The following is a 57,671-nucleotide window of genomic DNA, read 5'->3' as shown; positions in this document are numbered from 1 at the left end:
GCCCGCCGCATCGCCACGCTCGATCGCATCCTTGGCCCCAACGCGGCCGGCACCGGCGGGCGGCTGAACGTCAATATCATCTCGTCCGACATGCCCGGCGAAACGCTGGCCTCGGGTCCGCGCTATCGCCGCGCGACCGAGGTCATGAAGATCGTCCGCACCCTGCTCAACGGGGAGCATCTGGATGTCGACGGCGAGTTCTACAAGCTGAAGCTCGATCCGCCGCGCATCGCGACGCTTTCCGGCCGCTGCCCGGCCTTCTATTTCGGTGGACTGAGCGAAGACGCGCGCGAATGCGCGGCCGAGGGTTGCGACGTTTACCTGATGTGGCCCGACACCATGGACAAGGTGCGCGAAACCATTGCCGACATGAAGGCGCGCGCAACCCGGTTCGGGCGCACTCTGCGCTTCGGCTATCGCGCGCATGTGGTCGTGCGCGAGACCGAGGAAGAGGCGCGCGCCTATGCCGACCGCCTGCTCTCGAAGCTGGATGACGATGCCGGCAAGGCGATCCGCGAAAAGTCGCTCGATGCCGCGAACTACGGCGTCCAGCGCCAGAGCGAGCTGCGCGGCGCGGCCGGCGGCGACGGCTTCGTGGAGGACAACCTGTGGACCGGAATCGGCCGCGCGCGTTCGGGTTGCGGCGCCGCCATCGTCGGCACGCCCGATCAGGTGCTCGCCAAGCTGCGCGCCTATCAAGCCGAAGGGATCGAGGCCTTCATCCTTTCGGGCTATCCGCACGCGCAGGAGGCTGACCTGTTCGCGCGCCACGTCCTGCCGCACATCGCGCACGGCCCCTTGGCGATCTGACATTGTGACCGCCCCGGCGTTCCCTGCCGGGGCGGTTCAAGACCAGCCTTCAGGAAAGCGCGGCAAGATCGTCGTCGGTGGCGGTCCAGGTCTGCGCGAACAGGCCGCCGGCGCCGAACAACGCCCGCGCGACAGCGGAACGCTCGCCTGCCTGCCACAAGGCGCGCAGGCGATCGGCCATCGGATCGTCCACCGGCCCCCAGATGGCGGTATTGTCGCCGCGTACATGGTTCATCCAGGCGTTGATCGCCGAAAGGATCGCCGGGCAGGATCGGCCCTGCCGCTGGTTCGCGGCCAGCGTTTCCAGCCAGCGTTGCGGAATCTTCTGGCTGCCATCCATGGCGATCTGGATCAGCCGGTGGTTGAGCGCCGGATTGGCGAAGCGTTCGATCAGCGCCGCGGCATAGGCCGGCAAGTCCTGACCCGGCGCGGCAGCGATCGTGGGCGCGGCCTCCTCCAGCATCAGGCGTTGGGCCATGGCGCGCAGGTCGGGATCGGCGATCGCCTCGTGGACGTAGCCATACCCCGCCATCAACCCGCGATAGGCCAGTGCCGAATGCGCCCCGTTGAGCATCCGCAGCTTGGCTGTTTCGTATGGGGCGACATCGGCCACCAGTTCGGCTCCCACCGCGTCCCAGCGCGGACGCGCCCCGGCGAAGCGGTCCTCGATCACCCACTGGCTGAACGGTTCGGTGACGACGGCGGCGGCATCGTCCAGCCCGGAGATCCCGGCCACGGCCTTTCGGTCGGCGTCGGTCGTCGCCGGCACGATCCGGTCGATCATCGTCGCCGGGCAGGTGCAATTGTCCGCGAACCAGGCGGCCAGGTCCGGTTCGTGCCGCGCGATATAGGCCTGCATCAGCGCCTCGAGCTGGCGGCCGTTGTCGGCAAGATTGTCGCAGGACAGCAGCGTCAGCCCCGGCAATCCGGCATCGCGGCGGCGACGCAGGCCCTGCGTCACGAAGTAATAGAGGCTCTGCGAATGGGCGAGGTTAAAGTCGAGCGACCCGTCCGCCGCGCGGCAATAGCCCTTCTCCGTCACGGTGAAGCTGGCAATCCGCGTGGACGGCGCGGCCAGTTCGGCAATCACCGCCTCCGGCTGCTCGCTGGCCACCAGCACGCGCCGCACCGATCCGACCAGTCGCACCCCGATGCTGGCGGCGGACCGTTCGCTCAGCGTGTAGAGGCCATCCTGCGGGTTCATCTGCGTGGCGACATCGGCCGAACGCAGCGAAGCGCCGGTGATCATCCAGTCGCGATCGCCATGCCCCATGGCAAGGTCGGTGTACCACGCCTGATGCGCGCGGTGGAACGCGCCGATGCCGAAGTGGACGATCCCCACCGCCTGCGCGGCGCGGTCGTAGCCGGGCCGGACGACATCGGCGGACAGGCGGCTGGCGGCAGCGGTGGAAAGTCTCATCAAGCGATCCCGTCAGGTCAGAGTTTGTAGGCCCGCTTGGCGAGATTGTAGGTGAGATCGCGCGCGAGCTCCGCCGCTTCCCAGTCCTCGATGCGATGTTCCGCCACAAGTTGCGCCAGGAAGCCGCAATCGATGCGGCGGGCAACGTCATGCCGCGCGGGGATCGACAGGAATGCGCGGGTATCGTCGTTGAAGCCCACGGTGTTGTAGAAGCCGGCGGTTTCCGTGGTCATCAGGCGGAAGCGGCGCATCCCTTCCGGGCTGTCATGGAACCACCACGCCGGGCCGAGTTTGAGGCAGGGGTAGTGCCCGGCCAGCGGGGCCAGTTCGCGGGCATAGGCGCTTTCATCCAGCGTGAAGAGAATGATCGAGAGATCGCGCGCGTTGCCGAAGCGGTCGAGCAGCGGCTTGAGCGCGTGGACATAGTCGGTGCGCGTGGGGATGTCGGCGCCCTTGTCCCGGCCCAAGCGTTCAAACAACGGCGCGTTGTGGTTGCGGAACGATCCGGGGTGAATCTGCATGACCAGCCCGTCGTCACAGCTCATCGCCGCCATTTCGGTCAGCATCTGGGCGCGGAACAGTTCCGCCTCGGCGGGGGTGAATGCGCCGGTCGAGACCTTGCCGAACAACGCCTCGGCCTCCGCCGGGGAAAGATCGGCGGTCTGCGCGGTGGGATGGCCATGGTCGGTGCTGGTAGCGCCCATCCGCGCGAAGAAGGCGCGACGCTGGCGATGCGCAGCCAGATAGCCGCGCCACGTGCGGCAATCCTCGCCGGTGAGCGCGGACAGCGCATCGAGATTGGCGGAAAAGCCTTCGAACTCGGGATCGACCACCGGATCCGGGCGATAGGCGGTAATCACCCGGCCCTGCCAGCCGCCCGCCCGCGCGTTCTCGGCGCGGATCGCGGCATGATGCTCCAGCGTATCGAGCGGGCTTTCGGTGGTGGCGATCACTTCGATGCCATAGCGGTCGAACAGCGCGCGCGGGCGAAAGCTGTCGGTCGCGAGCATTTCGGTGATCGTGTCGAAATAGAGGTCGGCGGTTTCGGCCTCCAGTTGCACGCCCATGCCGAAGGCTTCGGCAAAGACCCAGTCGAGCCACATGCGCGATGGCGTACCCCGGAACAGGGTATAGCGTTCGGCGAACAGCCGCCACGCCGCGCGCGGATCGACGCCCGGATTGCGCACGCCCAGATCCTCGAGCGCGACGCCCTGGGAATAGAGCATGCGGAACACGTAGTGATCGGGCACCAGCAGCAGATCGGTGGCGTTGCCGAACGGCGCGTTGTCGGCGAACCAGCGCGGATCGGTATGGCCGTGCGGGCTGACAATCGGCAAGTCCGCGATATCGGCGTACAAGGCGCGCGCCAGGACACGGACCGAAGGTTCCGCCGGCAGCAGGCGATCGGGATGCAGTTCAAGGGATCGTGGCATGGGTTCGGCGATGTCTTTCGGTGTATTCAGCCAGTATTGTCAGGCCGTGGCGCGCGCGTAACGATCGCGCTTGGCCTGCACCGCACGGCGGGCTTCGGCCACGGCGCGTTCCTCGGTGGCGAAGAGCAGGCTTTCCAGCACGGCGGACAAGTGCGCGCGCATCGCCGCGCGGGCGGCGGAGGGATCGTGACGCTTCAACGCCTCCAGCACGGCGGTATGTTCATCGACCACCGGCTTGATGTTCGCGGTGCGCGCCTTTTCGTGCAGCAGCGAGGCTTCGGGCGAGGTGTAACGCTGGTTCCAGAGCCGCTCAACGATCTCGATCATGGCGTTGTTGCGCGTGGCCCGGGCGATGGCGACATGGAAGCTGTGGTCGGCCTTGTCCGATCCGGCGGGATCGAGGTTCTCGCGTGCGATGGCGCGCAGCAGTTCCTCCAGCTCGGCGATTTCCTCGTCGGTGATCTGGGTTGCCGCCAGCGCGGCGGTTTCGCCTTCCACGAGGAGGCGCGCCTCGGTCAGCTCGAAAGCGGTGACGTTGAAGCCGGGCATGTCATCGCCGCCGGGCAGCCGCACCACATAGGCGCCCGAGCCCACGCGCACTTCCACCAGCCCCTGCACTTCGAGCGCGATGATCGCCTCGCGCACCGTCGGCCGGCTCACATTATAACGCACCGCCAGTTCGCGCTCGGCCGGCAGGCGCGCGCCGACGGGATACTTGCCCGATGCCAGTTCATCCAGCAACGCCCGCGCCAGATCCTGATAAAGCCGTTCCTGCGCCGATCCCGTCGAACTCATGCCGCCTCCGTGGCTTTACCAATTTCAAAAAACTTGACAGACCAAATTCGAACCGTCAAGTCGTCATACCAATATGGCCGCCATATCGCGAGGGATTCCATGAAAATTGAAGCCGCCAAGGTGATTGTTACGTGCCCCGGGCGGAACTTCGTCACGCTGAAGATCGTGACCGACCAAGGCGTGTTCGGCATCGGCGATGCCACGCTGAACGGGCGCGAGCTGGCCGTCGTGTCCTATCTGGAAGACCACGTGATCCCGTGCCTGATCGGCATGGACCCGCGCCGTATCGAGGACATCTGGCAATACCTCTATCGCGGCGCCTACTGGCGCGGCGGGCCGGTGACGATGCGCGCGATCGCGGCGGTGGACGTCGCGCTGTGGGACATCAAGGCCAAGATGGCGGGTATGCCGCTCTACCAGCTGCTGGGCGGGCGCAGCCGCGATGGCGTGATGGTCTATGGCCACGCCAACGGCGCCGACATCGCCGAAACGGTCGATGCCGTCGGCCACTACATCGACCTTGGCTACAAGGCGATCCGTGCGCAGACCGGCGTGCCGGGGATCAAGGACGCCTATGGCGTGGGGCGCGGCAAGCTCTATTACGAACCGGCCGACGCCGCGCTGCCCTCCGTGACCGGGTGGGACACGCGCAAGGCGCTCAACTATGTGCCGAAGCTGTTCGACAAGCTGCGCGAAACCTACGGCTTCGACTACCATTTGCTGCACGACGGCCACCACCGCTATACCCCGCTGGAGGCGGCGCAGCTGGGTAAGGCGCTGGAGCCCTACAGCCTGTTCTGGCTGGAAGACTGCACCCCGGCGGAGAACCAGGAAGCGTTCCGGCTGGTGCGCCAGCACACCACCACGCCGCTGGCGGTGGGGGAAATCTTCAACACGATCTGGGACGCCCGCGACCTGATCCAAAACCAGCTGATCGACTACATCCGCGCGACCATCGTGGGCGCGGGCGGGGTGACGCACCTGCGCCGGCTGGCCGATCTGGCCGCGCTCTACCAGGTCCGCACCGGCTGCCACGGCGCGACCGACCTTTCCCCGGTGACGATGGGCGCCGCGCTGCATTTCGACACCTGGGTGCCCAACTTCGGCATCCAGGAATACATGCGCCACACCGAGGAAACCGACGCGGTCTTCCCGCACGACTATACCTTCGCCGATGGTTTCCTGCTCTGCGGGGAAACGCCCGGCCATGGCGTCGACATCGACGAAACCCTCGCCGCCAAGTACCCCTACAAACCCGCCTACCTGCCCGTCGCCCGCCTTGCGGACGGCACGATGTGGAACTGGTGACACGCATGCCGATACTGCCGCGATGATGCGAAGCGGGCGCGCGGAGAAATGCGCGTCCGCAAATCCCGGAGAGGCCCATGACGATCAACTGGCGCGCCGTTCGCGTCCGCATCCTGCTGCTGGTGATGGTCGGCACCGTCATCAACTATCTCGCGCGCAATTCGCTGGGCGTGCTGGCCCCGCAATTGAAGCTGGAACTGTCGATATCGACGCAGCAGTACAGCTACATCGTCGGCGCTTTCCAGATCGCCTACACGGTGATGCAGCCGGTCGCGGGGATGGTTATCGACCGAATCGGTCTGACCGCTGGCTTCGCGCTGTTCGCCATCGCCTGGTCGCTGGCGAACATGGCCCACGCCTTTGCGCGCGGGTGGTTTTCGCTGGCGGTGTTCCGGGGGCTGCTGGGCATGGCGGAAGCAGCCACGATCCCGGCCGGGATGAAAGCCATCGCCGAATGGTTTCCCGATCGCGAACGCTCGATCGCGACCGGCTGGTTCAACGCCGGCACCGCCGCCGGCGCCGCGCTCGCGCCCGTGGTGGTGGCCCTGATCGCCAAGCAGTGGGGCTGGCAGGCCGGCTTCTTCGTCACCGGCGCGATCGGGCTGATCTGGGCGCTCGCCTGGTGGCGCCTCTATCGCCCGCCGGCGCAATCGCGCGTTCTCACCGACCAGGAACGGCGCCTGATCGCCGACGGACAGCGCGCTGTGGATGCGGACGCGGGCAACACCACGATCCGCGCCATCATTAGCGCGCCCCGCTTCTGGGCCATCGCGGTGCCGCGCTTCCTGGCGGAGCCGGCCTGGCAGACCTTCAGCTTCTGGATTCCGCTCTATCTCGCGAATGAGCGGCACATGGACCTGACGCAGATCGCGATGTTCGCGTGGTTGCCGTTTCTGGCGGCGGACGCGGGCGGCATCATCGGGGGATACCTGGCGCCGCTATTCCAGCGCCGCTGGGGCCTGTCGCTGGAGTCTTCGCGCATTGCGGGCATCTGCCTGGGCGCGGTGCTGATGATCGGGCCGGGGCTTGTCGGTCTGGTCGCGCATCCGCTGCTGGCGATCGCGCTGCTGTCGGTCGGCGGCTTCGCGCACCAGATGATCTCGGTTCTGATCAACACGCTTTCCGCCGACGTCTTTCCCCGCTCCGATGTCGCCAAGGCCAACGGCCTGGTCGGCATGGCCGGGTGGACGGGCGGGCTGCTGTTCTCGCTGGCGATCGGGCAACTGGCCGACACGGTCGGCTATGCGCCACTGTTCGCCTGCCTCGGCCTGTTCGACCTGATCGGCGCCATCTGGCTGATCGCGCTGCGCCGCCACCTTACCCTCCCCGCAAAGGCCTGATCGATGCCCAAGCCGCGCCTGTCCCATCCTCCCCGCTTCTCGATCGCGGCGCGCGACGGCGCACGCGTGACGCTGCACGCCGATACCGGCGTGGTGGCGCATGTCTTCGTGCTGGAGGAGGACATCATGCGCGTGCTGCTGCTGGCACAGGGGACCGTCACTTCCCCGCCCAGCTGGGCGATCGCACCGGGACAGGAGGACGTGGCCGAACCCGGGCGCGACCGCATGGACGTTTCGGACTTCGCGACTCCGGGCTTTACCGTAAGCGAGGACGAGCACCACATCGTCGTCGAGACGACCCGCCTGCGGCTTGCCATCACGCGCACCGGATTCCTGAGCACGTGGTCGCGGCGATCGGGTGCGGACTGGACCGTCATCAGCGCCGACCGCCCGACCCAGCCCTACAATTTCGGGTGGTGGGACGAAGCGACCTATCACTATGTCGCGCGTCAGCCGGGCGAGCGCTATTTTGGCCTGGGCGAACGCTCCGGCCCGATGGACCGTGCCGGACGCCGGCTGCGGCTGACCAATCTCGATCCCATGGGCTATGACGCGCGCTCCTCGGACCCGCTCTACAAGTCGATCCCCTATCTGCTGGTGGTTGCCGGCGACGGCAGCGCGCACGGCGTGTTCTATGACACCACCGCCGACCCGGTGTTCGATCTGGGGCAGGAATACGACAATTATCATGGCCTCTACCGCACGATGCGCGCGGAATCGGGCGATCTCGATTACTACATGATCGCCGGGCCGGACGTGGCCGAGGTGACGCGGCGCTTCACCTGGCTGACCGGCCGCCCGGCGCTGATGCCCGGCTGGGCGCTCGGCTATTCCGGATCGACGATGACCTACACCGACGCGCCTGACGCGCAGCGGCAGATGGGGCAATTCCTGGCAAAGCTGGAAGAGCATGACATCGGCTGCACCTCGTTCCACTTGTCGTCCGGCTACACCTCGATCGGCGACAAGCGCTACGTGTTCCACTGGAACACCGACAAGTTCCCCGATGCCAAAGGCTTCGTGCGCGCCTTCGCTGAAGCAGGCGTGCGGCTGGTGCCCAACATCAAGCCGGCGCTGCTGCGCGATCACCCGCAATATGCCGACCTTGCGGCGAAAGGCTGGTTCGTGAAGGACGCCGACGGCGATCCGATCGAATGCCAGTTCTGGGACGAGCTCGGCGCCTACGTCGATTTCACCAACCCCGATGCGGCCGCGTGGTGGCGCGCGCAGGTAACGGCGCAACTGCTCGATTACGGCATCGCCTCCACCTGGAACGACAACAACGAATACGAGATATGGGACCGGCGCGCGCGCATCGACGGGTTCGGCGCGCCCCGCCCGGCCGCCGCCGAACGGCCGGTGCAGACCCTGCTGATGATGCGCGCCTCGCGCCAGGCGCAACGGGCGCATGATCCGCGGCACCGGCCCTACGTGGTCACGCGATCGGGCATGGCGGGTATGCAGCGCTATGCGCAGACATGGTCGGGCGACAACAACACCAGCTGGGAATCGCTGCGCTTCAACCAGAAGATGGGCCTTGGCCTGGCGCTGTCGGGCGTTTCCAACCACGGGCACGACATCGGCGGCTTCGCCGGCCCCGCGCCCGAACCCGAACTGCTGCTGCGCTGGGTGCAGGCGGGCATTCTGATGCCACGCTTCTCGATCCACAGCTGGAACACCGACCGCACGGTGAACGAGCCGTGGATGTATCCGGAGACGACCCCGGCGATCGTGCGGCTGATGGCGCTGCGGCAGGCGCTGATCCCGCAGCTTGGCCACCTGCTCTGGCGCCACCATGCCGATTACGAGCCGGTCACCCGCCCGCTGTGGCATGATTTCCCGTCCGATCCCGCCGCGTGGACCGATGGCGACGACTACCTGCTCGGCCCCGATCTGCTGGTCGCCCCGGCGATGGACAAGGGCACGGTAGAGCGCGCGGTGCACTGTCCGGCCGGCGCGGACTGGTTCGACTTGCGCGATGACCGCCGCCATGCGGGTGGCCAGTCCCACGTCCTGCCCGCGCCGCTGGAAGGCCTGCCACCGATGCTCGCCCGCGAAGGCAGCGGCGTGTTTCTTGATCTTGCGCGCGGCGGTTTCGCGCCGAGGCCGATGGAGCCGGCGGTGTTGCTCTATCCCCCGGCCACGGGAACGCGGGAATGGGAAGGCTTCCACGACGAAGGCGAAGGATGGCCCGATGCTTCCCGTCCGCCGCTGTGGCGCGTGACGGTGACGGCCAACGCCGATGGTCTGGACATCGTGTCGCGGTGGGACGGTCCAGCGCCGGCACCGGCAGCGAGCCTGCGCGTCGTCCTGCCGCTGGCCGAGATGCGCAAGGTTCGGCTGAACGGCGTGGATGCCGTGCCCGCCCGGCAAATCGTCATGGGCGTGGAGCGCCTGGTGTTCTGAACGGCAGCGGCGATCGGCCCGTCGCTGTCATGAAGGTTACGCAAATGCAACCTAGCGCGGAGATCCGGAAAAGATCGCACCGTGCCAGCAGCTCCATCAGACATCATCCGCTGGGTGGCCCTTTACGTGGTGCCGCAGGAACCGCAGGTTCGCTCCGCCCTGCGGCGCGCGGGTGTGTGCGATGCCGATGCGGACGACCTGGTGCAGGATGCCTATTGCCGGCTCGCCACCCTGCGCAGCGTCGACCATATCGACCGGCCCGGCGCCTATTTCATGCAGATCGTCAAGAACCTGCGGCGTGATCGGCTGCGCCGCGAACGGATCATCCGGTTCGAGGACGTTACGGAAAATGCCAACCTGTTCGTCGAGCATGAAGCAGTTGGCGTCGAAGCGACGGTCGCGGCGCGCGAGCAGCTCCGGTTGGTGGACCGGTTGCTGGCGGACCTGCCCGACCGGTGCCGGACGATCTTCACGCTGAAACGGATGGAAGGGTTATCCCAAAGGGAAATCGCGAAACGGCTTGGCGTCAGCGAAAGCGTGGTGGAGAACGACGTGCAGAAGGCACTGCGCGCGATCCAGCGGGCGCTGCGCACGGACCCCGGATGCGGCCCTGGCGACAGCCCGCGCGAGAAGGACTTTACGGACGTTGACGAGCGGCGGAAATTCGGGGTTTACGGTTGAAGACGAGGCCGCCGCCTGGGCGGCCCGGATTGATGCGGCGCCGTCCGACGCGCATCCCGGACTGGAAGACTGGCTGAACGCCGATCCAGCGCGTGCCGGCGCGTTGCTGCGCGCGCAGGCCACGCTGGCCATGCTGGGCGGCGGTTCTCCCGAAGACCGGCGCGCGCCATCGGAAACGCCGCTTCCGATCGAAATCGCGGATAAGAGCCCGGCTAAGGGCCGGCGCTGGTTTGCAGCGGGCGCGGTACTGGCTGCCTCGCTCGCCGTGCTGGGCTTCCTCAACCTGCCTCGTGCGGAAACGTTCGAAACGGATCGTGGCGAAGTGCGCGCGCTGGCGTTGCGCGATGGATCGTCCGTGTCGGTCGACGCCGGCAGCCGTGTGGATGTCCGCATCAATGACGACGCGCGCGTCACCCGTCTGGTGCGCGGCAAGGCCCTGTTCCATGTCGCCCACGATCCCGGCAAGCCGTTCCGCGTGATCGTGGGCGACGTGACCATCACCGACGTCGGCACCGTCTTCCAGATCACCGACGACACCGACGCGGGCTTCGTCGACGTGCTGGTGCGCGAAGGGGCGGTGAATGTGGAGGCCGGCAGCACGCTGACCCGGCTCGTTGCCGGGAACCGGGCGCGGTTCCCGCGTGCCGCCGGCAACGCCTCCGCTCCGCCGATCCAGATCCTGTCCGCCGCCGCGATGGATCGGGCGCTCGGCTGGACCAGCGGGCAGCTCGAACTCGATGGCGAACCGATCGGAGAGGCGGTGGCGGAAATGAACCGGCACAATCATCTGCAGGTCCGGCTGGCCGATCCGGCCCGGCTGGCGGGAGAACCGCTCTACGGCGCATTCCGGATGAACGATCCGATCGGCTTTGCTCGCGCGGTCGCGGCCAGCGTGAACGGCACCGCGACCATCGGTGAAGACGACATCGTCATTTCCGCCCGCAAATAGATCAGGTCCGGAAACGGAGGGGCGGCGAAACAATCCGACACCAAAAAAACGCCGCAACGGATAAGGAAATGCCGTGCTGCTCCGTCAGAACCCCGAACCCGCCTTTTCCGGGCGTTCATGGGGGTCTTTCAATGCTGCCGAAGTTTCGTCAGGTTTCCGCCTTCGCATTCGTCGCGGCCGGTCTCGTCGCGTTTCCCGCGCTGGCACAGGCGGTCACCTTCGACGTGCCCGCGCAGGACGTGGGCAGTGCCGTCCGCCAGATCGCCCGGCAGGCCAACGTGCAGATCGTGGTTTCGGGTAGCGTCGCGCGCGGCCGCCACACCCGTGCGATCGCGGGGCGGATGACCGTGGAACAGGCGCTGGCGCACATGCTGGCCGATACCGGGCTGACCGCGCGCAGCACCGGCGAGGGCATCTACGTGATCGTGGCGGGCCGCTATGGCGAGGCGGCGCCCGCGGTGCCGGGGGAGCCCGGCGCGGGCGATAGCAGCCCGCAGCCCGAAATCATCGTCACCGGCGTGCGCGCGGCGCAGCGCGAGGCCGCCGCCGAAAAGCAGGCGGCGACCAACACGATCGAAACGCTCCACGCCAACGATGTGGGCAAACTGCCCGACCAGAACGTCGCCGAAGCGATCAAGCGCCTGCCCGGCCTGTCCGTCGCCAACGACCAGGGCGAAGGCCGCTACGCGATCATCCGTGGCATCGATCCGGGCCTGCTCAACGTCACGCTCAACGGCCAGACGTTGCCCGCGCCCGAACCGGACGGCCGCCAGGTGAAGCTGGACGACCTGCCCTCGGCGATGATCCAGTCGGTCGCGGTCACCAAGTCGCTGCTGCCGAGCCAGGACGCCAACGCCATCGCCGGCGAAGTGGCGATCCGCACGCGCACCGGCTTCGACAGCAAGAAGCCGTTCTTCCTCGATGGGCGCGCCTCGGTCGGCCGATACGATCTCAACGGCAAGTCACCCTACGAAATCGACGGCACCGTGGGCGGCCGCTTCGGCACCGGCGAACAGTTCGGCGCGATTGTGTCGGTCAACTATTCGCGCCGACCGATCGAAAGCGAGAACTTCCAGGGCTCGACCAACTACAACGCCGCGGGCGTGCCCGATGGCAACGGCCTGCGCGATTACAACCTCACCCGCACGCGGCTTGGCGTGGTCGGCAACTTCGACTGGCGGCCGAGCAGCGACGTGAAGCTCTACCTCAAGACGAGCTATTCGAAGTTCGAGGACCATGAGACGCGCGACCAGAACCGTCTTGCCGTCACCGCCTATAACCCTACGCTGAAAGGCACCGGCACGATCCTGGTGCGGCACCGCGAGGAGAACGACAACACCAAGTCGGCGACGCTGGGCGGCGAGTTTTCCAACCTCGGCGGCGGCACACTGGAACTGTCGGCCAACTGGACCAAGGCGGTGAAGACCGACCCGATCCGCAGCGAGTTCACCTTCACCACCAAGAAGGGCGCACTGACGCTCACCTACGACCCGTCGACCGAACCCTACACGCTGGTGCCGACGACAGCGGCTTTCACCGACCCTTCGCTGACCTTCAGCAAGGTCAACTTCGAGACCCGCCACGCCTACGAGGAACTGTGGCAGGGCCGCGCCGACTACACGCATCCGCTGGCGCTGGGAGACGATTCCTCGATCAAGATCGGCTTCAAGGTGCTCGACCGGCACAAGGCGGACGACCGCGACCGCACCAACTACACCGCGGGCAGCACCCCCTGGACGATCGGCAACGTCGCCGCCACCGAGGACACCAGCTTCTACGGCAGCCAGTTCACGTTCGGCAACCGCATCGACTACGACGCGGCGCGGGCCTATTTCCTCGCCAATCCCGCCGTGGGCAAGGTCGATGCGGCCGGTTCGCTTTCCGCGACGCTCGCTTCGGACTATGATGTGCGCGAGCAGATCATTGCCGGCTATGCCATGGCCACGCTGCGCATCGGCGCGCTGACGCTGGTGCCCGGCGTGCGCGTGGAACACACGCGGGATCGGACCAAGGCCAAGATCGTCAACGCCGCATCAACGCTTAACGATGGCTTCAACAGCTTCGGCGCAAAGAGCTATACCGATGCCTTCCCCGGCCTGAACGCGCGCATCGACGCGGCGCGCAACCTGGTGCTGCGCGGGGCCGTTACCACCTCGATCGGGCGGCCCAACTACAGCACGCTGGCGCCGTTCGTCAGCGTGGACACCTCGAACCCGGCGCTGGCCGCGATCGCGCTGGGCAACCCCGATCTCAAGCCCTACCGGGCGCGCAACTATGATCTCTCGATAGAATACTACCCCACCGCCGGCGCGATCTTTTCGGCCGGCTTCTTCCACAAGAACATCGACAACCCGATCTATTCGGCCTTCCGCCAGGGCAGCAACATCACCGCCGGCGGCGTCACCTATGCAGCGGCGACGGTGACGCAGCCGGTCAACACCGACCGCGAGACGGTGAGCGGCGTGGAGTTCAACCTCCAGACGCAGTTCACCGGCCTGCCCGGCTTCCTCGGCGGCTTCGGCGTTTCGGCCAACTACACCCACGTCTGGGGCCATGCCACGGCCAACGCCATCCGCCCCGGCGCCATCCCGCTGGGCTACCAATCGCGCGACCTCGGCAACGTGCAACTGTTCTTCGAAAAGTACGGCCTCTCGGCGCGGCTCGCCTTCAACTACCGCTCGGCCTATCTCGATACGCTGGGCGGCAGCGCCGCCACCGACCAGTACACCGACGCCAACGGCCAGCTCGATCTTCATGTCAGCTACCAGGTCGTGCCGCAGGTGACCGTGTTCGGCGATGCGATCAACCTTACCGACGCGCCTTGGCGGCGCTATATCGGCAGCAAGCCCTACCTCGTCGAGCGCGAGCATTATGGCGCGCAACTGCGCGGTGGCGTGCAGGTCCACTTCTGATGAGGCGTTCGATGGCGTTGAAGCGCGTGGTTCTGGCGATGGGCGCGGGCGCGGCCCTTGCCCTCGCGTTAGCCCCGATGGTCGAGGCAGCGCCGCGCCGGCACGCGCATCGCGCGCCCGCTGCCGCGCCGCTGGTGGTGGACCGGGTGGTACTGGTCATGCGCCACGGCGTGCGTCCGCCCACCAAGACCCCGGCGATGCCCGCCGATGTCACGCCCGAACGCTGGCCCGACTGGCCGGTCCAGCCCGGCTGGTTGACTCCGCACGGCGCGCTTGCGGTTTCGCGTCTCGGGGCTTGGGACGGAGCCCGGCTTCGCACCGAAGGCCTGATGCCGGCGCACGGCTGCCCGCAGCCCGCCGCCGTCCGCATCGTCGCCGACAGCGACCAGCGCACGATAGCCACGGCGCAAAGCTGGAGCGACGCGTTGGCGCCCGGATGCGCGCTATCGATCGATCACAGACCGCAGGATGAACCGGACCCGCGCTTCAACGCGATCGAAGCCGGCCTTTCACCCTACGATTCCACGCAAGCGGACGCCGCCGTGCGGGCCGCTACCGCTCCCGATGGTATCGGCGCAATCGCCGCCGCCCACCGCCCCCTGCTGGCCCGCCTGGACGCGATCCTGTGCGGCGCGCGCCGGGCGGGCTGTGGCGTATCCGCGCAACCGACCGCGCTGGTGCCGGCAAAGGCCAATGGACGCCCCAAACTGTCCGGCGCGCTCGACCGGGCATCGACGGCCGCGCAGATCCTGCTGCTCGAATATGCCGAAGGCAAGCCGCTGGCCCAGGTTGGCTGGGGCCGTGCCAGCGCCGCCGACATCGGCCGCCTTTCCGCCTTCCACGCGCTCGAATTCCGCCTGCTCGCCCGTCCCCACTATGTCGCGCTGACCAATTTCGCCGGGCTGGCGCCGATCGTGCGCGAAGGTCTGACCGGCGAAACCCGTGTCACGATGATCGCCGGGCATGATACCAATGTCGCCAATCTCGGCGGGCTGCTGGACGTCCACTGGCAGGCGCCCGGGCTTGCCGCCGACGATCCCTCGCCCGGCGGCGCACTGGTGCTCGAGCGGTTGCGCGCGGCCGATGGCGCGCTGTTCGTGCGCGTGCGCTATCGCACGCAATCGCTTTCCCAGATCCGCAGCGCCGCCACCCTGACCGCAGCCTCGCCCCCGTCCGCGCCGGTCCTCCCGATCGCGGGCTGCGAAGCGCGCGGGATCAAGGGCTTGTGCCCGCTCGATCAGTTCCTGAAGCGGATCGAGGGGCAATAAAGGATCGGTCCGCAAGCCGGGCAGGCAAGACCCGGCTTGCGGACCGGTTGCGCTACTTGGTGGTGTAGCCCCCGTTTACCAGGATGGTCTGTCCGGTCATCCACCAGCCGTCCGATACCAGAAAGCGGATGTGCGGCACGATGTCGCGGATGTCGGTAAGGCCGGTATCGGTGAACGGGGAAAGCGCGGCCGCGCTCTTGTGATAGGCCTGCGCATCGGCGCTTTCCTGGCCGTAGAAGAACGGCGTGTCCATCGGGCCGGGGCCGACTGCGTTGACCGAAATGCCGCGTTCGCCAAATTCCTTGGCCGCCGCGCGGGTGAAGTGTTCGACCGGCGCCTTGGTGCCCGCATAGGTCGAATAGAACGGCGTGAACGCGCCGAGCAGCGAGGTGACCAGCGTAACGATCTTGCCGTGATCGTTGAGCGTGCGGCCCGCTTCCTTGATGAAGAAGAACGCGGACTTGGCGTTGATCGCGCTCATCGCGTCGTATTCCGCCTCGCTGATTTCGAGCACCGGCTTCTTCAGCACCTTGCCGACGGTGTTGATCGCGATGTCGGGCCGGCCGAACGCCGCGACGGCGTCCGCGAACAGCTTTTCGACCGCGCCCGCCGTCGTCAGATCGGCCTGGATGGCCAGCGCTTGCGCGCCGGCCGCCTCAATCGCGGCCACGGTTTCGCGCGCGGCACTGGCGGTCTCCGCGCTGTTGTAATGGACAACGATCGCCCGCGCGCCCTGCGCGGCAAGATCACGGGCAATAAGGCCACCCAGGTTCTTGCCGCCTCCCGCGATGATGGCCGTTTTTCCCTTGATCGAATGATCCGTCATTCTGGTCTCCCACGTCAAATGTGCTCATGCGTGATGCATGGCCCTGTGATACTTGCGGAAATTGTGGGATAAAGCTTGTAATCCTGGCATTATTAGCCAGAATTAACGAACAATGGATCGCGTCGATCTCTTCCGCATCTTCACGCGCGTGGCCGAGGCCGGCAGCTTCACGCACGCCGCGCACACTCTGGGCCTGCCACGCTCCTCGGTTTCGGCGGCCGTTCAGGAGCTTGAGGCCCGGCTCGGCACGCGCCTGCTCAACCGGACGACACGGCGCGTCGCACTGACCTCCGATGGCGAAGCGCTCTACGCCCGCGCACAGAATCTTCTTGCCGATTTCGAGGAGACCGAGGGGCTGTTCCGCCAGGCCGGCGCGACACCGTCCGGGCGCATCCGCGTCGATCTGCCGGGGCGCGTGGGCCGACTGATCGTGGCACCGGCGCTGCCCGGATTTCTGGCCGCCTATCCCGACATCGACATCGAACTCGGCGTGCGCGACCGTGCGGTGGATCTGGTGGAAGACGGCATCGATTGCGCGCTGCGCGTGGGGCCACTCGCCGATTCCGGCCTGATCGCGCGGCGGCTGGGCGAGCTGGAACTCATCAACGTCGCCAGCCCCGGCTATCTTGCCACGCATGGCACACCTGACACCCCGGCGGATCTCGACCGGCACTGGACCGTGGCTTACGCCTCCCCCACCACCGGACGGGTAGAGCCGTGGGAGTGGATCGATAACGGGCAGGTCCTGACCCGTTCCCTGCGCGCCCGGCTGACCGTCAACAGCGCCGAAGCGCTGATCGCCGGCGCGCTGGCCGGTCTCGGGCTGATCCAAATCCCCGCCTATGACGTGGCGGATCATATCGCCGGCGGGAAGCTGATCGCAGTGCTGCCGGATCATCGGGCCGAACCGTTGCCAGTCTCTCTGGTCTATCCCCACCGCCGTCAGCTTTCCCACCGGCTGCGCGCCTTCCTCGACTGGCTCGTGCCCGTGCTGGAACAGGGCTTGCGGTTGCGCTGACACGCGCCTGATTTCGCCACTCCGTCTCACAACAGTCACATCTCCATCGCAAAAGCCTTCCGGAAACAGGAGGCGGCCGTGCGTGTGCTGGTGGTGGAAGACGATGCCGTGATTGCCGACCACATCACGGCCTGCCTGGGCACGCTGGGCTACCGGCCCGAACGGGTCGCCTCGGGCGAGGACGCGCTCGCGGCGGTCGAGCGCCAGCGCTTTTCGGGCATGGTTCTCGACCGGTTGCTGCCGGGCATGAGCGGGATTGAGGTGCTGGCGCGGCTGCGCGCTGAACGCAGGCTGCCGCCGGTGGTCATGCTCAGCGCGCTCGGCACGGTGAAGGACCGCATCGAAGGCCTCGCCGCCGGCGCCGACGACTATCTGGCCAAGCCGTTCGACATGGACGAACTGGTGGCCCGCCTCAACGCCGTGACCCGTCGCGCCGCGCCGACGCCCCCTTCCGACACCGGGCTGGCGGTCGGCAGGCTGAAGCTGGACCCCAGCAGCCATTCGGTGCTGTTTCTCGACCGCACCATCGAACTCAACCGCAAGCAGTTCTCGCTCCTTGCCCACCTGATGCGCTGCGCCGACCGGCTGGTGACGCGCGGAATGTTGCTCGAAAGCGTTTGGGGCTATGCCTTCACGCCCACCACCAACATCGTGGAAAGCAACATGAGCCGGTTGCGCGCGCGGCTGGAGGAACTGGGCTGCGACCCGATCGACACGCTGCGCGGCTCGGGATACGTGCTGCGTTCGGAGCGGTGCCGGTGACCGCGTCGGCCGCCCGGCGCGCACCTGGGCCGGGGCGGCTCGCCATCCAGTTCGGCGTGGCGTTCGCACTGGCCATGCTCGCCATGGGCGTGATCGTTTTCCTGGTGGCCGAGGAACGGATCGCCCAGCGCATCGACGATGCCTTGCAGGTTCACGTAGCCAAGTTCCTGCGCCCCGTTGCCACGGGGCCGGCAACCGATGCCGATGTCATCGCCCGCATCCAGGAATGGCAGCGGCGCAAGATGCTGAGCGAGAGGACCTACCTGTTCTACGATGCCACCGGCCGGCTCATGGCGGGAAGGCTGGACCTGGCCGCGCCGCAACCGGGCTATTCGGACGTCACCTTCATGGGCGGCGGCAGGAAGCCCCAGAAAGGGCGCGCGCTCGCCACGCGACGGCCCGATGGCAGCCTGTTCGTGGTGGTGCAGCACAGCGAGGCAGCCGCAAGCCTGCGCGCCCTGCTCCCTTCCGTGGTTGCCGCGATCTTCGTGTCCGCGCTGCTGGTGGGGCTTGCCGCCACGATCCTGTTCGCGCGCCTGACCGCCCGGCGTCTGGCGGAAACGCAGGCGGCGGCCGACGCCATCGCGCAGGGCGACCTCACCCGTCGCATTCCATCCGACCGGCTTGACGGAATGTTCGCGGTGCAGGCGGAAAGCCTGAACCGGATGCTCGACCGGATGGAGGACATGGTGAACACCCAACGCCAGTTCTCCAGCCATCTCGCGCATGACCTGCGCACGCCGCTGACGCGGCTGCGCGGGTTGCTGACAGCGGAAACGGCGGAGGCCGACCGCGCGCACCTGCTCGAACGCGCCGAACGCGAATGCGCCTCGATTATCGCGATCTTCGATGCCTTGCTCCGGCTGGCCGAGATAGAGACGGGGCGCCACCCGTCTGCCGTGCGCGACCTGCCGCTACGCGACATGCTGGAAGACATCGCCGAAACGATGGAGCCGGTCATCGCCGATGCCGGCTGCGCGCTGGAACTCGGCCGGCTCGAACCGGTGCGCGTGCGTGGGGACGCGGACCTGTTCAACCAGATGATCGTCAACCTGCTGGAAAACGTGGTCACGCACACGCCCGCCGGGACGCGCGCGACGCTGTCGCTGGAACAGGCTGGCGAATCCGCCCTGATCGCGATCGATGACGACGGACCGGGCCTGGCCGAAGGCGAGCGCGATCGCGTGCTGCTGCCATTCGAGCGGGGCAAGGGGTCCGGGCTGCGCCGGGGCAGCGGGCTGGGCCTCGCGATCGCCCGCGCGATCGTGCGGTTCCATCAGGGGTCGCTGGAACTGGCGGACAACGCGCCCGGCCTCAAGGTCCGCATCCGCCTGCCCGCCCTGCCTGACGCGGTCCCGGCCGCCTGAACGCTACATTCTAAATTTGCAATGTTGACGGTTTTGTGGCGCGCGACTCGCGGCCTGTCACCTTTCCGTCATGGACCCCGCCTAGCGCCCCTCTCGTGACCTGTGGTCTGATCCGGACCGGGGCGCGACGAGGGAACATTCCAATGCCAGCCACCAGGCACGTTCTGGCTGCTTTCGCGGCCTGTCTTCTTGCACCCTGCGCCCCCGCCAGCGCGGAACCGGAGGCGACGCATTACCTCGACCCATCGGCCTTCGTGCCCGAACGCCTGCTGCCCCCACCCCCGGCGGCGGGATCGGCGCGCGAGACGCGCGAACTGGACGAGGTGCGCCGGATCATCGCGGCGGCCAGCCCCGAACGGCTCGAACAGGCGCGCTGGGACGGCGCGCACGAAAACGCTTCCGCCTTTAACGCGGTGGTCGGCCGCGATCTCGCCACGCTGCCGCAAACGGCCGCACTGCTCGGCATCGTGACCGAGGAGACCGAGGGCGCGGTGGTCGTGGCGAAGGATCACTTCGCCCGCCTGCGCCCCTATGGCGCCGATCCGGCCCTGCCGCATTGCGGCAAGAAGGACGCGACAGCAGCGCCGCGATCCTATCCCAGCGGCCATGCCAGCATCGGCTATGCGCTGGCCTGGACGCTGGTGCGCCTGATGCCGGACCGCGCGCCCGCGATCCTTGCCCGTGCGGACGACTATGCGATGAGCCGCGCGGTCTGCGGCGTCCACTACCTGTCCGATCTCGAAGCCGGCCATGTCGTCGGCACGCTCGTCGCCGAACGTCTTCTGGCGGACCCCCGGCTTGCCGCGCGCATCGCCGCCGCACGCACCGAACTTTCCACGCACTGACCGCGCCAGCGGCCGATCCGTTCCTTTCTTCCGAACCATGAGGGCATCATGACCAAGACCTACCACCGCGCCGCGCTTCTGGCCGCGACGAGCCTGCTCACCGCCACGCTGCCGGCCGCGGCCCGTGCTGCTGAAACCGCCGCCGAAACCGCCGACGCCGACGCAGCGGCCGCCAGCGCGGCGGAGGACGAGCAGTCCACCAGCGCCAACCAGGCCGGGCAGGCCAACGACCGCCAGTCGCTGACCTCCTCCGACATCATCGTAATCGGCTCGAAAGCGGCGGAGGCCGCGCAGATCACCGCCTCGTTGACGACCACGCAGCCGCAGGCCGCTGTGGGCCGCGAATACATCGACAGCACCGTTTCCCCGACGGCGGACTTCAATCAGCTGATCGCGATCACCCCCAGCGTCTCGATCAGCGGCAGCAGCAACGGTGCCGGCTTCAGCGAGACCAAGGCGACGATCCGCGGTTTCCAGGATGGCGACTACAACGTCACCTATGATTCGATCCCGTTTGCCGACACCAACAACCCCACCCACCATTCGACCGCGTTCTTCCCTTCGACCACGATCGAGACGGTGGTGGTCGATCGCGGCCCGGGCAACGCCAGCCAGCTCGGCCAGGCGACCTATGGCGGCAACATCAACATGTATTCGCGCGCGGTGAAGGACCAGATGGGCGGGCAGGTCGAAGGACTGATCGGCAACTGGAACACGTTCATCGGCCGTGCCGAGTTCCAGTCGGGCGCGATCGACAAGCTGGGCGGCGCCAAGTTCATGCTGGGCGGCCAGTATCTCCAGTCCGACGGCGCGCTGACCTATTCACCGGTCCAGTCGAAGAACCTGTTCGCTAAGGCGGTGGTCCCGATCGGCTCCTCGAACACGCTGACGCTGCTGTCGACCTGGAACCGCAACTACTACTACCAGTCCGACGTGCTGAAGGGCGCGACCTGTGGCACCGGCGGCACAGCCTTGCCGGCCGGAACCCAGCTTACCGCCGACAACTGCACGGCCACCTCGCAGATCGGCCAATATGGCCGGAACTATGGCCTCGGCAACGATCCCACCAAGCAGGACTACTGGAAGTACAACCGCACCGACAAAACGACGGACTTCTCGTACAGTGCGCCTCGTCCCGGATGGTCCGGGGTGCATATGACTGGAATGCAAAGGAGAAAGGAGGAATTGAACGAATGCCTTGCCCTCTGCTGTGAGGGGGCATGAGCCCAAGCGGCGGTGACCTGCCGTCAACTGGCAGGGTGACGTAGCCCGCAGGTAAAGGGGATTGAGGCGAAGCCGTTACGCCGAGATGGTCCCCGAGGCTGTAGCGCTGGAAGGTTGAGGAACACGAACCGGTTAATCCGCATCCGAGGGCTGAAATGTCGCCTTCGCCTACACGGCTTAACAGGCGGAATGCTGATGATGGCGCCGGAGACGTATGTCGGCGGCATCCGAATGCGGGCGTATATGTAGGTCGCCCGCATGGAGCCATGGAGAGAATGCAGCCAGGCCATGGCATCGGCATCGACTTGCGGGACGCAAGGACAAGGACTGCGACCGGCAGCCTCCCCAGCGCGCGAAAGTCCAGCATATGAACGAGGGAAGGCATGATGGAATGCCAAGGGAGTTGGCCCCGATGTCCACCATGCTGGCGGAGTCCCCGTAGTAGTCCGCGACAGGGAAAGCCTGTCACATGGCGAAGGGGGACAGTTCAATCAGCTTGAAGTGCAAACTACCTGACCAAACGAGGTGAAGACCTTTGATAATCAGCGAAATGCAGCACAAGCTCGCGACGTGGGCCGAGAGCGACCAGAACCGCAAGTTCGATCGCCTTCTCCGGCTCATTGCCGATCGGGCGTGGCTTGCCGAGGCGGCTCGGATCGTGCTGGCGTCGAGTGGCGCCAATACGCCGGGCATCGACGGAATGGACAAGCAACGGATGCAGGCCGGATTGGCAGAACAGCTGGCCAGTCTGCGAACGGACTTGCTGACGGGGAGTTATCACCCGCAGCCGGTCAGGCGAATCTATATCCCGAAAGCCAATGGCAAGAAACGACCACTGGGTATCCCGACCCTGCAGGACCGCATCGTCCAGCGCGCGATGCTGATGGCCATGGAGCCGATCTGGGAAAGCGACTTCCATCGCCTCTCCTACGGCTTCAGGCCGGAACGCAGCGTGCATCACGCTGTCCGGACCGTGAAGATACAGTTGCAGGATAGTGGTGCCGGAACGCGGGGCCGCTGGATCATCGAAGGTGATCTGGCGAGCTACTTCGATACGGTCCACCACCGGCTTCTGCTTCGCTGCGTTCGGCGGCGAATCCGGGATGATCGGTTTGTTGATCTGCTCTGGCGATTCCTGAAGGCTGGCCACATCGACCGTGGCCTGTTCGTCGCCTCAAGCGAAGGTGTACCGCAAGGCGGCGTGCTATCGCCGCTCCTGTCCAACATCATGCTCCATGAGTTTGATGCGTGGCTGGAGGCGAAATACCTGAGCGACAAGGCGCGAAAGGATCGCTGGGCATGGAACTTCGGCATCCAGCAGGGGCGCCCCATCACGGTTCGCGAGAACCGGCAATGGAAACCTGCTGTCGCCTACTGCCGTTACGCCGATGACTTCGTTGTCATCGTCAAGGGCACCAAGGCACATGCCGAGGCCATCCGCGAGGAATGCCGGGCCTTTCTGGAAGACGACCTGAAGCTGACGTTGAATATGGACAAGAGCCATATCACTCACGTCGACGACGGGTTCGTGTTCCTCGGGCACCGGATTATCCGCAGGCGGGGATCGAGCGGACGCATGTCCGTGGTCTCGACGATACCCAAGGAGAAGGCCAAGACCTTTGCTCGCCGATTGGTCGAGGTACTCTCCGGCAATCATGAGGTTGCCGCGGTGGACATGATCGACGGCCTGAACCGCCAGCTGGCGGGGTGGGCTGCGTTCTACAGGTTCACCGACTTCACGGCGCGCACATTCCGGCGCATCGACACCGTCGTGTTCTGGAAAATGGCGCACTGGTTGGCGCAGAAGTACCGGTCCCGTATCAAGCCTTTGATGCGTAAATGGTACCGCATGCCGGAAACCGGCCAATCGAAAACGTGGCTGGTCTACGGTCGAAGCAATCAGGGCAATGCCGTCGGCAAGGCACTGCGACGACTGGTCACAAGCCAGAAGATGCAGTTCCGGTGGCGGAATCCGGAGCGAAATCCCTACATCTATCGGGACGAGCTTCGAAACACCGTCACCTCCCGCTATCATGATGTCGCCATGGCCTTGGGCCAAGGTTGAATAGAGAGCCGTATGCGCTGAAAGGTGCACGTACGGTTCGGGGAGGGGAAGCGCTTATGCGCTTCCTACTCCACTCCGCCTGCAGAGCAACCTGGGCGGCGGCTTCTCGATGGACAACCGCGCCTACATGTACGGGTACACCAACAACACGCTTTCGGGGAACACCGGCAGCGTGGTGACCGGCTTCTCGGGTGCGAGCACGGCTACCTCGCCCTACAAGGCCGTCACCGCGCCGTCTGCGGCGACCGATATTCTCGGCTACGACAAGCTCAACAAGTACCGGGTGCTGGGCTACATCGGCCAGATCAACTACGACTTCTCGATGGGCAAGATCCGCGTCGGCGGCTGGTTCGAGCATGCCGCCACCGATCGCCATCTGCTTGACCTGGACCGGACCACGGGCCTTCCGAGCTACAACGAGAAGTTCGCCGACGGCACGGCCGCCAAGGCTAGCCTGCCGCCGATCTCGATTGCCAATGTCGGCTATCTCCAGCATTCCGACTGGAACCAGTACCAGCTGTTCGGCGAGTTCGAGTTCCGCCCGTTCGAGGGGCTGGCGATTACGCCGGGCGTGAAGTACGTCCACTTCAACCGCTCGATCAATGCCAGCGTCAACCAGAAGTCGCGCACGCCGATCGACACGTCGGCGACCTGGACCAAGGTACTGCCCTTCGCCACGGTCAACTGGATGGTGCGCTCGAACTGGTCGTTCTATGGCCAGTACGCGCAAGGCATGTACGTGCCCGACCTGTCGAGCTTCTACACCGCGTCCGACACGGCGACCAACCAGGCCATCCAGCAACAGAACCTCGCCGCGCTGAAGCCGCAGACCTCTACCAACTATCAGGTCGGCACCGTCTGGCACGGCGAGAAGGTCTCGGTTGATGTCGATGGCTATATCATCGACGTGAACAACAAGATCGCCAGCGACACCTCCGCCGGCGCGCCAACCAACGCGCTCGTGAACATCGGGCAGGTCCGCTACAAGGGCGTGGAAGGCCAGGTCAGCGTGATGCCGGTGCGCGGGCTGACGCTGTTCGCCAACGGATCGTACAACTACGCCCACAGCGTGACCACCGGCGCGCAGGTGGCCAAGGCGCCGTTCTCGACGGCGGCCGCCGGCTTCTTCTACAACCACAACGGCCTGCGCGTTTCGTTCACGCAGAAGTACACCGGCCCGCAATACGCCAGCGAATACAGCGGCACGGGGCCACGCAACTACCGCATCAAGCCCTATAGCGTCGGCGATTTCGCGATCAGCCAGGAAATCGGCTCGCGTTTCCGCATCGGCGTGAACGTTTCCAACGTGTTCAACAACCGCGCGATCACGGCGATCTCCAACGGCAAGAGCTATGGCGTGGACGATCAGTTCAACTTCCTGCCGCCGCGCTCGTTCCTGCTCGATGTGCGCGTGAAGTACTGACGGCGCGCGCCGCCTGTGGCGGTGGCCGGTATCCTCACGCCGGTCACCGCCGCCCCGTTCATTAAACTCCTGTCATCATCGTGTTCTGGCCTTTCCCGCGTTCGACGGCCCGGTTACGCTTTCAGATATTGGGGGACGGGCACATGGGACGCGATCGTCAAGCCGGGTGCCGGCTCCATCGCCGGGCGCTGCCGCTGTTGCTGGCGGGGATAGGCGGCTGCACGCATGTCGCGCCCGCGCCGGTCCATCTCGAGGCGCGCATCGCCAGCCAGACGACGCGCGCGTTCGATGCGCCGGCGGCGGAGCGCGACGCGGTGCTGCTCGCGCCCGGCGCACAAGCCGGCCGTATCGATCGCCTCACGCTGTTCGCAGCCCTGCTCGCCTCCGATCCGCGCGTGGCCGAGGCGCGCGCGGCGCTGCAAACCGCGCGGCGCGACGCGCGCAGCGCGCGCAAGGTGGGATCGCCCACGCTGACGCTGAGCAGCGAATACGCCAACGACCCGTCGACGTCCTCGCCATGGCTGCTGGGCGGCGGGGTGGACCTGCCGCTCGACATCGGCGGCCGGCGCGGCGCGCGGCTGGCGCGGGCGGACCTTGGCGTGGTTGCGGCGCGCTATGATCTGGCCGAGGTGGCGTGGGCCGACCGCATGGCGCTGGTGCGCGCGACGGCGGATCACCTGATCGCGCGCCGGCAGGCGGAACTCGGCGCGGCCATCGTCGCCATGCGTGACCGGCAACTGGCGGTGCTGGAACAGCGCGCGGCACGGGGCGAGATCGCCGGACTGGACCTTTTCCCCTATCGCGCGCAGCGCGCGCAGGCGGCGCGGGCGCTGGAAGACGAGCAGCGGCGCGCGCAACAGGCGCGCATCGCGATGGCGGGCGTGCTGGGTCTGTCCGCAACCGCGCTCGACGGCGTTGATGTCGCATGGGACGGTTTCGACGCCGCGCCCGCCGACACGCCGTTGCCGCCGCCCGCCGCCATCGCCCGCGCCGTGGCCGGCCGCGCCGACGTACTCAAGACCATCGTCGCCTACGATCAGGCCGAGGCCGATCTGCGCGGCGAGCTGGCGCGCCAGTATCCCGCCGTCAGCCTGGGGCCGGGTTACACCTGGGAGCGCGGGCTGGTGAAGCTGCCCTTCGCGATCAACCTGACGGTGCCGTCGTTCGATCTCAACCGCGCCGCGATCCGCGCGGCCGAAGCGCGCCGCGCACAGGCCGGAGCGGCGATCGAAACCGCGCTCGCACAGGCACAGGCCGCGATCGCGAGCGCCCGGGCGGAACGGGCGGCGGCGGGAGCAGCGCTCGATCGCGTGCGCCGCGCCGAATTGCCGCAGACCGAAGCCGTGGCCCGGCGCGCCGATGCTCAGCTTGCCAAGGGCGCGGTCGGTCGTGCGGACTGGGCCGGCGCGCAGATCGCGGCGCTGGAAGCGCGCCTCGCCGAAATCGACGCGCTTGCGCGCCTTCGAGCGGCAGACGCCGCGCTGGAAGACGCCCTGCGGCAGCCGCTGGAAGGACCGGAAACCATGATCGATCGCAAGCGCCTCGTCGCCATGCTGGAGAAGCAGCTATGAGGCGGCTGGCCATGGCGGGATTGGTGCTGGGCGGCATGGGCGCGGGCGTGCTGGGCACCCTGCTTGCGGTTTCGCGCATGGATGCGAATGCCGAGGCCGGCGATTCCGACCCTCCCGTATCGACTGCCGGCGCGGGACTGCATCTGGACGCCGGGGCGCAGGCGCGCGCCGGGATCAGGCTTGGCGCGCCCATGCCGGCTACGCAGCGCTCGGAAACGGCCGGCTATGCCCGCGCGATTGACCTCACCGCGCTTTCGGCGATTGCCGCCGAAGTGACCGCCGCGACGGCCGCCGCCGATGCGTCGGGACACGAGGCGGCGCGGCTGGCCAGCCTGGCCAGCGCCGACCAGGGCGCGTCGCAACGCGATGTGGAAGCCGCCCGTTCGCAGGCCATCGCCGACCGGGCGCGGCTGGGCGCGGCCTGCCAGCGGATCGGGCTGGAGTTCGGCGCGGGCCTTACCCGGCTGGGTTGCCGGAGCGTGCCCGCGCTGGCGCGCGACGCGGCGGCGGGCAGCGTCGCCGTCCTGCGCATCGATTTCCCCGACGGCGTTGTTCCGGCCGGCTCCGCGATCACGATCGATGCCGGCGACCAGCAGATCGGTGTCCGGGCGCTTGGCCCCGCCGCGATGGGCGACACGCAATTGCAGACGGCCGGCACGCTCGCGCTGCTCCGTGGCGCTGCCGTGGCCCGCGCGGGCGTGGGGCGCATCCTGGCGGCGCATCGCACGGGTGCCGGAACACAGGGTGGATACCTGATCCCGCGCGAAGCGCTGGTGCGGGTGGACGGCGCGCTCTGCGCGTACCGCATGGCCGGGCGCGACGGCTTCGAGCGCGTGACCCTGCAAGGCGCGGTCCCGCGCCGCGAAGGCTGGTTCGTTCCCGCCGCCGCGCTGCGCGCGAACGATCGCATCGTCGTGTCGGGCGCGGGCACCTTGCTGGGCCTTGAACACACCGCCCCGACCGACGGGGGCGACGAATAGCGATGCTGTCGTTTATCGTCCGTCAGTCGCTGCGCCATGCCTCGACCGTGCTGGTGCTCGCGCTGGTCCTGCTCGGGCTCGGCGCGATGCGGATGGTTGGCGCCGCCTACGACGTGTTTCCGGAGTTCGTGCCGCCGCAGGCCAGCATCCAGACCGAAGCGCCGGGCTATACGCCGCGGCAGGTCGAAATGCTCATCACCCGGCCGCTGGAAGCGGTCATCAACGGCGCCAACGGCGTGGAGACGGTCCGTTCGGAATCGATCCAGGGCTTGTCGGTCATCGACGTGACGTTCCACGAAGGCGTCGATCCTTATCGCGCGCGGCAGCAGGTGTCCGAAGCGCTGGCCGATGCCATTCCACAATTGCCCGCCGGGTCCGACACGCCGCGCATAACGCCACTGACCTCCTCGACCATGGACCTGCTCAAGATCGGCTTCACCAGCGATCGCCTGAGCCCCATGGCGCTGCGCGATCTGGTCGAGTGGACAGTCCGCCAGCGCCTGCTCGCCGCGCCGGGCGTGGCGCGCGCGAACGTGTTCGGCGGCGAACAGCGCCGGATCGAGGTGCGAGCCGATCCCGCGCGTCTGCTCGCCCGCAGCCTGACGTTCGCCGATCTTGCCGCCGCCGTCGACCGCGCCATCCACGTCAACGGCGGCGGCTTTGCCGACACGCCCAGCCAGCGCATCCTGATCGATCCCGGCCCCAGCGCGATGACCGCGCGCCAGATCGCGGACTCCGTGCTCTCCACGGGCAGCGGCGGAACCGTGCGGGTCGGCGATGTCGCGCAAGTGATCGATGCCGCCGCGCCCCGGCAGGGCGACGCGCTGATCATGGGGCGTCCCGGCGTGCTGATGACGCTGTCGAGCCAGTATGGCGCGAACACCTTGCAGACCACGCGCAATCTGGAAGCGGCGCTGGCCGAAGTCACGCCCGCGCTGACGGCCGTCGGGGTGCAGATCATGCCGGCGATGCACCGGCCCGCCAACTTCATCGAAAGCGCGCTGGGCGGGATCGAACGCGATCTGGTGGTCGGGGCGCTGATGATCGCGCTGGTGCTGATGCTGATCCTGCGCGATTGGCGCGTCACGCTGATCGCCTTCGTCTCGATCCCCCTTTCGCTGCTGGCGGCGCTGGTCACGCTCGATGCAATGGGCCAGACGATCAACACGATGACACTGGGCGGCCTTGCCGTGGCGCTGGGCGTGGTGATCGACGATGCCATCGTCGATATCGAGAACATCGTGCGCCGTCTGCGCGGCGTGCCCGACGGTGCCGACCGGCGCGCGATCATCGAGGCCGCTTCGATCGAGGTGCGCGCGCCCGTGGTCTATGCCACGTTCGTGCTGGCGCTGACCATGGTTCCGGTGATCCTGTTGACCGGCCTGCAGGGCGCGTTCTTCGCACCGCTCGGCCTCGCGTTCCTGCTGGCAACGATGGCGTCGCTGCTGGTCGCGCTGACGGTCACGCCGGCGCTGGCGCTGCTGTTCCTGCACGGGCACGAGCCGCGCCCGGAACCGATATTCCTGCACCACTTCAAGCAAGCGCACGAAAGCGTTGTCGGGCGGCTGATACAAAGGCCGGCGGGCGCGGCGCTGGCGATCGGGCTGATCGGCCTGACCGCGCTGGCCGGCGCGCTCTCGTTCGGGGCGGAACTGCTGCCCTCGTTCCGCGAGCGGCATTACGTGCTCCAGGTCAGCGGGCCGGCCGGCGCCTCGTTCGACTGGATGCGCGCCACGGGCGAGCGGATTTCGCGGGGGCTGCTGGCCATCCCCGAAGTGCTGAGCGTCGAGGAACAAATGGGCCGCGCCGAAGCGGGCGAGGATACCTGGCCCCCGCACCGGGGCGAGTTCCACGTCCGCCTGAAGCCGGACGTCGATGGCACGGGAGAGGACCGCGCGCTCGCAAAGATGCGCAAGATCCTGTCCGATACCCCCGCGCTCCAGAGCGAGGTGACGACGTTCCTGGGCGATCGCATCAGCGAATCGCTTTCGGGCGAGACGGCGGCCGTTTCGATCAGCGTCCACGGCGCCGATCTCGATACGCTGGATCGCGTCGCCGCGGCGATAGCGGCGCAGTTGCGCGCCTTGCCGACGGCGGCCGACGTCCGCGTGAAGACCGATCCCGGCACGCCGATGCTAGGAGTCACGCTCGATCCCGCGCGCATGGCGCTGCGCGGGGTGAGCGCGGCCGATGCGGGCGATGCCATCCGCGCCACCTTCGCGGGGCAGCCGGCGGGTGTCGTGGCGCTGCCGGATCGCACGGTCGATGTCGCGGTCACCGTTCCCGAAGACCAGCGCCGCGATCCGGAAGCGCTGGGGCAGACGCTGGTGCGCACGACCAGCGGCGGCGCCGTGCGGCTGGCGGACATCGCCACGATCGCGCTCGGCACCGAACGCCTGTCGATCGCGCACGAGGGCGGGCAGCGCCGGCAGGTCGTGACGGCCAACGTCACCGATGGCGACGTCTCCGGCCTCGTCTCCACCGCCAAGGCGCGGATCGCGCGCAACGTCCATCTGCCCCCCGGCGTGTTTCTGTCCTGGGCCGGCGCGGCGGAAGGGCAGGCCAAGGCGGCGCGGCAGCTGGGCAGCCATGTCCTGTTCACCGCCGTGGCGATGGTGATTCTGCTGGTCGTGGCCTTCGGCGGCCTGCGCCCCGCCCTGCTCATCCTGGCCGGGATGCCGCTGGCGATGGCCGGTGGTGTGCTGGCGGTGGCGCTGACCGGCGGCGTGATCTCGCTCGGCTCGCTGGTCGGGTTCATCACCCTGTTCGGCATCTCAGCGCGCAACGCGATCCTGCTGGTCGCGCATGTCGACGAACTCGTCGCTCGCGATGGCTTGCCCTGGACGATCGAGACCGTGCTGCGCGCCACGCGCGAACGGGTGACGCCGATCGTCCTCACCGCACTCGTCACCGCGTTCGCGCTGGCGCCGCTGGCATGGGAAAGCGGGCAATCCGGGCGCGAGGTTCAGGGACCGATGGCGCTTGTCATTCTGGGCGGACTGGCGACCTCGCTGGTGCTATCGCTGCTGCTGTTGCCGGCGCTGATCTGGCGCTGGCGATACGGCCCCGAAAAGCGGCCCGCCACCTGAGCTAATCGCCGACCAGCGCCAGCAGGGCGAATGTCGCCAGCCAGTGCTCGCCCATGTAGTCGCCGGCGACGTGCGGCAGGCTGGCAGCCAGATGGTCGTCGATGGCCCGCGCGATCAGCGGCTCCAGCGGATGCGGCGCCAGCGCCGCGCCGATCGCGCGCCAGCACCACGCGCGGCTGAGATTCAGCCCGTCCAGATGCGCGATCTTGCCGTCGCTGCGGTCCGATACCCGCGCGGGCGTGAACAGCGTGGCGGGCTGGCCTTGTTCCGCGCGCGGCAGGAACGCGGCGAACCAGGCCGCGAAGGCATCGGGGTCGAGCACCCGGCTCATCAGCAGCGCTTCGGCCAGCGCGGGCGAGAGAAACTCGTCCCCGGCCGGTTCCCAGGCCTGGCAATCGCTATCGGCCAGGAACCAGTCGCCCGCACGCGCCTCGATCAGCGCGCGCAGAGCCGGGTCGTGCGCCTTCGCCCAGCGGTGCGCGAGCGTGAGCGCGAAGCTGATGTTGAAGTGCGTGCCCACGCGGATGGGGTAGGTCAGCTTGGGCAGAAACGCATGGAAGCGAGTAGCGAACGCGCGCGCCAGCGGCTCCACGGCAGCGGCCCAGGGCCCATCGTGTCGCGCCAGTTCGCCGTGCAGCGCCAGCAGCCACGCCCAGCCATAGGGCCGCTCGAACCCCGCCGCACCGGGCCGCTGGAGATAGGCCAGTTCGCCGGTGACCTTTTCCGGCACCAGCATCACACCGGCGCGCGCGCGGACTTCGGCGGCTTCCGGCATGGCGGGATAGAGCCGCGCCAGCCGCATCACCTGCCACCAGCCGTGGACGCAGCTGTGCCAGTCGAAACTGCCGTGGAAGATCGGGTGATGCTCGGCCGGGGGCCGGGCGTCCTCCGGCCCGTTCAGGACGAGATCCATCTTGAACGGGTATGGCCGGCCCAGATGGCCCAGCGTGAGCCGGACGAAACCGGCGGCGGTATCCTGCGTCAGCGTGGTCATGCGCTACCAGCCCTAACGCAAGACCACACCGCCGGCCAGCCGGCCGTCCCGCGTGTCAGTACCGATAGGGGTTCTGGTCGATCGTGGTGGTGCCGCGCGTCTGGTTGCACAGGAACACCGTGCCGGTGAAGTAGATGCCCGGCTTGGTGATCGTCTTGGCGTACTCGAACGCCTCACGCAGTTGCTGCACGGTCATCTGCACCGGCGCCTCGTCGGGCTGGTAGGTCATGCCATAGGCATAGTCCTGCCCGTCCTTGCTGATTTCGACATGGCAGCCCATCACGTGGCTGACCGGGTGCGTATCGCAGAAGTCGATCAGGCGCTTCATGCTGTCGAACCACGGCTGCCAGAAGCTGATGTAGCAGCGCCCGCGATAGAACATGTCCCCGGTGTAGAGGATCTGCGTGTAGGTATCGTAATGCGCGAATTCGGACATGACGTGGCCCGGCGATCCCCAGATCAGGATGTCGCGCCCGCCCAGGTCCAGCGTCACGCGCTCCTCGGGGAAATTGGTCATGCCCCAGAAGCCCATCATCTCTTCCTGGGTGAGGCCCATGTAGCGCGTATTCGGCCGGTCGGCGAACTGGTTGGTGGCCGCGTAGTGATCGGCGTGCAGGTGGCTGAACGCGACCAGCAGCTCCAGGCTGGCGGGATCGCGCCCGTTGCGCTTGCACCAGTCGGCGATGCAACCATCGACCACGCCGCGCAGGTCCCAGTCGTTGCGCAACTGGACGAAACCTTCGTCGAGCAGCAGCACGCGATCGTTGCCGAAGTAGAGCGGCGCGAACGGTGCTTCGTAGCTGTAGGCCTTGTTCTGGCGCAGGATGGCGGTGTGCGGGTTGTACCAGTGGACCTGCACCGGCGGATCGGTGTTGTCCATGCACGAAGGGGAACCGCAGATCCACCGGTCCGGGAAACTGCCCGGCGCGGGAAGATTGCTCTTGAAGTCGATCGGCGTGGCCGGCGCGGCCGCCCGCGCAAGGCCTGCGGCGCCAATGCTGCCGAGCGGCACTGCGGCGGCCGAGGAGGTGGTCAGGAACGTGCGACGATCCATGGGTCTCGTCCTTGTCGAAAAAGGGATAGGGCGTTTCAGAACGGCCGGGGCGGATTGATGTTGGGCACGCCTTCAGGCCATTCCAGCGTGCGCTGATCCGGGCTGACGTTGTTGAGCAGGATGAAGTCCGGGCGGATCAGCATCCGGTCGTGCCCCTGGATCTCGCGTGCATACTGGATTGCCTCGTCCAGCACTGCCGGCACCATTTCCAGAACCCGCTCATAGGGCTTGTAGGTGGCGAAACGGGGGTAGGCCTTGCCGGGCACGAACATCATCTCGATGTGTCCACCCATGATCCACTTGACCGGATGGCTGGCGGTCCACGCCTTCAACCGTTCGAGCGAGGCAAGGAAATCCCTGTCGTTGGCAATGTTGATCTTGCCGGGAAACAGCAGGTCGCCGGTGAACAGGAAATCGCAATAGGGATCGTAGAAGCTGACGCCATCCTTGTGCGTGCCGGGCGTGGGGATCACGTCTATCACCCGGCCGCCAAGGTCGATCCGGCCCGTGCCCGCCGGCCAGCTTGCGGCAAGCCCGTAGTGCTGCTTCATCACCGCGAGCGGCGTGGGCACGATCGTCGTGCCCGGACGCCCGGCGAATTGCCGCAACCCCTGGTTCTGCGCCACGTCCTCGCCCGAAGTGCAGGCGACGGTCAGCGGAATGTCGCGCCAGCCGCGCACCTGCCCGATGCGGGCGATGATCGCGTCGACCGTTTCGCGCAGCGGATAGAGGTGGGCCTCGGCCGTGGCGCCGCTGTCGATCAGCAGCGCGCCCTTGTTGCCGAACAGCAGGTAGGTGAACGGCGCTTCCCAATGGACGCACACGTTCTGGCGCAGGATGAAGGTGTCCTCGTTGTACTGGATCACCTGCACGCGCGGATCGCGGTTCTTCGCCGCGACGTTGGAACCGTAGGTCCAGCGGAACCCGATGGCTCCCGGCGCGGGGCCATCGCAGGCGTAGCCATGGACCACGGGCTTGCCGCGATGGAGCGGAACCGCGCTGTCGGTGTTGCGGGCACCGGGCAGGTTGTACCCCAGATCGGGATTGCCATTGGGATAGACGCGGCCCGTAGCGGACTGCGGATTGCCCGACAGCGCGGGATTGTAGGTTTTGGTCGGTTCCATCGGACACTCCTGGGAAAAGCCTGCGGAATGCGATCGGGGCCAAGCCTTTCGGCAAGGCCCCGATCAGATGTCACTCAAAACCGCTTGGTGAATTCCACGCCGAACTTGCGCGGCGACAGCACGTTGTTCGCATAATAGCGCGAAACGATACCGTCGTTGACAATCCGGCGCGAGAGATCGTTGCCCACCGATGTCACCGCGAACTTGTCGAAGATGTTGTCGGCATAGGCGCGGAATTCGAGATCCGGCCCCAGCTTGTAGGTGATCGAGGCGCGATGCACGGTATAGGCGGGCAGCACCTCACCGTTCCCCAGCGCGCCAACGCGCGAGAGGATGTTGCCGGTGTAGGTCGCGGTCCAGGTAAAGACCATGCTGTCGCGTTCGTTGACCGGCAGTTCGTAAACCGCACCCAGGCTGCCGGAATTCTTGGTCGATCCCGGAAGCCGCGCGCCGGCCAGCGCATCCACCGCGCCGCCTTCCACCTTCAGCAGGTCCGGCACCGTCTGGGTCAGATGCGCATCGTTGTAGGCATAGCTGCCGTTGATGGTCAGCCCTTCGAAGGGCTTGGCGGTGAACGTCAGTTCGATGCCCTTCGAAACGGCCTTGCCGCCATTGACGGTAATGCCGGTCGCACCGTTTACCGTCTGGCCGGCAAGCTGGATGCCGTCCCAGTCGATGTGATAGGCCGCGATGCTGCCGCGCAGCTTGCCGCCGAACAGCGTGGCACGAACGCCCACTTCGATGTTTTTGGTGGTATCGGGCTGATAGGACAGTTCGTTAGGCAGGGCGCAGATGTTCTGGCCCGGCGGCAACGGCAGCACGCACGGCGCAACGCGGTTCACACCGCCGATGCGATAGCCCTTGCTGTAGGTGGCGTAGGCCATCAGATCGGGAGAGAACTTGTACGAGCCGTTGAACTTCCAGACCACACCGTTGTCCTTGGTGCTGCCCGAACGCGAGCGGAAATTGATGTTCGGATAGGTCTGGAAAAGCGGCAGCGCCTGACCGCCGTTCACGAAAGCATCGTAGTTGTAATAGCGGGCACCGCCGGTGAACTGCAGGTTCTTGATCGGCGTTACGCTGAGTTCGCCAAAAACCGCCTTTTCCTTGGTGCGGCTGTCAACGAACGAGGCATATTCCACTTCGTCCGGGCGGTTGATCCCGGCATAGGCCGGATAGCCAGGCACGATTTCGCGATACTGCGATTTGGTGCGGAAGTTGTTGTAGAACCCGCCCAGAACCCAGCTGAAAGGCCCGCCGTGCTTGGAAACGAGGCGGATTTCCTGGTTGAACTGGTCGTATTTGACGTTCTGCTTGGTGTAGCCGGAAAACGCCGGGAACAGTTCGTAACCGTAATCGAGATCGATCAGCAGGTCGGTCACGTCGACGGAGCTGTCGATCGTCTGCTTCGTGATCGCCGTTGCCGAAACCAGCTGGGCAATCTCGCCAATGTCTGCCTCGACCTCGGCCGCATAGAGGTGCGCCTTGCGCTTCGACGGTTCGAGATAGCGCCACGGCGCCTGGTACTTGCTGGTGCCGAACACGCCACCGCCGTTGGCCTGCCGACCGTTGGTGTCGGTGGTCTGGTAGGCATAGGTCAGGTAGACCTTGAGCCAGTCAGCCGGGAAAATGCCAAGCTGGTTGCGCGTCGTTAACGTGTGCTCGAAGTTGGCGTCCTTGTAGGTGTGCAGGTTCGCCTTGATCTGGTCGGGCGTGCCGATCGAGCCGAAGAACGTGCCGGGCTGCTGCGGCTGCGCCAGGGAAACGCCCGGCGTGTTCACCAGATAGACGTAATCCATGAAGCCGGGATCGTTGTAGTATCCCGTGGTCGAACGGAAGGCGATCTTGCCGGGAACGATCGGAATGTTGATCGTGCCGTCCATCTGGAAGCCCGGCTTTGACGAATGCGATACCCCGTAGACGCGGCCGTGGGCCGTGCCCGACCAGTTGTCCGGATCGGGACGGTTGGGAATGTAGCGGATCGCCCCCGCCAGCGTACCCAGGCCATAGAGCGTGCCTTGCGGGCCAAGCAGAACCTCGATCCGATCCATGTCGAGGAACTTGAAGTCCTGATAGAGCGGAATTTCGCCCATATAGGTGGCGAGCGTGTTGTTGTAGTTGTCACCGAAGCTGCTGTTGTCGTCAGCGCTGAGACCACGCAGAACGATCGTGCCGGTATTGCGCGGTCCGGTGTCCTGCACGGTAATGCCGGGCGTGAACGCCGCCAGCGACCGCACATCGTCGATGTGATCGCGCTTGAGGCTGTCGGCCGTGACGGCCGCGATGTTGATTGGCGCATCCTGGATGCTCACCGAACGGCGCGTGCCGGTGACGACGATGGTTTCCAGACCTTCGGCGGACGGATCGGCCGGCACGTCCGCCGACGCCTCGGCGGGAGCGGTCTGCGCGAATCCGGGCGTTCCCCAGACTCCGACGAGCGCGGTTGCGGATAAGATGGCGGCGCGGAATGCGTTCTTTTGCACCATGTAGCGGCTCCCCAATTGCCACGGCCTACCGCCCTCCTCCCCATGAGACGGGCGGCGGCTAAATGCCTCAGGGGGCATTCTCTCCCGGAACTGCGGATGCTTCGGCTTCCTGCGGCCGATCGCGATGCGAGGGAAAGCTAGGGATATTACAAAAGTGCGCAATGGTAATAATGACGCATAGACAAACGCCTTTGGATGCGGCAATGTTGCAGTGCAAAAAGGGGTCTCACTCATGCTGAACCGGATTCGCGTCGCTGGAACGATCACCCTTATGGCCGGGGCCTTGCTGGCCGCGTCCTGCTCATCCGGGGGTGGCACGAAGGCCGAGTCGCGGACCGAGTTCAACATCGGCTGGTCGATCTATGCCGGCTGGATGCCCTGGCCCTATGCGCAGCAAGCGGGCATCGTGAAGAAGTGGGCCGACAAGTACGGCGTGAAGATCAACATCGTTCAGGTGAACGACTACGTCGAATCGGTGAACCAGTACACCGCCGGCAAGCTGGACGGCGTCACGGTCGCCAACATGGATGCGCTGACCATTCCCGCCGCAGGCGGCAAGGACACCACCTCGCTCATCATGGGGGACTATTCCAACGGCAACGACGGCATCGTGCTCAAGGGCGCCGACAACCTGGCCGCGATCAAGGGACAGCAGGTCTATCTCGCCGAACTGTCGGTGTCCCACTACCTGCTCGCCCGCGCGCTCAATTCGATCGGGCTGCAACTGACCGACGTGAAGACGGTGAACACCTCGGACGCGGACATCGTCAGCGCCTGGGCCAGCCCGCAGGCAACCGCCGCGGTCGCCTGGAATCCGCAGCTTTCGGTAATGAAAGCGCAGCCGGGCGCCAAGCTGGTGTTCGATTCGTCGAAGATCCCCGGCGAGATTCTCGATCTGCTGGTGGTGGATACGGCGACGCTGAAGGCCAATCCCAACCTAGGCAAGGCGCTGACCGCGATCTGGTACGAGACGACGGCGCTGATGCTGCGGCAGGACGAACAGGGCAAGGCCGCGCGCGCGGCGATGGCCAAGCTGGCGGGGACGACGCCGGAGGTGTTCGACAGCCAGTTGGCGACCACGCACCTCTATGCCGATCCCAAGGAAGCGGTGGAGGCTACGTCCGCGCCGGCGCTGATCACCACGATGACCCGCGTGCGCGATTTCAGCTTCTCCAAGGGGCTGTTCGGCCAGGGCGCGAAGTCGGCCGACGCGGTGGGCATGGCCTTCCCCGGCGGCAAGACCCTGGGCGATCCGGGGCATGTAACCCTGCGCTTCGACGAAAGCTTCATGAAAATGGCCGCCGACGGCAAGCTTTGAGCCGGCCCGGTGCCCGTTGATTGTACGAACCAAGTAGAGGTCCCATGCGCTGGGTAAACCGCCAGATCCGGCCGGGCAATCGCGTGCTGCTAGGCGCCGCGCCGGTCGTGATCCTGATCATCTTCTATCTGTTCATGGCCGCCAGCCGCCATGCCGCCAACCCCTCGGACAAGATCCTGCCCCTGCCCGGCGGCATGGTGGAGGCCATGTCCGGGCTGCTGAGCGAGCCGGACGCGCTTTCAGGACAGATCGTGTTCTGGGCCGATACGCTGGCGAGCCTGCAACGCCTCGGGCTGGGGCTGGCCATCTCCACCGTCTCGGCGCTGCTCGTTGGACTGGTGCTGGGCGTGCTGCCGCCAGTGCGCACCACGTTCGGTCCGCTGGTCACCGGCATCGCGGTGATCCCGCCGATCGCGCTGCTGCCGATCCTGTTCATCGCCTTCGGCCTGGGCGAGACCGCCAAGGTGGCGCTGATCGTGGTCGGCATCGCGCCCTTCATGATCCGCGATATCGCCGCGCATGTCGCCAGCCTGCCGCGCGAACAGATCATCAAGGCGCAGACCTTGGGCGCAAGCAGCTGGCAACTGATGCTGCGCGTGGCGCTGCCACAGGCGATGCCGCGCCTGATCCAGGCGGTGCGCCTCTCGCTGGGGCCGGCCTGGGTGTTCCTGATCTCGGCCGAGGCGATCGCGTCCGATGTCGGGCTGGGGTACCGCATCTTCCTTGTCCGCCGCTACCTCTCGATGGACATCATCCTGCCCTACGTCGCGTGGATCGCGCTGCTGGCGATCGTGATGGACGTGGCGCTGGTGAAGCTCAGCCATCGTCTTTACCCCTGGGCGCATGGAGCCGGACATTGAGCGCGCTCCTCAGCCTGCGCGACCTGTGGGTCGAATACGGCGACAAGGTCGTGCTCGAACGGGTGAACCTCGACATCGAGGCGGGGTCCTTCGTGTCGATCATCGGCCCGTCCGGCGCGGGCAAAAGCAGCCTTCTGCGTGTCGTGCTGGGGCAGGAACGGCCCACGCGCGGCTCGATCCTGCTCGATGGCGTGCCGCTGGCGCCGGAATGCGGTCCGGATCGCGGCGTGGTGTTCCAGCGCTATTCGGTATTTCCGCACCTGTCCGCGCTGCGCAATGTGATGTTCGGGCTGGAATGCGCGGAAGCGCCCTTCACCGCGCGGCTGTTCGGCGCACGCCGCCGCGCCGCGGCCGCCGAAGCGGCGGACATGCTCGCCGCCGTCGGGCTGGGCGACAGCCTGGATCTGCTTCCGGCGGAGATGTCGGGCGGGATGCAGCAGCGCCTGGCCATCGCGCAGGCGCTGATCAAGCGGCCCCGCATCCTGCTGCTGGACGAGCCGTTCGGCGCGCTCGATCCGGGTATCCGGGCCGACATGCACGCGCTGATCACGCGGCTGTGGCGGGACTATTCGCTCACCATCCTGATGGTGACGCACGATCTGCGCGAAGCCTTTGCGCTGGGCACGCGCGTCCTCACGCTCGACAAGCGCCGGATCGATCCGCACGCGCCGCACCGCTTTGGCGCGACCGCCGTTTACGACCTGCGGCTGAAGCCTCGTCCGGTTCCGACGAACGACGAGAGTATTACACTTGACCAAGTTAGTAATAATTGAGAGACCTGCGTCATGAGCACCGAGCCTCCTCTCGCCAACCTTGCCCGGCTCAGCATGAGCCTTCCGGCGGAACTGTTCCGCCAGCTTGACGTGATGGTGGAGGAACGCGGCCTGCCGTCGCGTTCCCAGCTGATCGCCGAACTGATTCGCCACGCCCTGGCCGAGCACGAAGCCCTGACCCGTCCCGACGAGATGCTCGCCGGCACGATCACCTTGGTCTATCGGGGCGATCGCGGGCGGGTGCGGCACCAGCTTGCCCAGACGCAGGCCGATTACCTCAAGGAGGTCATCTCCTCGCAGCACGTCTTCCTCGAAGACGATCAGTCGCTCGAAGTCCTGCTCGTGCAGGGTCCGGCGGTACGGCTGAAGGCGCTGTGCGACGCGCTGCGGGGCATTCGCGGTGTCCACCAGCTCGAACTGGTCACCACCACCGCGCTGCTGCCGCCGCTGTACGAACAGGATGATGTGGAGGCCGATGGCAGCGGCATCCGGGAACAGAAGCCCGCGCGCGGCGCGCGCAAGGGAGCCGCCGCATGAGCGCCGCGCTGGCCGATCCGCTCGCCGCGCGCGATCACGCGCGGGCCATGGGCGGCACGAAAGTGGAAGCGATGCCGGTGCTTCCGCCGGTTGCCGAAGACCTCCCGGCCGGTGTCCCTGCCGACGACCTGCTGTGGGAAGAAGTAGTGGCCGCCGGCGGCTATGCCACGCGCCGGCTGGCACGCGGCACGCGCCTGCGCCTGATCGACCTGCGCGGTGATGCCTGCGCCTCGCTGATGGTCTTCAACGCCGAAATGCCCACCGAGCGGCTCAACGTCGCCGATACGGTCAAGGTCCAGTGGAACGCCTATCTGGGCGCGGGCAAGCTGCTGCTGTCGGACATGGGCCGCGTGCTGATGAGCATCGTCGAGGACGACGCCGGAACGCACGACGCGTTCTGCGGTACCTCCAACGCGGCGACCAACGCCGCGCGCTACGGCGAAGGCCGCAACAGCGGGGCCTTCCCCAACGGGCGCGACCGCCTGCTGCTGGGCGCGGCGAAGCACGGCCTTGGCCGCCGCGACGTGCATCCCTGCATCAACCTGTTCAAGGGCACGCGGATCGAGGCGGACGGCACGATCACGCCGCTGGTCGGTCCCTACGACCCCGGCCGCTCCGTGCTGTTGCGGGCCGAAATGGACGTGATCGTGGTCATCACCAATTGCCCGCACGTGCTCGATCCGCGCCCGGACTGGACCGTGACCCCGCTGCGCCTTTCGGCCTGGCGCGGCCCGGTGACGCCGGCCGATGACGCGATCCGCAATGCGACGCCGGAAGGCCTGCGCGCCTTCCTCAACGTCGAAGACTACTACCGCCGCTAGCCAAGGAATTCGCCAGCATGAGCGTGGACTCCCATACCGCCGGGCTTCCCGGCACCATCGTGCACGACGAGATCGTGCCGTCGCGCGCGCCGTGGCTGCACCATGTCGCCGCCGGGCAGACGCTGCGGATCGTCGATCTGGAAGGCAACCAGGCGGTCGATTTCCTACTCTATGCCACGGCCGACGATGCCGAACGCTACAGCGCGCAGGATACGGTGGCGGCACAGGGCAACCTGTTTCTGCGCGCCGGAACCGTGCTGCGATCGAACGAGGGGCGGCCGATGATGGTCATCACCGGCACCTCGGTCGATTACCACGACACCATCGGCGGCGCGTGTTCATGCGAATCCAATACGCTGCGCTACGGCCATCACACCAAGGCGCAGCACGCCTGCGTCGAGAACTTCCTTGAGGCGAACCTGATCGAGGGGCGCAGCAAGCGCGACATCGTTTCGAACATCAATTTCTTCATGAACGTTCCCGTCGAGGCCGACGGCGCGCTCGGCATCGTCGACGGGATTTCGGCGCCGGGGCTTACGGTGGACCTGCGCGCGGAAATGGACGTGACGGTGGTCGTGTCCAACTGCCCGCAGATCAACAATCCCTGCAACGCGTTCAACCCGACGCCGGTACGGATGATCGTGGCGGCATGAGCTTCGATACGGTCCTGATCGCGAACCGGGGCGCCATCGCCACCCGGATCATCCGCACCCTGCGCCGCATGGGCCTGAAGTCGGTTGCCGTCTATTCGGAAGCCGATGTGGATTCGCTCCATGTCTCGCAGGCCGACGAAGCGGTCTGCATCGGCCCCGCCCCGGCGGCGGATAGCTATCTCAACGTCGCCGCGATCCTGGCGGCGGCCAAGGCCACGGGCGCGGGCGCGATCCATCCGGGCTATGGCTTCCTGGCCGAAAACGCCGAGTTCGCGGAAGCGTGCGCGGCGGCCGGCATCGCCTTCATCGGGCCAAACCCCGACAATATCCGCACCTTCGGCCTCAAGCACAGCGCGCGCGCGCTGGCGCGCGCCCATGGCGTGCCGCTGGCGCCGGGCACCGAACTGCTTCAGGACGAGGACGAGGCCGTCACGGCGGCGCGCGAGATCGGATACCCGGTCATGCTGAAGGCCACGGCCGGCGGCGGCGGCATCGGCATGCGCGTGTGCGAGGACGATGACGCGGTGCGGCAGGGCTTCGCCGCCGTGGCGCGGCTGGGCGAAGGCAACTTCGGCGATGCTGGCGTGTTCCTGGAAAGCTACGTCGGCCGCGCGCGCCACATCGAGGTGCAGATCTTCGGCGATGGCACCGGCCGGATCATGGCGCTGGGCGAGCGTGACTGTTCGCTCCAGCGCCGTAACCAGAAGGTCGTGGAAGAAGCGCTCGCGCCGAACCTGCCCGCCAGCGTGCGCGCCGAACTGATCGCCGCCGCCGTCCGGCTGGGCGAGGCCGCGCGATACAAGTCGGCCGGCACGGTCGAGTTCCTCTACGATGCCGAACGCGAGCGGTTCTTCTTCCTGGAGATGAACACGCGCCTGCAAGTCGAACACGGCGTGACCGAAGAGGTCATGGGTATCGACCTGGTCGAATGGATGATCCGCGGCGCGGCCGGCGATTTCGCGATGCTCGATGCGCCGGCGCCGCAACCCAAGGGGCACGCCATCCAGGTGCGCCTCTATGCCGAAGATCCTGCGCTCGATTATCGCCCGACATCCGGCACGCTCACCGCGGTAAGTTTCCCCGGGGATATTCGCGCCGAAACATGGTGCATGGCGGGCACCACGGTCAGCGCGTGGTACGATCCGATGCTCGCCAAGCTGATCGTCCATGCGCCCACGCGGGCCGAGGCGGTCACGGCGATGCAGCAGGCGCTCGACGCCAGCCGCGTCGACGGGATCGAAACCAACCTGCGCTGGCTGCGCGATGTGGTGCGCGCGGCCCCGTTCGTGGCCGGCGATGTTTCCACCCGCCTGCTCGACGGGCTGAATTTCGGCCCGCGCGGCATCCGCGTGATCAGCGGCGGCACCGCAACCACCGTGCAGGACTGGCCGGGCCGGCAAGGCCTGTGGGCCATCGGCGTGCCGCCATCCGGCCCGATGGACGACCAGTCGTTCCGCCTCGGCAACCGCCTGCTCGGCAATCCCGAAGGCACAGCCGGGCTGGAAATGACCATCACCGGGCCGATCCTGCTGTTCAACGCGCCCGCGCGCGTCTGCCTGATGGGGGCGGACTTCAAGGCCCGGCTCGATGGCGTTCCGGTCGAGCGCGGCGTGGCGATCGACATCGCGGCCGGGCAGACGCTGGCGTTCGGCCGCGTTACCGGCGGCGGGCTGCGCGGCTATATCCTGATCGCCGGCGGGCTCGACGTGCCGCCCTATCTCGACAGCCGCAGCACGTTCGAGCTGGGCCAGTTCGGCGGCCATGCCGCGCGCCGGCTGCTCGCGGGTGATACGCTGCATCCGGCGGGCGCGGCCACGGGCGATGCCCTTCCCGCCGCGCCGCTGCCCGATCTGGCGAAGGAATGGACCCTGCGCGTGCTCTATGGCCCGCACGGCGCGCCGGACTTCTTCACCGATGCGGACATCGACACCATTCTGGCGGCGGAATGGCAGGTCCACTACAACAGCAACCGCACCGGCGTACGGCTGGTCGGCCCCAAGCCGCAATGGGCGCGCGCCGACGGGGGCGAGGCGGGGCTGCACCCGTCGAACATCCACGACAATCCCTATGCCATCGGCGCGGTGGATTTCACCGGCGACATGCCGATCATCCTCGGGCCTGATGGCCCCTCGCTCGGCGGTTTCGTCTGCCCGTTCGTGGTGATCGCGGCGGACCGCTGGAAGATCGGGCAACTCGCGCCCGGCGATCGCCTGTGCTTCCGCCCCGTGACGATCGAGGACGCGACCAAGGCCGACGCGGCGCAGCGTACGCTCGTCGCCAGCGGCACGGTGCCGGCCCCGACCGCCGCCCGCGCCATCGTCGATCTTTCCCCAATCCTGGCCGATCTTCCGGCGAAGGGCGAGCGCCCGCGCACCGTCTATCGCCAGCAGGGCGACCGCAACATCCTGGTCGAATACGGCCCGATCGTGCTCGACATCGAGTTGCGCATCCGTGTCCACGCGCTGATGGCGGAGCTGGAACGGATGGCGCTGCCCGGCGTGATCGACATCGTGCCCGGCATCCGTTCGCTCCAGTTCCATTTTGACGGCGTGCGGCTGGACCAGCACGCCGCGCTGGCCGCGCTGATCGATGCCGAGGAACGGCTGGGCGATCTGGAGGACTTCGCGGTTCCGTCGCGCATCGTCCACCTGCCGCTGAGCTGGCGTGATCCCGCCACGATCGAGACGATCCAGAAATACATCGCCGCCGTGCGCGATGATGCGCCGTGGTGCCCGGACAATATCGAATTCATCCGCCGCGTGAACGGCCTGCCCGATGCCGACTCGGTGGAGCAGGTGATCTTCGACGCCAGCTACCTCGTGCTGGGCCTGGGCGATGTCTATCTGGGCGCGCCGGTGGCAACGCCGGTCGATCCCCGGCACCGGCTGGTCACGACCAAGTACAATCCCGCGCGCACCTGGACCCCGCCCAACGTGGTCGGCATCGGCGGGGCCTACATGTGCATCTACGGCATGGAGGGACCGGGCGGATACCAGCTGTTCGGCCGCACCATCCAGGTGTGGAACACGCACCGCGAGACCGACGCGTTCGAGGCGGGCAAGCCGTGGCTGCTGCGCTTCTTCGACCAGATCCGCTTCTTCAAGGTGAGCGCCGAGGAACTGGCCGACTGGCGCCGGGATTTCCCCAGCGGGCGCCGGTCCATCCAGGTCGAGGAATCGGAGTTCCGCCTGGCCGATTACCGCGCGTTCCTGCGCGACAACGCCGATACGATCGCCGCGTTCGAGGCGCAACGGCAGGCGGCCTTCGATGCCGAACGCACCGAATGGCAGCGCATCGGCGAATTCGACCGGGTGACCGACCTGACCGACCGGGATGGCGGAGCGGAACCCGCCGCCGCCATCGAGGTGCCGGACGGCGCCGACGTGATCGAGGCTCCGTTCGGCGGTGTGGTATGGAAGCTGCTGGTCGCCCCCGGCGACACGGTGGAAGCCGGCGACACGATCGCGGTGATCGAGGCGATGAAGATGGAATGCCCGGTCGAAAGCCCCGGCGCGGGCACGGTCGCCGCACTCTATCTGGAGGAGCGGCAATCGCTGCTGCCCGGTGCGCCGATGCTGGCGCTGAGCCCGCTGGCATGAGCGTGTCGTTCACCAGGCGCGGCGTTGCCGCCACCGCCGCCGCTATCACCAGCGGAGAAACCAGCGCGCTCGCCGTGATGGAAGAGACGCTGGCCCGCATCGCCGCCTACGATGCGGTGCAACCGCAGGCCTGGATCAGCCGCGCCGATCCCGAGGCGCTGCGCGAAGCCGCGCGTGCCGTCGATGCCCGCGTCGCGGCCGGCGAAGCGCTGCCGCTGGCGGGCGTGCCTTTCGCGGTGAAGGATAACATCGATGTCGCCGGCTTCGAGACGACAGCCGGCTGCCCCGCGTTCGCCTATCGCCCCGATGGTTCGTCGGACGTTACCGCGCGGCTGACAGCGGCCGGCGCGATCTGCGTCGGCAAGACCAACCTTGATCAGTTCGCCACCGGCCTTGTCGGCACGCGCACGCCCTATGGCATTCCGCGCAATGTGCATAACCTCGCCTATGTCAGCGGCGGATCGAGTTCGGGTTCGGCGGTCGTCGTCGCGGCGGGGCTGGTGCCCTTCGCGCTCGGCACCGACACCGCCGGATCGGGCCGCGTGCCCGCCGCGTTCAACCATCTCATCGGGTTCAAGCCCAGCAAGGGGCGGTGGAGCACGCGCGGCCTTGTTCCGGCCTGCCGCACGATCGATTGCATCACCGCGTTTACCGATGACATCGCCGGTGCGGCCCTGATCGATGCCGTGGTGGCGGGCTTCGATGCCGCCGATCCCTATTCCAAGCCGCTGGCCGATCGCCCGGTAGGCCGCGCGCGCATCGGCGTGCCTCGCCGGGCACAGCGCCTGTGGTTCGGCGATACCGAATCCGAATATCTCTATGACCGCGCGCTCGAAAAGCTCGGTACGCTGGGCGAGATCGTGGAGATCGACATGGCGCCGCTGCAGGAAGCGGCGCAGCTTCTCTACGGCGGCCCCTGGGTTGCCGAACGCACGGCTGCCATCGCCGGCATTCTCGCCAGCGATCCCGATGCGATCGACGAAACTGTGCGCAAGGTTGTCGAACCGGGGCGCGACATCGGCGCGGTCGCGCTGTTCAACGGCATCTATCGCCTGGCCGCGCTCAAGCGGCAGGCGGACCAGATGTGGGACGCCATCGACGTGCTGGCTTTCCCCACCACGGGCACGACCTATCGCGTGGCGGAACTGCTGGCTGCGCCGATCGCGCTCAACAGCAACCTCGGCGCCTATACCAACTTCGTGAACCTGCTCGACATGGCCGCCGTGGCCGTGCCGACCGGCGCGCGCGCTAATGCCACCGGCTTCGGGATCACCCTGATCGGGCCTGCCGATACCGATCAGGGTCTTTTGACGCTGGCCAACGACTACCTGGCGGCCGCCGACTTGCCGCCGCCACCGCCGCTCGATCTGGAGGGACGAATGCAGACCGTGAAACTCGCCGTCGTCGGCGCCCACCTCAAGGACATGCCGCTGCACTGGCAGCTCACCTCGCGCGAGGCCGCGTTCGTCGGCGCGTTCGAGACAGCGCCCACGTACCGGCTCTATGCCATCGCCGACAGCGTGCCGCCCAAGCCCGCGCTGGTGCACAGCGCCGATGGCGCGGCAATCGCGGTCGAGGTCTATGAACTCGATGTCGCCGCCTTCGGCAGCTTCGTGGCCGAAGTGGTGCCTCCGCTCGCGATCGGCACGGTGACGCTGGCCGACGGCAGCAGCGTGAAGGGCTTCGTCGCCGAACCACGCGCGATGGACGGGGCGACCGACATCACCCACCTGGGTGGCTGGCGCGCCTACATCGCGAGCCTCTAGCCGGAGTTGAGAGGGGCTGACGCAGCGCTTGCCCCTCTCCCAACCCTCTCCCCTGAAGGGAAGAGGGCTACGCCGCTAATTCCCGATCTTGCCCGGCTTGGTCCACCACGAGAGCGTGTGCACGTCGTGCGAGGTCGTCCACACGCCCTTGCGCGTATAGCGCAGCGCGCCGCTGCCCGACGCCTTCCCCATGCGCGCGCGGATCGCCAGCGTCGCCGGGTCGATCACCACGAACACCTGGTCGGCGGTGGTGCGCAGCCACACCTTGCCGCCGCCAGTGTCGATATCGCCGTACTTGAGGTTATCGCCCACCTTGACGCGGCCGGTGACGGCGCCCGTGGCGGGATCGATCCGCGCGACGGTGCCATCGCCCTGCTCCTGCACCCACACCGCGCCTTCGCCGGCGGCGAGGAAGCCCGGTTCCTTGCCCAGCGCGGTCTTCCCGGCAACGGCATTGGTCGCGGGATCGATGCGCTGGACGGACTGCTGCGCGCTGCTGACCGCCCACAGCGATCCCAGCCCGAATGCCAAATAGAACGTGCCCGGATCGACCGGAATAGTGGCGGTCACGCTATTGGTCGCGGGATCGACGCGCGAAACCACGCCCTTGCCGTCGCTGGCAACCCAGATCGAGCCGGCGCCCGCCACGACGTTCAGCTCGCCGAACGGATTGGCGATGCCGGTCGGGATCGTGGCGGTGATCTGCGCGGTGCGCGTGTCGATGCGCTTGAGCGCGCTTTCCTTGCAATCGGCGACCCACAGTGCACTGTCGGCCACGGCCATGGCGCCGCAGGGGCGCGTCATCGGCACTTCCGCGCGCTTGCCGCCGCGCGCCCACTGCTCCACCCTGCCCTTGTTGGTCGCCCAGACGGTATCGCCATCCACCGCGAGGAAATCCGCGAAGCCCGGGACGGTGATCACCTGTTCTTCCTGCGCCTGCGCCGCAGGGATCGCCACGCAAAGAGCGGTAAGCGTCACCATCGCCAACTCGAGCCTGTTCATTCCGGTTCTCCTTTGAGGAAACAGCGCTTGCGCTTTCGCGGTGCAGCATTGTCCGAAACAATCGGCTTGTCCACGCCGTTATTACGAGAAGGCGGCAATGTAATACCTTTTAGGCCCGAGAGCCGCGGCATGCGCCGCCAAGTGCGTTAGCAGATGCGGAATATTACGCTTGACGGTAAAGGTAATATCGATAGCATGCCCGCATCATTCGGACAGCCATCCGCCGAGGACCACGATGGGCAAGGACTTCAAGCAGACGCTGGTCAACCTGATCCCCCCGGCGATGATCGTCGCCGTGGTGCTGTTCTGGGCGTTGATTCCCGAAGCGCTGGCCAAGCATCCGGCGACCATCATCGTGGCCGGCCTCGCCATCACGGCGATCGTGCTGGGGCTGGAGTTCCTGTTCGAACGGCACGTCGGCTGGCGGTTGAACACGCGCGAGTTCCTGACCGATACGTTCTACGTGGTCCTCGGCTACACCGCGATCTCGTGGGTTTCCAACACCCTGGCGGAAGATCCGCTGAAGGCGGTCAAGAAATCGCTGGGCATCACCACCGACTGGGCGATGCACATGCCGTTCCTGCTCCAGGTGGCGCTGGTCGTGTTCCTGATCGAGTTCGGCCAGTACTGGATGCACCGGCTGATGCACAACTGGCATCCGGCCTGGCTCACCCATGCGCCGCACCACCACATCACCCAGCTGAACGCGATGAAGGGATATGTCGGCAATCCGATCGAACTGTTCCTGATCAGCCTGAGCGTGGTGGCGCTGTTCGATCTGCCGCTGGCTGCGATCTTCTGCGCGGCGAACATTCTGGGCGTGGTGTCAACGTTCGCCCATGCCAACGTCCGGTCCGATCCGCCGCTGTTCTATTCCTTCTTCTTCACGACGATCCGCAACCACAGCCTGCACCATTCGGTGCCCTATGAAGACACCCGCTGCAATTACGCCAATTCGCTGATCCTGATCGATCGCGTGTTCGGCACCTATCGCGAAGGCGAAGCGGACGTGGTGGGGCAGGACGAGCGCAAGCGGCTGTCGATCTGGGAGCAGTTCCTGTTCCCGTTCCGCCCGGTGATCGACGCGATCAAGGCCCGGCGCACCGAGCCCCCGGCCACCGCCGGCTAAACGGTGAGTCTGCTGCGTTCGCCCGCGCCTGCCGATCGCACCACCGCCTCGCTCCAGCAGGCGCGCGCGGCGCTGCGCCGGGGCGATGTGGCGGGTTGCGCGCAACTCGCCGATGCCGCGCTGCGCGTGAATGCCGCGCTCCCCGAGGCGCATTTCCTGCTGGGCATGGCACTGGCCGAAACCGGGCGGGTCAATGCCGCGCTGCCGGCCGTGGAACGGGCGGTCTCGCTGGCGCGCGGCAATGCCGAATACGCCGCGCAGCACGCCCGCCTGCTGATCCTGCTGCGGCGGGAGGCCGAAGCCCGCGCCGCCGCCGACCATGCCGCGCGCTGCCCCACCGACGATCCGCTGGTGCTCGATACGATCGGCTGCACGTATGCCCGGCTCGGCGATCATGGCGCGGCGGTGCCCCTGTTCGAACGCGCCGTCGCCGCCGTGCCCCACAACGTCACCTTCCGCTTCAACCTTGCCAGCAGCTACGGCTTCTTCGGCCGCACCGACGATGCCGAGGCGCAGTACGAGGCCATGCTGGCGCACGATCCGGGCAACGGGCGCGCCCATCTCGGCCTTGCCGGATTGCGCCGTCAGAAGGCGGACCTCAACCACGTCGCGCGGCTGGAAACGGCCATCGGCGCGCAGCCCGATCCGGTCGAACGGTTGCGCATCCACTATGCCGCCGCCAAGGAATACGAGGATCTGGAGCGGCACGAGGACGTCTTCCGCCATCTTTCCACCGCCAACGCCGCGCACCGCAAGCAGCTGGGCTTTTCGATGGAGAGCGACGAGCGCAACGCCGCCGCGCTGCGCCAGGCCTTTGCCGATCCCGCCTATTTCGCGGGTGAAAGCGCGCTGCCGGATGCGCCGATCTTCGTGGTGGGTATGCCGCGCACCGGCACGACACTGGTCGACCGCATCCTGGCGGCCCACCCGCAACTGGAATCGGCGGGCGAGTTGCAGGCGATGCCGCTGGCGCTAAAACGCCTGTCGCAAAGCCCTTCGCGCATGGTGCTCGATCCCGAGACTATCGCGGGCGTGCGATCGGCGCGGCCCGAAGACCTCGGCCGCGCCTATCTCGACCGCGCGCGGCAGCACGCCGGGGGCGATGCGCCGATCTTCGTCGACAAGTTCCCGCTCAACTTCCTCTACGCCGGGCACATCGCGCGCGCGCTGCCCAACGCCCGCATCGTGTGCCTGCGCCGCCATCCGCTCGATGCGGTTTGGAGCAACTACAAGAACCTGTTCGCCACGACCTCGCCCTACTACGGCTGGTCGTATGACCTCGTCGATGCGGCGCGGTACTATGCCCTGTTCGATGGCCTGGTCGCGCTGTGGCGGGATCTGTTTCCCGACCGCGTGCTCGAACTCGGCTACGAAGCCCTGATCGCCGATCAGGAAGGCGAAACCCGGCGCCTGCTCGATCATTGCCATCTGCCCTGGGACGACGCCTGCCTGTCGTTCCATACCGCCAGCGGCGCGGTGGCGACGCCCAGCGCGCAGCAGGTGCGCCGGCCGCTCAACGCCGGTTCCGTGCAGCGCTGGCGCCACTACGAAGCGCATCTCGCCCCGGCCCGCGCCTGGCTGGAACAGGCGGGCATCGCCTGCGACTGACGGCGTTATCGGGCGGCGAACGCGAACCAGTAGAGAAACGCGATGTTCACCGCCAGCAACGGCAAGGCGGTGCCGATCTGGCGGCGGATCACGCCATAGTCATCGCGCAGTTCCAGCAGCGCGGCGGGCACCAGATTGAAATTGGCCGCCATCGGGGTCATCAGCGTGCCGCAAAAGCCGGCAAGCATCCCGATCGCGCTGATCACCGCCGGATTGCCGTGATAGGTGGTAATCAGCAACGGCATGCCGATGGCGGCGAACATCACCGGGAATGCTGCAAAGGCATTGCCCATCACCATGGTGAACAGCGCCATCCCCACCCCGAAGGCCACCACCGCGCCAACCAGGCTGCCCGCCGGAATGCCAAGGCGGATGATCCCGCCGACTGCCTCACCCACCCCAGCCAGCGCGAACACGGCGCCCAGGCTGGCCAGCATCTGCGGCAGGGTCGCGGCCCAGCCCACCTGATCCATCAGCCGCCTGCCTTGCTGCAAGGGCAGCGCGAGCGGCGCGCGCAGCAGCGCGCCGCCTGCCGCCAGCGCGAGCAGCACGCCCAGCGCAAGGCTGATCAGCGTCGCCTGCTTGCTCTCGATCAGCGCTGGAAACTGTTTGAACAGCAAGGTGCCCGCCAGCGCGGTCAACGGAATGACCAGCGCGATCAGAAACAAACGGTTGCCATGGCGCGCCGCCCGCTCTGTGCGGGTGTTCGATGGAACTTCGCCCGCATCGCTCCGCCCTAAACCCAACGCGCCGATGCCCACCAGCGCCAGCACGAGCAAGCCGTTGCCGAAATCGCCGAACCGGTCGCCGCCCCACATGCTGGCGGCCAGCAGCCCCCAGAACGCGCCATTCCGGAACCGCCGGGCATTGCCGGCATCGCGCAGCCCCAGCACGGCGAAGGCGGCAAAGACCGCGCCGGCCAGGCCATAGACCCATTGCAGCGTGATCATGCCGCCGTTTCCCGGCCCTTCGTCCGGGCGAGGCGACGGTCCAGCAGCCATAGGCGGAAACCGTGGATCGCAAAGGCGGCGATAGCGGTGGGAATGGCCCAGACCGAAAGCTGAAAGGGTTCGACGACGATGCCGTATTGTTCGAGAAGGCCTTTCATCAGCAGGATCGACCCGATCGCCAGGAAGATGTCCTCGCCGAAGAACAGCCCGACGTTGTCGGTCGCGGCGGCCCAGGCCTTGATTTCCTCGCGCTCCGTTTCGGGGAGGTCGCCCGCCTGCGCCTCTGCCGCCGCCAGCGCCATCGGGGCCACCAGCGGCCGCACGGTCTGCGGATGGCCGGCGACGGAGGTCAGCCCGATCGCCGCCGTCGCCTGGCGCAGCAGCAGGTATCCCGCCAGCAAGCGCCCCGTCGTGGCGCCGCGCAACCCGCCGATCAACGTTCTCGCCCGCTCGCGCAGACCATAGGCTTCGAGCATGCCAATGACCGGCAGCACGATCCACACCACGCTGACGTAGCGCGTATCGTTGAAAGCCTTGCCGAAGGCGGCGATGATCGCCACCGGGCCAAGCCCCGCCGCCAGCCCCGTCGCCAGCGCCGCCGCCGCGATGACGAGCAGCGGATTGAAGCGGAGCACGAAGCCCGCGACGATGATGGCGATGCCCAGCAATACCCACATGCCCGTGGTATCCGATTGGCGGGCCGCTTATGTCAAAAACAATCCGCGCGGATTCTACGGCACGATCTTCATCGCCTTCAGCCACAAGGCGTACTGACTGAACCAGGCATCGCTGGTGGTGCCATTGGGCTGCGAGGCGAAGCCGTGGCCGCCGCCGCTGTACAGGTGGAATTCCACGGAGGCACCGGATTTGCGCCAGCCGTCGATCAGGCCGAGATCGTCCTTGCCAAAGAAACGGTCATCCATCGCCAGCGCCGCGAACAGCGGCGGCGCGTGGGGCGGCACGGGGCCGGTCTTGGTCGGACCATAAATTAGTCCCGCGAAATCGGGCATGGTATCGGGCACATCGGCCTGCATCATCGCGAGCGTCGTCATCGCGCCGGCGGAAAAGCCCAGCAGCCCCACGCGGCGGGGATCGACATGCCATTCCTTCGCTCGCGCACGCACCGTGCGCACGGCGGACTGCGCATCCGCCACGGCATAGGGCAGATCCTGCAGGATATCGATCGGCGGCCCCTTGCCCGCGAACGTGCTCGCCAGCGCATCGCGGAACCCGTCGATGCTGTCGGGCAAGACCAGCGTGCGGTACTTGAGGATGAACACGCGCACGCCCAGCTTGCCGAGCCGTTCGGCCACGCCATAGCCTTCGTTGTTCATCGACAGGAACTCGAAGCCGCCACCCGGAACGAGAATCACCGCCGGTTGATCGCCTGCCGGCGCAACCCCCGGGGCGGGAGGGACGACGATCAGTTCCGGCCGATTGACGTTATAGACCAGCCGCTGCCCCGGCCCCTGCTGCGCCCAGGCTTCGTGGCGGCTTTCCGCGCCCTTGGGCGATGGCAGCGTGACCGGCAGGGCGATGCCCTTGCCGTCGGCCGGAAGCGCGATGGGTTGCACCTGTTGCACCCAGTCGCCCGGGGCGGCCCGCGCCACGCCGGACAGAGCCAACAGCGCCGCCAGCGCCATGCAGCCGCGATGGAAAATGCGCATGCGGTTCTCCCTCTCTACCTCAGGCGCTGATGGCCCGGCGCACGGCCGTTTGCCAGCCGCCGATCAGCCCGGCCCGTTCTTCCGACGCCATCCGCGGAGCGAAGCGGACGAGGCCTTCCGCGCCCGGATCGGCCGACAGCGCATCGGGCCAGGCGCCGGACTGGTGCCCCGCGAGCAGCGCCGCCCCCAGCGCGGTGGTTTCGAGGTTGGCCGGCCGCTCCACCACGATGTCGAGAATGTCGGCCAGGAACTGGCAGAACCAGTCGTTCGCCGCCATGCCGCCATCGACGCGCAGGACGGCGAGCTTGCCCGCGCCGTCCGCTTCCATCGCCGCTACCAGATCGGCCGTCTGGAACGCCACCGATTCCAGCGCGGCGCGCGCGATGTGGGCCGCGCCGGTGTCGAAGGTCATGCCGGTCAGCATCCCGCGCGCCTCGGTATGCCAGTGCGGCGCGCCCAGGCCGACGAAGGCCGGGACCATGAAGACGCCGCCGTTATCGGGCAGCCGCGCGGCCATCTCCTGCGTCTGCCGCGCTTCCACGATGATGCCCAGCTTGTCGCGCAGCCACTTGATCGCCGCACCGGCCACGAAGATCGAGCCTTCCATCGCATAACGCGCCTGCCCGTCCACGCGGTAGGCAATGGTCGTGAGCAGGCGCGCCTGCGAGCGTGCTGCCCGTTCCCCGGTGTTGAGCAACATGAAGCCGCCCGTGCCATAGGTGATCTTGGCCTGACCCGGCGCGAAGCAGGACTGGCCGACCAGCGCTGCCTGCTGATCCCCCGCCATGCCGCCAATCACCACACGCGCGCCGAGCAGGTCGGTGTGGCCGAAGTCCGAAACGCTGTCGCACACCTCGGGCAGGACCGCCGCCGGAATGCGGAACAGGGCCAGCAAGTCGGGGCACCAGCGCTGGCGGTGAATGTCGTAGAGCAGCGTGCGGCTGGCGTTTGTGACGTCGGTCCTGTGCGAACGCCCTTCGGTCAGGCGCCACAGCAGGAAGGTATCGATCGTGCCGAACGCCAGTTCGCCCGCTTCGGCCGCCGCGCGCGCGCCGGGCACGGTATCGAGCAGCCAGGCGAGCTTCGTCGCCGAGAAATAGGGGTCGAGCAGCAGGCCGGTGCGTTCCTGCACCAGCGCTTCATGGCCGGCATCGCGCAGCACGGCGCAGACTTCGGCGGTGCGCCGGTCCTGCCAGACGATCGCGTTGTGCAGCGGCTTGCCCGTCTTGCGATCCCACAGCACGGTGGTTTCGCGCTGGTTGGTAACGCCGATCGCCGCGATGTCCGCCGCCGAAAGCCCGCCGCGCTCCAGAGCCAGCTTCGCGCAGGCCAGCGTATCGCGCCAGATGTCCTCGGCATCGTGTTCGACCCAGCCGGGATGCGGATAGTGCTGGGGGAATTCCTGCTGCGCGCTGGCGATGACGCGGCGATCCGCGTCGAACACCAGCGTCCGCGTGGACGTGGTGCCCTGATCGAGCGCGAGGATAAGCCCGGCCATTACCCTTCTCCCTCGCTGGCCACCGCCAGCGCGTCGGTCGTTTCCTGCCCGGCGCGCCTTGCCAGATAGAGCGCGAGCCGTTCCGCCGTATCAGAAGGGCAGACAAGGCCCAACTTGGTTCGCCGCCACAGGATGTCCTCCGCCGTCCGCGCCCATTCGTGCGCGCACACGTAGTCCACTTCGGCAGCGGTCAGGCCGGCGCCGAAATCCTCGCCCAGAGCGTTCCAGCCTTCCGCGCTACCCAGCCATTCCTCGACGCGCGTGCCATAGGCATGGGCCACGCGCTCGGCCGTGTCCGCCGGCAGGAACGGCCAGCGCGCGCGCACGGTCTGGAGAAAGGCAGCGAAGTCGCCTCCGGGCAAGTCGCCGCCCGGCAAAGGCCCGGTGCCCGTCCATGCAGGCCCCATCGCCGGCAGGAACGGGGACAGCTTTTCCAGCGCGTGTTCCGCCAGCCGGCGATAGGTTGTCAGCTTGCCGCCGAACACGCTCAGCAGTTGCGGGCCTTCCTCGCGCCCCAGCTTGAGCACATAGTCGCGCGTGATCGCCTTGGCATCGTCGCCGCCATCGTCGTACAGCGGGCGGACGCCCGAATAGGTCGAGATGACGTCGGCCGGCGCGACCTGCCGCTCGAAGTATTCGCTGACCGTGCGGCAGAGGTATTCGGTCTCCTCGGCGCTGATCTTCGGTCTCGCGCGCTCGGCCTCGTCCACCAGCACGTCCGTGGTGCCGACCAGCGTGAAACGTTTCTGGTACGGAATGGTGAAGACGATGCGCCCGTCCGGGTTCTGCAGGATGAACGCGTGATCGCCCTTGTAGAGCGGTGGCACGATGATGTGGCTGCCCTTGACCAGGCGGATACCGCCCTCGTGCGCCACGCCACCGATGCCGTGCAGCAGGCTGCCCGCCCACGGGCCGGCAGCGTTGACGAGCGCGCGCGCCTGCACGGTGGACGCGGCGCCGCCGGCTTCCTCGCGGAGATCCACCTGCCACAGCCCGTCCGCGACCCGCGCCCCAGTCATGGCCACGCCCGTCCGGATCGTCGCGCCGCGCGCGGCGGCGTCCATGGCGTTGAGCACGACCATCCGTGCATCATCGACCCATGCGTCCGAATAGGCGAAGCCGCTGGTCAGGCCGGGTTTGAGCCCATCGCTCCAGCGCGGATCGCGCAGCGAGACCCCTTTCGACTTGGGCAGGCTCTGCTTGCCGCCGATGTGGTCGTAGAGCCACAGCCCGATGCGGATCATCCAACCGGGCCGGCCGCCCTTCGGCCGTGGCAGCACGAAGCGCAGCGGCCAGATGATGTGCGGAGCGATGCGCAGCAGGCGTTCGCGCTCCTGCAACGCTTCGCGCACCAGGCGGAACTCGTAGTATTCGAGATAACGCAGCCCGCCGTGAATCAGCTTCGTGCTAGCCGACGAGGTGTGCGAGGCCAGATCCTCGCGCTCCACCAGCAGGACGTTCAGCCCGCGCCCCGCCGCATCGCGCGCGATGCCGGCGCCGTTGATGCCGCCACCTACGACAACGATGTCATAGACCGGCGATGCGCTTGTTTTCCTCATTTCAGGCGATCCTGTTCCCGGAAGCTGCGCGGAGCGCCCGGAGGCGTAATGGTGCGGGAGTGCCGCGTCAATTGGGCACCGGGGATGCAAACGTATCCGCCGGGATCGCTCCGGGGCGCATGATCGTCCAACCGGCAAGCGCGTGACCGGCACGCGCGGCGGCACGCGGATCGGCGCCGCGCATCCGCTCCGCCAGATAGCCTCCGTTGAACGCATCGCCCGCGCCACTGGTATCGACCGGATCGAGCACGGCTTCAGGCGCGATGACCGCCGCATCGGGCAGCAGGCATCCCGCTTCGCCCAGCTTGACCACGGTTTCGCGGCACCCGGCGGCCTGCCAGTGCGCCGATACCGCCGGTGCGGAGCTTGCGCCCTCCATGGCGATCTCGTCGTCCAGCGTCGGCAAACCGATATCCGCCACCGCGATCGCGCTGTCGCGCGCGGCACGCGCTTCCCCCGCATCTTTCCACAACCGGTGCCGGTAGTTTCCGTCGAACGAGACTTTGCCACCGCGCCCGCGCACCCGGCGGGCCAGCGCCAGCAAGGTGTCGCGCGCTTCGGCCGGCAGGATCGCCAGCGTGATCAGCGAGAAATGAACGAGGTCTGCCCGTTCGATCCGTTCCAGCGCCGCCGCCGCGCCGGGCAGCGCAAACATCTCGCGCGCGGCGCTGGTATCGCGCCAGTAGGCGAAACTGCGTTCGCCCCGCGCGTCGGTGTTGATCGCGTAAAGACCGGTCTGGCGGGTCGGGTGTGCCAGCACCAGCGAACAATCCAGCCGTTCCGCCGCCCAGCGCCGCCGCAGGTCTTCGGCGAAGGGATCGCTGCCCAGCGCGGTGAAATAGCCCACGTCATGCCCGGCGCGCGCCAGATGGATCGCCGTGTTCAGCGTGTCTCCGCCATAGCCCAGCGCCCAGCCCTCGCCCTGCCGCGAGAGTTCGAGCATGGCTTCGCCCACGCATACGATCCGGGCCATTCAGCGTCCTGCCTGATCTTTGGCCTGATAATAGTGCGCCAGGACGTCGAACGCCATCTTGTGCTGGCCCGTTTCCGAAATCAGACCCTTGCGGTTCCAGCCTTGCTGGAAATCCGGATTCTGGCGGCGGGGAGAACGGAAATCCTTGAGAATCCACGGGGACATGCCGCGCAGCGTGGGCAGGCTGTCCGCCATGGCCAGGGTCTTGCGGTAGTATTCCGCCTGGAACTCCTCGGAGAACTTCTGCCCGGCGCCACCATCGTGGAAGCCGGCCTTGGCATCCGCGCCGAACTCGGAAAAGACCAGCGGCTTGTTCGCCGGCACGTGCCAGACACTGCCCGGAAGGTCGGCCAGCCGGTCGTTGGTGTACCAGCCGTTGTAGGTGTTGATCGCCATGACATCGAGGACGTCGGCGAGTGGATCGGCCAGCGTCATCGTCGGCACGGCCGCATCCTTCGCGCGATCGACCAGCAGCGCCGCGCTGACCAGCCGCGTATCGTCCAGCCGGCGCACATCGCTGACCAGCGTGCGCAGGAACACGTTGCGCGCGTCCGTAACCGGCGTTTCGTTGGCGACGCTCCAGATCGCCACCGAGGCCCGGTTGCGATCGCGCAGGATGTTTTCGGCCAGCATGTTGCGCGCCGTGGCCAGCGTCTGCGGGTTCGACCACGCCACCATCCAGTAAACCGGCACCTCGCTCCACACGAGCAGGCCCATTTCGTCGGCCACGCGCGTCATCACTTCGCTGTGCGGGTAGTGCGCCAACCGCACGTAATTGCCGTGCAACCCGTTCTTGACCTCGCCCAGC

General features: G+C 67.2%; 44 protein-coding genes (2 of these 44 cut by a window edge). 28 read left to right on the top strand and 16 right to left on the bottom strand.

Going from position 1 to position 57,671, the window contains the following annotated elements; all coding sequences use genetic code 11:
• A protein-coding gene (locus FA702_RS18725; RefSeq protein ID WP_136957645.1) for an LLM class flavin-dependent oxidoreductase crosses the window boundary here: on the top strand, positions 1-810 show its 3' portion. The gene continues 276 nt to the left of window position 1, outside the view; the window shows 810 of its 1,086 coding nt (coding positions 277-1,086); the start codon falls outside the window, past its left edge; it ends in the stop codon at positions 808-810.
• Positions 811-859: 49 nt separating this feature from the next.
• On the opposite strand, the gene FA702_RS18720 is transcribed toward FA702_RS18725, so the two are convergent.
• The 3 genes from FA702_RS18720 to FA702_RS18710 are packed head-to-tail and all read right to left on the bottom strand — an operon-like array spanning position 860 to position 4,458.
• Positions 860-2,230, bottom strand: a complete 1,371-nt coding sequence (locus FA702_RS18720; RefSeq protein ID WP_136957644.1) for a mannitol dehydrogenase family protein — start codon at positions 2,228-2,230, stop codon at positions 860-862.
• 17 nt (positions 2,231-2,247) lie between these two features.
• Positions 2,248-3,663, bottom strand: a complete 1,416-nt coding sequence (uxaC, locus tag FA702_RS18715; protein ID WP_136957643.1) for a glucuronate isomerase — start codon at positions 3,661-3,663, stop codon at positions 2,248-2,250.
• A 39-nt stretch (positions 3,664-3,702) separates the two neighbouring features.
• Positions 3,703-4,458, bottom strand: a complete 756-nt coding sequence (locus FA702_RS18710) for a FadR/GntR family transcriptional regulator (RefSeq protein WP_124809536.1) — start codon at positions 4,456-4,458, stop codon at positions 3,703-3,705.
• A gap of 99 nt (positions 4,459-4,557) precedes the next feature.
• Here FA702_RS18710 and manD point away from each other — a divergent pair, with 99 nt between their 5' ends.
• The 7 genes from manD (at position 4,558) to FA702_RS18675 (ending at position 15,322) form a co-directional block, all read left to right on the top strand.
• Positions 4,558-5,766, top strand: a complete 1,209-nt coding sequence (manD, locus tag FA702_RS18705) for a D-mannonate dehydratase ManD (protein WP_136957642.1) — start codon at positions 4,558-4,560, stop codon at positions 5,764-5,766.
• 77 nt (positions 5,767-5,843) lie between these two features.
• Positions 5,844-7,106 carry an MFS transporter gene (locus tag FA702_RS18700; protein ID WP_136957641.1) on the top strand — a complete coding sequence of 421 codons (1,263 nt, stop codon included), beginning with the start codon at positions 5,844-5,846 and terminating at the stop codon, positions 7,104-7,106.
• Positions 7,107-7,109: 3 nt separating this feature from the next.
• On the top strand, positions 7,110-9,512 hold the full coding sequence (locus FA702_RS18695; protein WP_136957640.1) for a TIM-barrel domain-containing protein: 2,403 nt from the start codon (positions 7,110-7,112) through the stop codon (positions 9,510-9,512).
• An 81-nt stretch (positions 9,513-9,593) separates the two neighbouring features.
• Complete coding sequence (locus tag FA702_RS18690; protein WP_136957639.1) at positions 9,594-10,193, top strand: RNA polymerase sigma factor; 600 nt, start codon at positions 9,594-9,596, stop codon at positions 10,191-10,193.
• Complete coding sequence (locus FA702_RS18685; protein WP_136957638.1) at positions 10,159-11,142, top strand: FecR family protein; 984 nt, start codon at positions 10,159-10,161, stop codon at positions 11,140-11,142. The genes FA702_RS18690 and FA702_RS18685 overlap by 35 nt, the downstream gene beginning before the upstream one ends.
• 131 nt (positions 11,143-11,273) lie before the next feature.
• Positions 11,274-14,054 (top strand): TonB-dependent receptor, encoded by a 2,781-nt coding sequence (locus FA702_RS18680; RefSeq protein ID WP_136957637.1) that lies wholly within the window; start codon positions 11,274-11,276, stop codon positions 14,052-14,054.
• A gap of 11 nt (positions 14,055-14,065) precedes the next feature.
• Positions 14,066-15,322, top strand: a complete 1,257-nt coding sequence (locus FA702_RS18675; protein ID WP_255504882.1) for a histidine-type phosphatase — start codon at positions 14,066-14,068, stop codon at positions 15,320-15,322.
• Between the two features lie 52 nt (positions 15,323-15,374).
• Here FA702_RS18675 and FA702_RS18670 read toward each other — a convergent pair whose 3' ends face one another.
• Positions 15,375-16,148 (bottom strand): SDR family oxidoreductase, encoded by a 774-nt coding sequence (locus FA702_RS18670; RefSeq protein WP_136957636.1) that lies wholly within the window; start codon positions 16,146-16,148, stop codon positions 15,375-15,377.
• Between the two features lie 112 nt (positions 16,149-16,260).
• Here FA702_RS18670 and FA702_RS18665 point away from each other — a divergent pair, with 112 nt between their 5' ends.
• The 10 genes from FA702_RS18665 to FA702_RS18620 all read left to right on the top strand — a co-directional run bounded on the left by FA702_RS18665 (position 16,261) and on the right by FA702_RS18620 (position 30,492).
• On the top strand, positions 16,261-17,166 hold the full coding sequence (locus FA702_RS18665; RefSeq protein WP_136957635.1) for a LysR family transcriptional regulator: 906 nt from the start codon (positions 16,261-16,263) through the stop codon (positions 17,164-17,166).
• Positions 17,167-17,244: 78 nt separating this feature from the next.
• Complete coding sequence (locus tag FA702_RS18660) at positions 17,245-17,928, top strand: response regulator transcription factor (RefSeq protein ID WP_136957634.1); 684 nt, start codon at positions 17,245-17,247, stop codon at positions 17,926-17,928.
• Entirely contained in the window at positions 17,925-19,295 is a 1,371-nt protein-coding gene (locus FA702_RS18655; RefSeq protein WP_255504881.1) for a HAMP domain-containing sensor histidine kinase, read from the top strand. Before FA702_RS18660 ends, FA702_RS18655 begins: the two co-directional genes overlap by 4 nt.
• A gap of 143 nt (positions 19,296-19,438) precedes the next feature.
• Positions 19,439-20,140 carry a phosphatase PAP2 family protein gene (locus tag FA702_RS18650; protein ID WP_136957633.1) on the top strand — a complete coding sequence of 234 codons (702 nt, stop codon included), beginning with the start codon at positions 19,439-19,441 and terminating at the stop codon, positions 20,138-20,140.
• Positions 20,141-20,188: 48 nt separating this feature from the next.
• Entirely contained in the window at positions 20,189-21,364 is a 1,176-nt protein-coding gene (locus FA702_RS18645) for a TonB-dependent receptor plug domain-containing protein (protein ID WP_136957632.1), read from the top strand.
• A gap of 535 nt (positions 21,365-21,899) precedes the next feature.
• Complete coding sequence (gene ltrA, locus FA702_RS18640; RefSeq protein WP_210417560.1) at positions 21,900-23,429, top strand: group II intron reverse transcriptase/maturase; 1,530 nt, start codon at positions 21,900-21,902, stop codon at positions 23,427-23,429.
• 79 nt (positions 23,430-23,508) lie between these two features.
• Positions 23,509-24,852, top strand: coding sequence for a TonB-dependent receptor domain-containing protein (locus FA702_RS18635; RefSeq protein WP_370385542.1), 1,344 nt, complete (start codon positions 23,509-23,511; stop codon positions 24,850-24,852).
• Positions 24,853-24,995: 143 nt separating this feature from the next.
• Positions 24,996-26,423 carry a TolC family protein gene (locus FA702_RS18630; protein ID WP_136957630.1) on the top strand — a complete coding sequence of 476 codons (1,428 nt, stop codon included), beginning with the start codon at positions 24,996-24,998 and terminating at the stop codon, positions 26,421-26,423.
• Positions 26,420-27,403 (top strand): hypothetical protein, encoded by a 984-nt coding sequence (locus FA702_RS18625; RefSeq protein WP_136957629.1) that lies wholly within the window; start codon positions 26,420-26,422, stop codon positions 27,401-27,403. Before FA702_RS18630 ends, FA702_RS18625 begins: the two co-directional genes overlap by 4 nt.
• A gap of 2 nt (positions 27,404-27,405) precedes the next feature.
• Positions 27,406-30,492, top strand: a complete 3,087-nt coding sequence (locus tag FA702_RS18620; protein WP_136957628.1) for an efflux RND transporter permease subunit — start codon at positions 27,406-27,408, stop codon at positions 30,490-30,492.
• 1 nt (position 30,493) lies between these two features.
• Here FA702_RS18620 and FA702_RS18615 read toward each other — a convergent pair whose 3' ends face one another.
• From FA702_RS18615 to FA702_RS18600, 4 genes are all read right to left on the bottom strand, one after another.
• Complete coding sequence (locus tag FA702_RS18615) at positions 30,494-31,486, bottom strand: DUF2891 domain-containing protein (RefSeq protein WP_136957627.1); 993 nt, start codon at positions 31,484-31,486, stop codon at positions 30,494-30,496.
• Positions 31,487-31,541: 55 nt separating this feature from the next.
• Entirely contained in the window at positions 31,542-32,540 is a 999-nt protein-coding gene (locus tag FA702_RS18610; RefSeq protein WP_136957626.1) for an MBL fold metallo-hydrolase, read from the bottom strand.
• A 35-nt stretch (positions 32,541-32,575) separates the two neighbouring features.
• Positions 32,576-33,664, bottom strand: coding sequence for an MBL fold metallo-hydrolase (locus FA702_RS18605; protein WP_136957625.1), 1,089 nt, complete (start codon positions 33,662-33,664; stop codon positions 32,576-32,578).
• Between the two features lie 74 nt (positions 33,665-33,738).
• A complete protein-coding gene (locus FA702_RS18600) occupies positions 33,739-36,150 on the bottom strand; it encodes a TonB-dependent receptor (protein WP_136957624.1) in 2,412 nt (803 codons plus the stop codon).
• Between the two features lie 232 nt (positions 36,151-36,382).
• Between FA702_RS18600 and FA702_RS18595 the strand changes: the two genes are divergently transcribed.
• From FA702_RS18595 to atzF, 8 genes are read left to right on the top strand one after another with little or no spacing between them, the layout of a single operon-like run.
• Positions 36,383-37,468, top strand: a complete 1,086-nt coding sequence (locus FA702_RS18595) for a putative urea ABC transporter substrate-binding protein (RefSeq protein ID WP_136957623.1) — start codon at positions 36,383-36,385, stop codon at positions 37,466-37,468.
• 44 nt (positions 37,469-37,512) lie between these two features.
• Positions 37,513-38,328 (top strand): ABC transporter permease, encoded by an 816-nt coding sequence (locus tag FA702_RS18590; protein WP_136957622.1) that lies wholly within the window; start codon positions 37,513-37,515, stop codon positions 38,326-38,328.
• Complete coding sequence (locus FA702_RS18585; protein WP_124810406.1) at positions 38,325-39,101, top strand: ATP-binding cassette domain-containing protein; 777 nt, start codon at positions 38,325-38,327, stop codon at positions 39,099-39,101. Before FA702_RS18590 ends, FA702_RS18585 begins: the two co-directional genes overlap by 4 nt.
• A gap of 12 nt (positions 39,102-39,113) precedes the next feature.
• Entirely contained in the window at positions 39,114-39,638 is a 525-nt protein-coding gene (locus FA702_RS18580; RefSeq protein ID WP_255504880.1) for a CopG family ribbon-helix-helix protein, read from the top strand.
• Complete coding sequence (locus FA702_RS18575; RefSeq protein WP_136957621.1) at positions 39,635-40,459, top strand: urea amidolyase associated protein UAAP1; 825 nt, start codon at positions 39,635-39,637, stop codon at positions 40,457-40,459. The genes FA702_RS18580 and FA702_RS18575 overlap by 4 nt, the downstream gene beginning before the upstream one ends.
• Before the next feature lie 17 nt (positions 40,460-40,476).
• Entirely contained in the window at positions 40,477-41,112 is a 636-nt protein-coding gene (locus tag FA702_RS18570) for an urea amidolyase associated protein UAAP2 (RefSeq protein WP_136957620.1), read from the top strand.
• On the top strand, positions 41,109-44,711 hold the full coding sequence (gene uca / locus FA702_RS18565; protein WP_136957619.1) for an urea carboxylase: 3,603 nt from the start codon (positions 41,109-41,111) through the stop codon (positions 44,709-44,711). The genes FA702_RS18570 and uca overlap by 4 nt, the downstream gene beginning before the upstream one ends.
• Positions 44,708-46,477 carry an allophanate hydrolase gene (atzF, locus tag FA702_RS18560; RefSeq protein WP_136957618.1) on the top strand — a complete coding sequence of 590 codons (1,770 nt, stop codon included), beginning with the start codon at positions 44,708-44,710 and terminating at the stop codon, positions 46,475-46,477. The genes uca and atzF overlap by 4 nt, the downstream gene beginning before the upstream one ends.
• A gap of 75 nt (positions 46,478-46,552) precedes the next feature.
• Here atzF and FA702_RS18555 read toward each other — a convergent pair whose 3' ends face one another.
• Positions 46,553-47,479 carry a YncE family protein gene (locus FA702_RS18555; RefSeq protein WP_136957617.1) on the bottom strand — a complete coding sequence of 309 codons (927 nt, stop codon included), beginning with the start codon at positions 47,477-47,479 and terminating at the stop codon, positions 46,553-46,555.
• Between the two features lie 235 nt (positions 47,480-47,714).
• Here FA702_RS18555 and FA702_RS18550 point away from each other — a divergent pair, with 235 nt between their 5' ends.
• Together FA702_RS18550 and FA702_RS18545 are read left to right on the top strand one after the other, a co-directional pair.
• Entirely contained in the window at positions 47,715-48,608 is an 894-nt protein-coding gene (locus FA702_RS18550; protein ID WP_136957616.1) for a sterol desaturase family protein, read from the top strand.
• Positions 48,609-48,611: 3 nt separating this feature from the next.
• Positions 48,612-50,216, top strand: a complete 1,605-nt coding sequence (locus FA702_RS18545) for a tetratricopeptide repeat-containing sulfotransferase family protein (RefSeq protein WP_255504879.1) — start codon at positions 48,612-48,614, stop codon at positions 50,214-50,216.
• Positions 50,217-50,221: 5 nt separating this feature from the next.
• Here FA702_RS18545 and FA702_RS18540 read toward each other — a convergent pair whose 3' ends face one another.
• From FA702_RS18540 to FA702_RS18510, 7 genes are all read right to left on the bottom strand, one after another.
• Positions 50,222-51,166 carry a DUF979 domain-containing protein gene (locus FA702_RS18540; protein WP_136957615.1) on the bottom strand — a complete coding sequence of 315 codons (945 nt, stop codon included), beginning with the start codon at positions 51,164-51,166 and terminating at the stop codon, positions 50,222-50,224.
• The gene (locus tag FA702_RS18535) at positions 51,163-51,843 is read right to left on the bottom strand and encodes a DUF969 domain-containing protein (RefSeq protein ID WP_136957614.1); all 681 of its coding nucleotides are present in this window, start codon (positions 51,841-51,843) and stop codon (positions 51,163-51,165) included. The genes FA702_RS18540 and FA702_RS18535 overlap by 4 nt, the downstream gene beginning before the upstream one ends.
• 54 nt (positions 51,844-51,897) lie before the next feature.
• Positions 51,898-52,833 carry an alpha/beta hydrolase gene (locus FA702_RS18530; protein WP_136957613.1) on the bottom strand — a complete coding sequence of 312 codons (936 nt, stop codon included), beginning with the start codon at positions 52,831-52,833 and terminating at the stop codon, positions 51,898-51,900.
• A 19-nt stretch (positions 52,834-52,852) separates the two neighbouring features.
• Complete coding sequence (gene glpK / locus FA702_RS18525; protein WP_136957612.1) at positions 52,853-54,331, bottom strand: glycerol kinase GlpK; 1,479 nt, start codon at positions 54,329-54,331, stop codon at positions 52,853-52,855.
• A complete protein-coding gene (gene glpD, locus FA702_RS18520; protein ID WP_136957611.1) occupies positions 54,331-55,890 on the bottom strand; it encodes a glycerol-3-phosphate dehydrogenase in 1,560 nt (519 codons plus the stop codon). Before glpD ends, glpK begins: the two co-directional genes overlap by 1 nt.
• Positions 55,891-55,957: 67 nt before the next feature.
• Positions 55,958-56,863 carry a sugar kinase gene (locus FA702_RS18515; RefSeq protein ID WP_136957610.1) on the bottom strand — a complete coding sequence of 302 codons (906 nt, stop codon included), beginning with the start codon at positions 56,861-56,863 and terminating at the stop codon, positions 55,958-55,960.
• Positions 56,864-57,671: the 3' portion of a glycoside hydrolase family 2 protein gene (locus tag FA702_RS18510; RefSeq protein ID WP_136957609.1), read on the bottom strand. It continues 1,088 nt past the right edge of the window; the window shows 808 of its 1,896 coding nt (coding positions 1,089-1,896); the start codon falls outside the window, past its right edge; it ends in the stop codon at positions 56,864-56,866.

This window comes from Novosphingobium sp. EMRT-2 (assembly GCF_005145025.1).
Classification (GTDB): domain Bacteria; phylum Pseudomonadota; class Alphaproteobacteria; order Sphingomonadales; family Sphingomonadaceae; genus Novosphingobium.
This window is presented reverse-complemented; position numbering and strand designations above follow the sequence as displayed.

Coding starts and splice junctions, on each gene's coding strand:
- FA702_RS18720 (WP_136957644.1), bottom strand. CDS start 2,230: ATGAGACTTTCCACCGCTGCCGCCAGCCGCCTGTCCGCCGATGTCGTC.
- uxaC (WP_136957643.1), bottom strand. CDS start 3,663: ATGCCACGATCCCTTGAACTGCATCCCGATCGCCTGCTGCCGGCGGAA.
- FA702_RS18710 (WP_124809536.1), bottom strand. CDS start 4,458: ATGAGTTCGACGGGATCGGCGCAGGAACGGCTTTATCAGGATCTGGCG.
- manD (WP_136957642.1), top strand. CDS start 4,558: ATGAAAATTGAAGCCGCCAAGGTGATTGTTACGTGCCCCGGGCGGAAC.
- FA702_RS18700 (WP_136957641.1), top strand. CDS start 5,844: ATGACGATCAACTGGCGCGCCGTTCGCGTCCGCATCCTGCTGCTGGTG.
- FA702_RS18695 (WP_136957640.1), top strand. CDS start 7,110: ATGCCCAAGCCGCGCCTGTCCCATCCTCCCCGCTTCTCGATCGCGGCG.
- FA702_RS18680 (WP_136957637.1), top strand. CDS start 11,274: ATGCTGCCGAAGTTTCGTCAGGTTTCCGCCTTCGCATTCGTCGCGGCC.
- FA702_RS18675 (WP_255504882.1), top strand. CDS start 14,066: ATGGCGTTGAAGCGCGTGGTTCTGGCGATGGGCGCGGGCGCGGCCCTT.
- FA702_RS18670 (WP_136957636.1), bottom strand. CDS start 16,148: ATGACGGATCATTCGATCAAGGGAAAAACGGCCATCATCGCGGGAGGC.
- FA702_RS18665 (WP_136957635.1), top strand. CDS start 16,261: ATGGATCGCGTCGATCTCTTCCGCATCTTCACGCGCGTGGCCGAGGCC.
- FA702_RS18650 (WP_136957633.1), top strand. CDS start 19,439: ATGCCAGCCACCAGGCACGTTCTGGCTGCTTTCGCGGCCTGTCTTCTT.
- FA702_RS18645 (WP_136957632.1), top strand. CDS start 20,189: ATGACCAAGACCTACCACCGCGCCGCGCTTCTGGCCGCGACGAGCCTG.
- FA702_RS18630 (WP_136957630.1), top strand. CDS start 24,996: ATGGGACGCGATCGTCAAGCCGGGTGCCGGCTCCATCGCCGGGCGCTG.
- FA702_RS18625 (WP_136957629.1), top strand. CDS start 26,420: ATGAGGCGGCTGGCCATGGCGGGATTGGTGCTGGGCGGCATGGGCGCG.
- FA702_RS18620 (WP_136957628.1), top strand. CDS start 27,406: ATGCTGTCGTTTATCGTCCGTCAGTCGCTGCGCCATGCCTCGACCGTG.
- FA702_RS18615 (WP_136957627.1), bottom strand. CDS start 31,486: ATGACCACGCTGACGCAGGATACCGCCGCCGGTTTCGTCCGGCTCACG.
- FA702_RS18610 (WP_136957626.1), bottom strand. CDS start 32,540: ATGGATCGTCGCACGTTCCTGACCACCTCCTCGGCCGCCGCAGTGCCG.
- FA702_RS18605 (WP_136957625.1), bottom strand. CDS start 33,664: ATGGAACCGACCAAAACCTACAATCCCGCGCTGTCGGGCAATCCGCAG.
- FA702_RS18600 (WP_136957624.1), bottom strand. CDS start 36,150: ATGGTGCAAAAGAACGCATTCCGCGCCGCCATCTTATCCGCAACCGCG.
- FA702_RS18595 (WP_136957623.1), top strand. CDS start 36,383: ATGCTGAACCGGATTCGCGTCGCTGGAACGATCACCCTTATGGCCGGG.
- FA702_RS18590 (WP_136957622.1), top strand. CDS start 37,513: ATGCGCTGGGTAAACCGCCAGATCCGGCCGGGCAATCGCGTGCTGCTA.
- FA702_RS18580 (WP_255504880.1), top strand. CDS start 39,114: ATGAGCACCGAGCCTCCTCTCGCCAACCTTGCCCGGCTCAGCATGAGC.
- FA702_RS18575 (WP_136957621.1), top strand. CDS start 39,635: ATGAGCGCCGCGCTGGCCGATCCGCTCGCCGCGCGCGATCACGCGCGG.
- FA702_RS18570 (WP_136957620.1), top strand. CDS start 40,477: ATGAGCGTGGACTCCCATACCGCCGGGCTTCCCGGCACCATCGTGCAC.
- uca (WP_136957619.1), top strand. CDS start 41,109: ATGAGCTTCGATACGGTCCTGATCGCGAACCGGGGCGCCATCGCCACC.
- atzF (WP_136957618.1), top strand. CDS start 44,708: ATGAGCGTGTCGTTCACCAGGCGCGGCGTTGCCGCCACCGCCGCCGCT.
- FA702_RS18555 (WP_136957617.1), bottom strand. CDS start 47,479: ATGAACAGGCTCGAGTTGGCGATGGTGACGCTTACCGCTCTTTGCGTG.
- FA702_RS18550 (WP_136957616.1), top strand. CDS start 47,715: ATGGGCAAGGACTTCAAGCAGACGCTGGTCAACCTGATCCCCCCGGCG.
- FA702_RS18540 (WP_136957615.1), bottom strand. CDS start 51,166: ATGATCACGCTGCAATGGGTCTATGGCCTGGCCGGCGCGGTCTTTGCC.
- FA702_RS18535 (WP_136957614.1), bottom strand. CDS start 51,843: ATGTGGGTATTGCTGGGCATCGCCATCATCGTCGCGGGCTTCGTGCTC.
- FA702_RS18530 (WP_136957613.1), bottom strand. CDS start 52,833: ATGCGCATTTTCCATCGCGGCTGCATGGCGCTGGCGGCGCTGTTGGCT.
- glpK (WP_136957612.1), bottom strand. CDS start 54,331: ATGGCCGGGCTTATCCTCGCGCTCGATCAGGGCACCACGTCCACGCGG.
- glpD (WP_136957611.1), bottom strand. CDS start 55,890: ATGAGGAAAACAAGCGCATCGCCGGTCTATGACATCGTTGTCGTAGGT.
- FA702_RS18515 (WP_136957610.1), bottom strand. CDS start 56,863: ATGGCCCGGATCGTATGCGTGGGCGAAGCCATGCTCGAACTCTCGCGG.